Below are 44477 nucleotides of genomic sequence, written 5' to 3' on the forward strand. Positions count from 1 at the left end.
CCTTTATTTTACAAAATGGATATCGAAGTAAATAGTTTAGCCGATTTGCCTGCTGTTGCTCAGCAACTTTCAGATTTTGCAGGCAGTGAGAAAGTCTTCATATTTGAAGGCGATATGGGCGCTGGAAAAACAACCTTCATCAAAACTTTTTGTGCAGCTTTAGGCATAGCCGATGTAGTTTCAAGCCCAACTTATTCTATCGTTAACGAATATGATAGCCCTAACGGACCGGTATTTCATTTCGATTTTTACCGGATAAAAGATATCCGCGAAGCCTACGATTTGGGGTATGAGGAGTATTTTTATGGTGGCGGTATTTGTTTAATTGAGTGGCCGGAGCGGGTAGAAGAATTATTGCCCGAAAATCTTATTAATGTTGTGATCAATGTGCTGGATGAAAACCGCAGGCTATTCCGCTTTTCGAAGGTATAACAATTCGTTATCAATAAATTAACAGATTTTGCGTACCTTGAACAACCTAAAACTATCATAATTTTAATTCAACATGGCTACAGGATTACGCGAAGGAATGGCCGATATAGCTCGTCAGGGTTTATTACAAACGCAAGAAGCAACGCTAGAAACCAGAAATAAAAAAAACAATCTATACATAGGAATACCCAAAGAAATTTCTTTTCAGGAAAATAGAATTGCATTAACCCCTTTATCTGTTGCTTTGCTGGTAAATAACGGGCATCGGGTTGTTTTAGAAAGCGGAGCAGGCATTGCCGCTAATTTTTCTGATACGGAATATGCGGAGCAGGGCGCAAAAATTGCCTATAACAAAAAGGAAGTTTTTGATGCTGATATCCTGGTGAAGATTGCCCCCCCAATGCTGGAAGAAATTGAAATGATGCATAAGGGGCAAACGCTTATCTCCTCCTTGCAGACCGGAACGCTTAAGCAAGATTACCTGAAAGCCTTGATGCATAAAAAAATTAATGCGTTATGTTTTGAGAATCTTCGCGACGAGGGCAATACACTGAGTGTAGTGCGCGCGATGAGCGAAATTGTAGGTTCGACCTCTATTTTAATTGCCGCAGAATATCTGAGTAATGTAACCGGAGGAAAGGGCTTGATGTTGGGTGGCTTCACAGGGGTTCCTCCAACAGAAATTGTGATTTTAGGCGCCGGAACGGTGGGTGAATATGCTGCCAGAACTGCCTTGTCATTAGGTGCAGAAGTAAAAGTTTTTGACAGTTCTATTTACCGCTTACGCCGTTTGCAAAATAATCTGGGCAGCAGGGTATTTACCTCGGTTATGCAGCCTATCGTTTTAAATAAGGCTATCACAACCTGCGATGTGGTAATTGGAGCCATTAGGGCAACTCATGGGCGTAGTCCGTGTATAGTGATGGAAGAAACGGTCGCCCGGATGAAACCACATTCGGTGGTGATTGATGTTAGTATTGACCAGGGTGGTTGTTTCGAAACTTCTGAAGTAACCAACCATGCCAATCCGGTTTTTAGAAAGTACGATGTAATTCATTATTGTGTGCCTAATATAGCCTCTCGCGTTCCAAGAACGGCGTCGTATGCGCTGACCAATATCTTTGCACCGATTTTATTGGATATAGGCGAACTGGGAGGTCTGATGAATATGGTTTGGAATAACCCGGGAATCCGCGAAGCACTTTACATTTATCAAGGTAACTGCACCAATAAGGATCTGGCTGATATGTTTAATTTGCCATTTAAGGATCTTGAATTATTAGTGGTTTCGAATCAATAAAATTTGGATATAAAATGTATGATGTAAGACGGATGTATCCTGAAGCCACAGTCAAACATCTTGATGTTAAAGCATGAAAATCAAACTCTTTACATTATTTCTTTTCCTCTCGGTTAGCGTCTGCGCGCAAAATAAACCGTCAACCACAAACAAGCTTGTAGTGGTCAGTTCCTATAATCAGTATCTGGCATCCATAAAAACAGACCCGAACAACGAATTGGTTGAAATTAAGAAAGCCATTCCCAATATCAAACTGGATATCCGCTACGCCACTAAAGATAATTTTATGCGGCAGATCATGTATAAGCAGGCGAGGGCTTTTGCGCGAAAGCCAGTCGTAGAATTGTTAAAAAAGATCCAGAGGGAATTAAATAAAAATGGTTATGGCTTAAAAATATTTGATGGCTACCGGCCATATGCCATTACCGTTGAGTTTTATAAAAAAGCAAGTGATAAAAATTTTGTAGCCAATCCGGCAAAGGGATCGAAACACAATAGGGGCTGTGCAGTAGATTTGACGTTGATTAATTTGAAGACGGGCAAAGAACTTCCGATGCCAACACCTTACGATAGTTTTTCGGCTGCTGCTGCAGCCAAGTATGAGAATGTATCTCCGGAAGCAAAGAAAAACCGTGATTTTCTTATCACCATCATGGCTAAATACCGCATGAATGTGCTGGAAAATGAATGGTGGCATTATGATTTCTCGGAATGGAGAAATTATGATTTAATGGATATTCCTTTCGGGAAACTGTAGTTTACTAGTTCAATTGCCATTGGCTTATTATAAGTTCTTCGATAAGCTGACAAACTCCACTAGTGTGATCGTTATTCTCGTGGATGCGGGAATCTTAATGCAAACGTGGTGGGGTAAGATGTTACCATTTTACACTAAATTACTTAATATTTAATTTTCAACTGTCTGGTGGTAACACCTGACAACACAATAACCTGAACTAAAAAACTACAAATGGTGTGGCCTGCCGTATTGGTCCATTTTTACCCGCGCTTTATCTCCTTTAACAGATAATTCAAAAATATAGTCATAATCATCGTCTGTTAATTCTTCTTTGGGTCTTTTGCCGCCAAAGGCTTCAATAATCTCAAGAACCGTGTTCGAATGGCCGGCAATAATCACGTTTTTGCCAACATAATTGGTTTTAATGCTATCCACAAGCGATTTGATGTCTTTATAATTAACCACTTTCGGAATCACCAGTGAATCTAATGTTTGGTGTGTTCTTTTTGTGGGTGTGGCAAAAGCAACATCAAACTTTACCTTTTTAAGGTATGCAGATAAATCTCCTGCCCGGATTCTTCCTTCTTCAGAGAGGCTTGGGTTATTATCCTGTGGATTGGATTTGTCTTTCTCGGCGTGCCTGACAACCCAAACCGTAGTGGTTTGCGCAGAAACGATATTAATGAATAGCAGTGTTAAGGCCAGTAATACGAAAAGTTTTTTCATACCATAAATATTGAAAAATTAATTGGATCAGGAAAGGCTAAAAATTTATGGCTGCCACCAGTTTTCCGATATCTTCTTTCTCGTGCCAGGAAGAAAGCACTATGCGATCTAAAGGAGCATCGCCAGGGTTTGGATAAGGGAAAGATGAAATTAAGATCTGCTTTTGCAGGAGATTTTCTGAAGAATTAATTTCACCGGACAAATACACCGGAAAGCCGGATGCGTGTTTCCAGGTATGGTTTAGTGCTGTTTCAAATAGCTGCATATTGTTTTTGAGTTTGTTTAATGCCTTGCTGTATATTTCACTTGCGTGGACAAATGCATAAAGTCCGGGCTGACCAGGCGGCGAAGCGCCTATAAATGTATTTGAATGTTTAAGTTGATCAATTACTTTATTGGAAGCTAAAACAATGCCCGCATCTATCCCCAACGCTTTGGCCATTGAGGCAACTACTACATTTTCGATGTTCCCTTGTTTGGGAAGATTTACAATAGTGCCCATACCGTTGTTGTTTACACCAATTCCGTGCGAATCGTCAACAATTAGGATGATGTTTCTATCATTACGGATTTCTTTAACAAATTCGAAATCGTAAATTTCGGGCATCAGGTTGTTCATCGAATTGCTGATCAAAACCCAATTTTTTTCTTCAGATGCATTTATTTTGTCGATGGTTTCCTGTTTCCATGCTTCAAAAACCATTAAATTTCTGGTTTGATTTTCTGCTAACCAAAGTGCAGGGTGTGTGGATGGGGCATAAATTACCTTTCCGAGTTTCGATAAAGCCTTGATGGTAAGCTGCGCTGCTAAATACCCGCTTGAAGTAATCAAAGCGGCTTCAGCTCCAAAGCGTGCCGCAGCTACTTTCTCCGCCTTGCTGTAAATACCCAACTGGATGTTGTTGGTGCGACTTGTTCCGTTATTTAAGCCAAATTTTTTAATTCCTTCAATATATAAGTCGATGAAATCCTGATTTTTTGGAATGCCCAGATAAGCCGTTCCGCCAAAGTATAAATAGGAGGTATTTCCAATGTTGATGGTGTTTGAAAAAGGTTGTTTTATCGATTTAAAGTCAAGCATCATATCAATTGTAGTTTCTGCCAAGCTCGTCATTTGCAGCACGGATAATGGACTTATCACCATTGTCATCATGGTAGAACTCCCAGAACATGATTCCATTTGCAATATCTTTGGCAAGTTTAGCTTTTTTTCGGGTGGTTATCGTTCCATTAAAATAAAATTGAATGCCATCAATCGAAGTATTATCTAAACTCACATCGGCACCAGCGGCTACAAAATCACGATAGGCCTTAGCTGAATTATTGGCATTTTTACCATAAGCAGGAATGCCTAAAACGGCTTTTTCCCTTGGCATACCACGTGTATTTAACCAATAATTTAAACTGGCAACAGCCATATTATAGGATGCATGTTGAATAGGCTCATTTTTATCCCAGCCAATTCCGTCATAAACCATAATATTAAAGAAATCCACAGCAGGGAAAACCTCAGATTTTAATCCGTCACGAATACTGCCGGCGTATACGCCAGGTGTTATGGCTCCGCTTAAAAATTTATGGTATTTATGTAGTGAATCTGAAAGTTCTTTCATTAGCAGCACATAATTGTCTGCCGACCCATCGCTGGTACTAGGATACTCCCAGTCCATATCTATGCCATCCAGGTTATTTGTTTTGGAAAAAGTGAGCACATTCTTTACAAACAAATTTCTGGTAGCTGCAGATGCAGCCATGGTTACAAAAATACTTTTTGTGCCAGAAATAGAAATGCCTGTTTTCACACCATTTGACTTTGCTTTTTGGATTACGGCTGTAAATCGGCCAGGTTGTGCTAATGCCGCTAAACTTCCGTCCGGATTGGGATTTAGAAAGGCATAAAAGAGGTGTGTAATCATTTTAAATTTCGAATCCGCAATACCAGCCGGATCCCGGTAACTTGGGAAATAACTTATAACCTTAAAGTTATTGTCTGGTACGTATGGAGCGCCAGGAAGAGGTGGCTCAAAAGGCGCTGTTATGGAATCATTCTTTTTGCAGGATGATACGATAAGCAGTACACAAATGCCAGTTAGCAGGTATATTTTTTTCATAGGTTAGGTGTTTTGATGTTGCGTATGCTTAAAAATGATCGTGTATATAGGTCATGATTCTCACCATTTCCGCACGCACCTCGGCAGTTGGTTTCACAAAGTTGTTGTTCATGAAAGAAAAAATATAGGTTTTTCCATTTTTGGTGAGTATATATCCGCTTTGGTTATGAACACCCCCGAGTGAACCCGTTTTACCAAAAACAAAAGGTTCATTGGTTTTGGGATAAGCACTCTTTAAAGTGCCGCTTTTACCTCCTGCAGGAAATAGATCAAAAAGCTTTTCGGGATTATTTACCAGCCTGTAAATAGAATCAAGAAGGTACACATTGTCTCGGGGTGTAAATAAATTTTGGCGGGATAGTCCAGATCCGTCAACCCATTTTACCTGATCAGGCAGAAAAGAAAGGTAATTTTTTGTAATGTATTCAATGGCTTTCGCGGTACTTAATGTATCGCCAATCTGGTTGGCACAAACCAATAAAAGGTGTTCTGCAATAAAATTATCGCTGGGTAACATCATGTACTTTAGAACCGAATCCCGCTTAGCGCCAGGCAAGGTTTTAGCATCCCTAGGTATTTTTTGCTTTACGATGCCAATGGGTTTGTGTAAGGTATCAGCCAGGATCTCAACGGTTAATTGCGTTGACGTTTTATAGGGGTTTTGTTGGTTATAACCAGGCTTTACCCCAACTGCAGGGTAGTGAAAGCGGTTGCTTAAGAAGTCTCTTCTTACCTGAAAGTTTCCTGTTTTCTGGGTAGAATCTTTTTCAAAACAAGGGGCAAAAACCTTTGGTTTAATATTGATCTTGTTGGGTGAGGCATAGGTAGAAGTAACCATGTTGTCCATGATGGGCATTTCGGTAATTTCCGGCTGGTAATAATAGTCGTAATCATCCCAGGCCCAGCCTTCGCCGAAGAAATTACCTGAATATCGACCGGGAGAAAAGAATAGCTTTTTATCTGATGCCAGGAGAAAATTGTATGCGGATTTGTCTTTTATTGCAAACTGTAAAAAAGCAGGGTCTCCGGTTCCCCAAAAAATCAACGAATCATTCTGTTCGGTATATTTTAAAGCCGGCATTAAATCGGGCAACATTTTCAGGCTTGCGAAAAAAGTATACAGTTTGGTGTTGGATGCAGGGGTAAAATACCGGTCTGCATCTTTCTGAAAAATCATTTTTTTATCCGTTGGATTATAAAGTGCGAAGCCAACCTGATATTGTTTTATCACCTGAGAATTTTTAAATTCTCTGGCTACTTTTTTAGAAATGATCTTATCGGTTGAGCATCCTGTTGACAAACAAAGCAATAGAATAAGGGCAATAAAAATAAAATTATAATTTTTTAAAGGAAACATGTGCTAAATTTAGGATACATAAAGATTAACTAATTTATTAAATTTAGTTTAATGTTAGCCAAATATAACCCTGGTGTAATAATCTGTTTACGTAAACTGACCATTTGCACGCTGCTTGTATTGCTCACATTTTCCGGGCATGGCCAGGAGTTCCTCTTTAATAGAAAAAGGCAAAAACAGTCAATTTCTTTTAAGTGCATTAAGAACCTGATGGTTATTCCGGTGTTTGTAAACGGAAACGGGCCGTACGATTTTGTGCTTGATACTGGCGTTGGCCCCATGATTATTACCGATCCATCTATTATCGATTCGTTGAATTTTGGTAAACTCCGTAAAATTAAAGTTCTTGGCCTTGGTATTGAAAGCGTGGATGCTTATGTTTCTCAAAGTCTTAATGTTAAAGTAGGCAGCGCCAGCATCAAATATATACCAGCGGCGGTGTTAAAAGAAGACTTGTTTAACCTGTCAGGACATTTAGGACTGAAAATTTATGGCTTGCTGGGATATAGCTTTTTTAACAGTTTTATTGTTGATATCAGATACAGTGAAAACAGGCTGATTATTTACGATCGGGACACCAAGATTAAATACCGGGGAAAAAAAATCCCGATCGAAATTGAGAACCAGAAGCCTTACATATTTGCTACAATAGATGTGCCTAATGGTAAAACGGTTGAAGCGAGGTTTTTGATAGATACCGGGGCCAGCCATGCTTTATCGCTCGAAATGCTGAATGGAACAGGATTTCCTCTGCCTGAGAAAAAAATCAAAGCTAATTTGGGAATGAGTTTAAGCGGGCTGATTAAAGGATATGTTGGCCGTGTAAAGAGATTCAATATTGGAGGATATGTTTTCAAAGACGTCGTTTCGGGATTTCCTGATTTTACGAGCATTGCAGATAAAATTGATCTATCTAAACGGAATGGCAATTTAGGCGCCGATTTACTCCGGAAATTTAACATTCAGTTTAATTATCAGGATGGCTTTATTTATGTTAAACCCAATGGATTCAGAAAAGTGCCGTTCGAACATGATATGGCGGGTATGGTGTTGTATCTCGACCAGAAGACATATAAAAGAGTATTGATTGGCGAAATAGACGAAAATAGCCCGGCAGAAAAGGCTGGTTTACGGCCTAATGATGAAATTATTGGCGTAAACTTTAAAAGCATGGATGCCTATTCTTTAAATGATCTTTCTGAAATGTTTAAATCTAAAGCGGACAGAGCCATCATTCTCGAAATTTCCAGGGATAATCAGACCTATTTTAAAGTAGTTAAACTCGAAAAAAGGATTTGATAAGCGTAATTTTACAGTTACAAATGGTTTGTCGTGTAACAAGGCTTTAACTTTAACCTCTTATTGCCAAGCAAACTAACTTTATATACACATGAATACAAATCTTAAGGTATTTGCCCTTGCAGGTATCGTAGCACTTGGCATAGCCGGAACCAGTCCGGTATATGCCCAGAAAAAATCCAAAACAACGAAAGGAAGCACTCCAACAACCCCAACGGCAGCTCCGGCGGCAGCACAAAAAAAAGAAGGCATTAAACCATTTGCTGAAGTAATTACTGCAAAGGCTAGAACAACAAACGGTTTATTTAAAACACATAAAGTTGATGATAAATGGTATTTTGAGATACCAGATTCAATGATTAACCGCGAAATGCTCGTAGTTACCCGTTTGGCAAAAGCGCCTGCAGGAGTAAAAGTGGGTAACCAGCAATATGGTGGGGAAGAATTAAACGAGCAGGTATGGAAATGGGAGCGTAGAGGTAAACAGGTTTACATTCGGGTACCTAGCTATTCAACCAAAGCTGATCAGAACAGTGATATGTACGAATCAGTACAAAATTCTAATCTTGCGCAGATTTTGGCAAGCTTTGAAATTAAAGCCTATAACAAAGACACTACAGGCGTTGTGATTGATGTTACCGATTTTTATAACGGTGATATTATGGCCATCGGTGCTACGGATCAAATTCGCAAAGCATACAAAGTTACGATGTACGATGGATCGCGCTCTTATATTGACACGATAAAAACTTTTCCTATTAATGTGGAAGTAAAAACAGCTAAAACTTACCGTGCTGCGGAATCTCCTACTGATAGCAGTAATGGAGCTGTTACTTTCGAGTTTAATACATCGATGTTATTATTGCCAAAAACGCCTGTGAAAGCCAGGATAATGGATAGCAGGGTTGGCTATTTTGGTCAATCTCAAATCGATTATGGAAGCAATGCACAGAAAGCAGAACGTACAGCTTATATTCACCGCTGGAATTTAGTTCCCAAAGATACAAATGCCTATAAGCGGGGCGAATTAGTAGAGCCGGTAAAACCTATTATCATTTATATCGATCCTGCAACGCCAAAAAAATGGGTGCCGTTTTTAATTCAGGGAATTAACGATTGGCAGGTAGCATTCGAAGCTGCCGGTTTCAAAAATGCGATTATCGGTAAAGAAGCGCCGACGCCGCAACAGGATCCTCAGTTTAGTGTTGAAGACTCGAGGTACTCTGTAGTTCGTTATTTTGCCTCAGATATTGCAAATGCTTACGGTCCCCACATTAGCGATCCACGGACCGGACAGATTTTAGAAACGCATATTGGTTGGTACCACAACGTAATGAACCTGTTGCGTAACTGGTATTTCGTACAAACAGCAGCCATTAATCCTGACGTGCGTAAAGCACAATTTACCGATGCACAGATGGGCGAGCTGATCCGTTTTGTATCATCACACGAAATTGGCCATACTTTAGGCTTGCCACATAATTTTGGCTCAAGTTATGCTTATCCTGTTGATTCCTTACGTTCAAAAACATTTACCGATAAGCATGGTACCGCGCCATCAATCATGGATTATGCACGTTTTAACTACATCGCTCAGCCTGGTGATGGTGTAACCAAACTTCACCCTCAAATAGGGGAATACGATAAATGGTCTATAAAATGGGGTTATTCCTGGATTCCCGGCAACAAAACCGCGGAGCAGGAAAAGGAAGTTTTAGACCAGTGGACGTTGAAAAATGCAGGTAATCCTTTATATTTTTACGGCCGCCAGGGCACCTCATTAGATCCTCGTTTGCAAAGCGAGGATTTGGGCGACAACGCGATGAAAGCCAGCACTTATGGCATTGCTAATTTAAAACGCATTCTTCCAAATGTAGAAAAGTGGACCTATCAAAAAGGAAAAGATTACAGCGATTTAAAAGAAATATATACCGAAATTGTTGGCCAGTTTAACCGTTACATGGGGCATGTAGCAACCAATGTTGGTGGTTTAAGCGAAAACTTTAAAACTTACGACCAAAAAGGGCCGGTTTATGCCTACTTACCTAAGTCAAAACAAAAAGAAGCGGTTGCTTTTTTTAACCAGCAATTATTTAATACACCGCTTTGGTTAATCAGCAATGATCAGTTAAGTAAATTTGATAATGGTGTATTGTTAAACCGCATTAAAGGCGTTCAAACAAATACTTTAGGTAATTTACTATCAGCATCCCGTATTGCCCGCTTGTTAGATAATGAGACTAAAAATAGCAAAGCTAAAGCATATACCTTGCCTGAATTATTTACAGATCTAAGGTCATCCGTTTTTGTAGCTGGAAGAGCAGATGCATTTAAACGTAATTTACAACGTGCCTACGTAGACCGTTTGCAGGATCTGATGACTAAAGAGAATGAACTTCCGGTTGGCTTCCCTGTAGATTATGCTGCAAGTTATGGTTTAACGCCAATCAACGTTGGCTTATCTGATATCAGGCCATTGGTTCGTGCGGAGTTGAAAACCCTATTGGCCACCACAAAGGCCAGGGCTGCTGCCGGTGATGCCATTACCAAAGCACATTATGAAGATTTAAATATCAGAATTAAAGATATTTTAGATCCGAAGAAATAAATAAGTGCATGGTTGAATGTAGCCATGCATTCAATGATTATTTTGCGTTGGCTAAACCTCGCAGGTTTCAAAACCCTGCGAGGTTTTTTAATGACAAGTTTTTAATTTTATCCTAAACCAAGGTTATGTTTAAAAAGATATTTTTTTCTGTTGCATTATTTACTTTAAGTTTCTCATCCTTTGGCCAAAATGCCGATTCCATTACCGTTGTTAAAACCAAATGGCATAAAAGCAGAATCGCCCGGCAGGTGGTTTTATTCAGGCATCACTTTGATCATAAAAATCTTTTTGCCGCAAACCAGAATATTTCATTTTTAGAAATTAAAAATACGGGTCGTAGGGCCGTTTTTGCTATCGGGGCAGAAGAAAGAGAGTTGCTTACCACTAGCAATTTTGGGTTAAGAGATAAGGCAATAGCAGCTATAAACGGCAATTTTTTCGATGTAAAAAACGGAGGTGCTGTAGATTTTGTACGCGTTAACGGAAAAACCATCAACACAAACCACTTAGATAAGAATGGTAATAGGGCCAGGCATCAGGAAGCAGCAGTTGTAATTGAAAATGGAAAAATTTCGATTAAAAAGTGGGATAGGACAACAGATTGGGAAACAAAGCTGACCGCCAATGATATGATGTTGAACGGACCTTTACTGACTTTAAACGATATTGATGAAACCTTGGATACGACCAGTTTCAGTCGTTTGCGTCATCCGCGTAGCTGCCTTGGGATAAAGCCAAACGGGCGGGTGATTTTGTTGACCGTTGATGGAAGAAATGATAATGCTGCGGGCATGAATTTGTTCGAGCTCACCAAACTGATGCGTTGGTTAGGCTGTACAAGTGCCCTGAATTTTGATGGGGGTGGTTCAACTACCTTGTGGGTTAATGGAATGCCTGATCATGGAGTGATTAACTATCCAACCGATAATAAAAAATGGGATCACGAAGGGCAACGTAAGGTTGCCAATGTCATCCTGGTGAAAAAACAAGGCAATAGATAACGTTGCCCTTCTGATAATGCTGTTCGCCTCTGGTTAAAAAAACCTATTTTAGCTCAATATTTTCGTAAACATGTTTAAAAATACCATATACCTTATCTTTTTTGTGCTGATGCTTTCTGCCTGTAATTATGGCGCTAAAACCAGCAATCCAACCTTAAGGGATTTTACTTTCGAACCTGTAAAGGGCATTCGTTATGTTGAAGTGAAGCGGCGTTTTAAAGATGGATATTCTTTCAATCGGGAAGGTTTTATGCAAAAGCCATCATGGATTATCGAAGTGGTAAAAGAAGATACCATGGCGGCCTGGAGCCCGCAGAAAAATAGGATGCAGAATTTTTACCTGCAATACGACCATGCCAATGTATATAATTTTGCAGCTGAATTTTTTAAAGTAAAACACATCAGTAAAGACAGTTTGGTTTTTCAAAGAATCCAGGTTGATGGAAAGGTAATTGCCACAGATGTCCGTTCGGATGTAAACATGACTTTTTATGCGCAGGATTATATCAAAAATAAATTAAAAGCGAAAGCCGAAGACCTGCAAAAACCAAGCAAAGCCGACACTGCTTTTATCGAGAAACGTTCGGCCGAAGTTAATGCCAGTAGTGACAGGGCTTTTGCCGCTACAAATCCGGTTCAGTTTATCCCTAAAAGCAAAATTGCAAAGGTTGAAAAAATCAGTACGGTAGACCGGACGAATAACAGAACCGAGGCTTACGATTACATGTTTCCACAATATATTATCAGGATAGACCGGGCTTATAAAGATTTTGCTTACCAGGTTTCGGCTATAGTTGATTTTCAGGGAGGCATACATGTAAAAACGGTTTATAACGTGCTTCCTGAAAATGCTGAAGCTAAAAAAAAGGTAGCGCAGGGAATAGCTGATATCTATGTCAGAAACCTTTTTAATATTGCTCCGGGAACAACATTGGAGATTCCGCATAATAGCGAAATTACTTTGACCATGATTGGGAAAGCGAAATAAAAGGCCTTAGTAATCTGTTGTTTACAAAAAATTAATGTTAAAAAATGTTAAGATTTTATTTTGATTTTAAAAATTAAAACTTACCTTGCATACTTAATTTTAATATTTAATACAATGCAAGAAGGCACAGTAAAATTCTTCAATGTAACTAAAGGTTTTGGCTTTATCATCCCTGCGAATGGCGATAGCGAAATTTTTGTTCATTCAACAGGTCTTATCGACGAAATCCGTGAAAACGACAAAGTACAATACGAAGTTGCCAACGGTAAAAAAGGCTTAAATGCCGTTAATGTGAAAGTAATTTAATTTATTTATCATATTTACACATGAGGCTGCTTTCTTGCGATGGCGGCCTTTTTTATTTCATTTTTACGCGGATTCATATTGTACCCGATTAACCATTACTTTATTGTTCCTGGCCTGGGTAATTCAGGCCCCGATCATTGGCAGACGCATTTTGAAAAATCCGGAGATCATTTTATCCGGATCAATCAACTCGATTGGGATAAACCGGACAATAGAGACTGGATTGAAACGATTGATAGGGCCCTTTTTGGCTATGATCTAGCCGATGTAATTTTAATTGGGCATAGTTTAGGTTGCGCGGCAATTGCAAATTGGGCAAAAGAATATAGAAAGAAGATAAAAGGTGCCTTATTGGTTGCGCCCAGCGATTTGGAAGCGCCGCGTTATACTTTTGATACAGTCGGTTTTGATCATGTACCTTTAGCTAAAATCAATTTTAAAAGTATTGTTGTAGCCAGTTCAAATGATGAGTGGGTAACATTAGAAAGAGCTGGGTTTTTTGCCGAAAATTGGGGCAGTGAATTTATCAATATTGGTAATGCCGGACATATTAATGCTGCCTCTGGATTTGGAGAATGGCCAACGGGATTGGAGATTTTGAAAACTTTGGGTTAAAATTTAAATTGATGAGTTACCTCATATTCCGCGAAAGGTGCAGATGAACATAAGCCTGCGTAAATCATTCTGATCTGCGGGAACTCTGTAAAGCTATCTTACTTCCGGGCAACTTTTTTCCTTAAAAACTGATCAAGGAATACCAGTCCTATCACCAGATCAAAAAATAGAAAGCTATACAGTACAGTTGGCGTAATATATTGATCTACCCTAAAGTTTAAATTAGTGTTAAATCTAAATTTAGGCATACTTAGCGTAGAGTTGTAAATTACATAACCCAATAGGGATAGTAATGATAGGATGAAAAAGCCGCCAATACCGTAAATTATCTTTTTATCCACCTTGGTTTTCATGGCCACGGGTGCCGGCACCAGGGCAATACTTTCCATCACGTTCTTGGTAAAAGACATGGAAGGCTCATCAAGATCGAGCGCATTGAAAATCGAATTAAGTTTTAGCAGCTCCTCATACTTCGCCTTAATCCCGGCATTGGATTCAATTTTCTCTTCAATAGCTTTTATCGAAGATTCGTTGAGCTTCCCATCAATATAATCCCAAAGCTGTTGTTCTATCGTATTCATAGTAACTCCTTTACTTCATCCTTTAACAAATATTGTAATTTTTCTTTAAGTCGCTGCCTGGCCCTATGCAATTTTACCTTTATGGTATTAGGTTCCATGTGTAACGTTTCGCTAATTTCTTCCAAACTCTGTTCCCCCTTATAAAATAGGGTAATAATGGCCGCATCATCCGGTAAGAGCTGTGTAATGGCCATATTTAAAAAAGCATGGCTGTCTTGCTTCTCGTACCCATTTGCACTAAAGGCAGAGGTCTGATTTTCGAGTTGCAAAACGGCGCTTTCATCATCTATTGAAGTGGTATCTAACCGGTTTTTCCTTAAGAAAGTCATGGCCGTGGTGTAAGTAATGGTATACAGCCAGGTGCTAAATTTAGCCGTTTGTTTAAAAGTACACAAAGCTTTATATGCTTTTACAAAGCAATCCTGTGCAACCTCTTCAGCATCTTCCCTGTTTTTTAAAAACCTTAAAGCAAGCGTAAACACAAACCGCTGATGGCGTTTCACCAATAAAGCATATTGATCGGTTTCACCGTTCAATACTTTTTGGATCAGCGCTAAATCTGTAGTGTTTTGCTCCATGTTTAGTAGTGAGACTACACAAAGGATGATCAGGTTACACGTGAAACATGATTAAAGAGATTTATATCTTTGGGTTGAGACAAATAATCAAAATAGACTTTTTTAATGGAAACGAAAGGGCAGTATTTTATTGGGGATTGCAGCCCTGCTGTTTGCTGTAGCGCTCATTCTTCGGGGCTGCCGCTGCCATCAGGTTTACGAACAGCGTTTGCGCCTCTGAAAGCTCAAAAATGAAATACTGTCTTCGCCAATTAGCCCTGGGTGCAGCGGTACCCTGCAGGGCGGAGGTACGATGCCCGAAGCGTACAAGCGTAACACAGGAATTCCGTTATTTTCTTGCACAAGCATTGTGCTCCAAAAAAAACAAACTAAATCGCCGGTTTTACTTGGAAACGAAAGGATGGTTTTTCATTGGGGGTAGCAGTTCTGCTGTTTGCTGTAGCCCTCATTCTTCGGGGCTGCCGCAGCCATCACGTTTAGGAACAGCGTTTGCGCCTCTGAAAGCTCAAAAATGAAATACTGTCTTCGCCAATTAGCCCTGGGTGTAGCGGTACCCTGCAGGGCGGAGGTACGATGCCCGAAGCGTATAAGCGTAACACAGGAACTCCTTTATTTTCTTGCACAAGCATTGCGCTCCAAAAAAAATAAACTAAATCGCCGGTTTTACTTGGAAACGAAAGGATGGTTTTTCATTGGGGGTAGCAGTCCTGCTGTTTGCTGTAGCCCTCATTCTTCGGGGCTGCCGCTGCCATCAGGTTTAGGAACATAGTTTGTGCAGTGTGCAAAACTCCGAATGAAATAGTGTTTTGACTAGATAATCATAATAAACCTGGGGCACCATATTAGTATTAATGCGAGGCGAAAAATTTTAACCCGGCAATGGATCCAATAAGGGTGCAGATAAAAAATATCCGCCAAAAGGTTGCGGGTTCATTGAAGTATAAAATCCCGATGATGACCGTTCCTACAGCACCAATACCGGTCCAAACGGCATAGGCTGTTCCCATGGGTAGCGTTTGGCTTGCTTTATTGAGCAATAAAAAACTTAAGGTTATACAGACAAAAAAAGCTGCGCTCCATTTTATACTGGAAAAATTGTTCGATAATTTAAGGCAGGTAGTAAAGCCAACTTCAAAAAGGCCGGCGACAATGAGAATTATCCAGTTCATGATAAATGTGTTTCTGCAAATTTAAGTCGCGTTGAGCAGACAACATTTTACAAATGTTAAAAAATCATTGATGTGTTGCCCTTATTCGGCTCAATGTCACCTGCGTTACACCCAGATAGGAAGCAATATGTTTTAAGGCCACTCTTTTAATCAGTTCTGGAGATTGTGCCGCAAATTCATGGTAACGTACTGCAGCACCTTTAAAAGCCCGGTCTATGAGTCTCCTTTCCGTAGCAATGAGTTCCTGTTCGGCAATTTTTCGGCCCCAATTAGCTATCTCGATGTTTTGCCTGTAGAGCATAAAGAGATCGGCAAGTTTAATCCTGATTAATGTGCTATTGGTTAAAAGTTCAATATTCTCATAACCGGGACCATTGTTGATATAACTGTTGAACGAAAAAAGAACCGAACCACTTTCGCCAAACCAAAAGGTAATCTGTTGGTTTTCGCCATCACTATAGGCCCTGGCAATGCCGCTTTGAAGTATATAAAAATATGGTTCTACTTTATCAGCATAAATAATTGTGGTACCTTTAGGATATTGGACGCAGGCCATGTGCTGGCTGAGCTCAAGCCACGAATCATTACTTAAAGCGCTAAAAAGTGGTATATCTCTGAGTTGTTCAATCAAAATAAGAAGATTTATTACAAAAATAGAAATGTTTCTAAGTTTGCGGCCTTAGGTTTGGTGATGATAAGATCTGCTTAATGATTATTTTTTAACCTATAGTGTAACCTGATTAAAAATCATGTAGTCATAATACACAGAACACGGTTCGGTTTAAATAATATCCTATTAACACATTAAAAATTATCATTATGAGCGGTATATTAGTTCCCATCTCACTTTTTTTAGGCGGATTTGCCATGGTATTTGGAATCCGTTATTTATCAAACAAGGAGAAAATGGCCATGATTGAGCGTGGAATCAATCCTGGGGTTGGTAAATCGGCACCCAAACCTTATTTGAGTTTAAAATTCGGTTTGTTGCTTGTAGGCTTAGGTATTGGCCTGCTCGTGGCCCTTACACTAGTGAGAAATATGTTTAGCGGCGAGATGACAGACGCGGAAACCTCGCAGGCTGTAGCGGTTTATTTTGGCTGCCTGGGTGTTTTTGGCGGCTTAGGTTTGATTATTTCTTTCATGGTGGAGAAGAAAGCGATTGAAAAAGATAAATTCTAGTCAATTTTAAGCGTGAAAATAAAAAATATCAGGGTACTGTGTGGCCTTTTATCCATACTAACCTCCTGCATGTTCTGGCCTGTAGCGACAAATGCCCAAAAGCTGAATGGTCAGATTGATAGTCTGATCAAGACGGTAATAACCGATCAGCAGGGACCCGGAGGTGTATTTATGGTTGCTCAGAAAGGAAAAGTTCTTTATCAAAAAGCTTTTGGCAAAGCCAATATTGAACTTGGGGTAGACCTGGCTCCTGAAAATGTTTTCCAATTGGGCTCTATGACCAAACAGTTTACGGCGATATCAGTGCTGCTTTTGGAGCAACAGGGTAAATTAAAGGTAAGCGATTCCATTTCAAAATACATACCTGATTATCCAGCTGGAAATAAAATTACGATACACCATTTACTTACCCATACTTCGGGAATTAAAGATTTTACCAAAATGAAATCGCTTGCCAGTATTGCCCAAAGGGAAATGACACCTAAAATGATGGTCGATTTTTTTAAGGATGAACCTGTTGACTTTGCTCCCGGCGATCGTTTTGAGTACAATAATTCGGGCTATGTGTTGCTAGGCTACCTAATTGAACTCATTTCCGGTGAACAATATGCAGATTTTATTCAGCATCACATTTTTGATCAGCTCGGTATGAGCCATTCTTATTACGCCAGCGATAGGCAAATCATCAAAAACCGTGCTTATGGATACCAGAAGAAAGAAAATGCTTATGTAAACAAAACGGTGATTAATTTTAGCGTACCCTTCGCATCGGGGGCTTTAATGTCTACCCTGGCCGATCTGTTGAAATGGCAAAATGCACTGAGCCAAAATAAACTGTTAAATACAGCAGAAACAAATAAGGCCTTTTCACCCTATAAATTAAATAACGGTACATTATTTAATTATGGTTATGGCTGGCACCTAAAGGAGTTGGAAGGTTTGCCGGTAGCCGCACATGGCGGAAGTATATTTGGGTTCAAAAGCATGGGTGTTTATGTGCCTGGTGAAGATATTTATGTGGTTGGGCTTACCAACTGTGATTGTAATTCGCCAACCTTACTTACCGAAAATATAGCGCGCCTGGCGATCATGCATTTAATTAAAAAGTAACTAAATCCATATCAAAGGGAACAACTGCCGGCAGTTTAGCTGCTTTCCTATTGCGGTTTATTAATAATCGCTACGGTTAGCCTGCTGATGCAGTTCATTTTACCACGTTCATCGTAAATTTTTATTTCCCAAACGTGGGTTTTGGCTCCTATATGCAGGGGTTTGCAAATACCTTTAACCAAACCGCTTTTTACCGGCCGTAAATGGTTGGCATTTACTTCTAAGCCAACAGCAACGTATTTATCAGGGTTAATGCACATATAAGACGCAATACTGCCCAGCGTTTCTGCCAAAACCACTGAGGCACCACCATGTAAAATGCCGGCAGGCTGGTGTGTACGTTCATCAACGGGCATAGTTCCGGTAATAAAGTTTTCGCCGATTTCGGTAAAGCGGATATCGAGCAGTCCGCCTAAATGATTTTTAGGACGGCTGTTCAGCTCATCAACTGTAAAGTTTTTAAACCACATGGTAACATTCTTTTAAAATAGAAATATGGTGGATAATGTGGCCACCGGCAATAAACAAAATCGATTTTACATTAATTTCCCTGCCTGAGGCAATACCTTTTCTGTCCAGTTCTTCTTCGTTCAAAGATTTAAAAAGATATAAGTTAGCTTTACGCAGTGTGATAAATTCTTCGATCAGGTCTTCCAGATCACGTTGGGCAAAGCGGGCATTCAGCACATAGTCATCTTCTTCGAAACCTGGTAAAGGCTGCTGTTCTTTCCGCGCAAAACAGGTAATGCGGTAAGCAAAAACGCGCTCAGTATCGATAATATGGCCTAACATTTCTTTGAGCGTCCACTTACCTTCGGCGTAAGCATAATCAGCTTTATCGGCGTTTGCTCTAAACAAAGCCGGAAGACTTTTGGTCTGATCGCTTAAAATCTCGAAAATATCACCATTAACTTTACTGATGTAGGTTTCGCCCCAAGCAGGGTATTCATTAGGCTGTGGTCGGTTCATATCTTAAGCTGCTTTTTAATATTATTCTAAAAGTTGTGCCTTTGCCCAGTTCAGATTCTTTTACAAAAATTTCGCCACTGTGGTAATTTTCCACGATCCGTTTGGTGAGCGATAAACCCAGACCCCAGCCACGTTTTCGGGTGGTATAACCAGGTTGAAAAACCGCATCGAACTTAGACCTTGGTATACCTTTTCCGGTATCGCTTACATCGATAAAAACCTGTTCTTTGGCTAAATTTTCTACAATGTTGATGGAAATTGAACCTTCATTTTCAATGGCGTTCGCTGCGTTTTTAAGCAGGTTCTCAATTACCCAATCAAACAATGGAACGTTTAACATTGCACGTACCTGTTCATCACCGGTAATGCTAAATTTAACCTTATCTGATGTGCGTACTTTAAAATAACGGATAAAATCGCTCACTACAATATAAACCGTATGATCTTCAAGTATAGGTTTAGAACCAATTTTGGAGAAACGGTCGGTAATAATTTCCAATCGCTTAATGTCGTTTTCCATTTCGGCAATCAGCGGATCATCTTCGGCATCAAATTTAGATTTCATCAGTTCTGTCCAGGCCATAAGCGATGATATCGGTGTACCTAATTGGTGTGCTGTTTCTTTAGCTAAACCTACCCAAACATGGTCTTGCTCATCTCTCCTGGCCGAGCTAAATGCTGCATAGGCCGTTAACAAAAAAAGGAAAATAACACCCATTTGGATGTATGGGAAATACCTTAACTGCGTTAAAATGAAAGAATCGCGATAGTAAGCTTTAAATTTTTTGCCCAAAAAATTCATTTCGTCTGGCTGATGCTGTGCTTTCATTTGCCTTAACTGCCGTACAAAATATAAACTATCGTAAGTGAGTTTAGTATCTGCAACAGGATAATTGGTTTTAGTGCTGTCTAAACCAAAAAAAGAAGTAATCGTTTCTGACGAATCTACCAGGATTACCGGCGTTTTCGTATTCTTTCTTACGGTTTCTACCACATCGCGGTAATCATCGTTATCATAAAGAAACATGGCCCGCTCCTGGATTTTCACCCAAAGATGAAACTGGTTTGCCTCCTCGCGTTCCATTTTTTTTACAAAAGAATCGGTGTAAAATACTGAAGCAATGCCAATTAGGATGGCAAAAATGAGAAGGAAAAACTTCCAGCGGCGTTTCTTTTGATAAGGATTCATGCTTTAGCTAGCCAAATTACAATAACAAAACGAAAAAAACATCAAACCATTATGCTTTTTCAAAACCTTTCATCAATCACCTCGAACGCCTGGTAGCTTAACCACAGATGAAAACTCGATAAAATGGATGAAAAACATATCTTTGTATCGTCTTGCGTTTTGCGTATGGAGATAGGCGTTTTATGCGCTTTACGCCTCGCGCCAACCGCTCAACAATTCAATCATGGATAAAAAAGTTAGAGTAAGATTTGCCCCAAGCCCAACCGGAGGTTTGCATTTAGGTGGTGTGCGCACTGCCCTTTTCAATTATTTGTTTGCAAAAAAAAATAATGGAACTTTTGTACTTAGAGTAGAAGATACGGATCAAAACCGCTTTGTAGAGGGCGCAGAACAATATATTGTGAACTGTTTAGATTGGTGCGGCATTACACCAGACGAAAGCCCAGATCATCCAGGGGTTTATGGACCGTACCGCCAAAGCGAACGCAAAGCCAGCTACCGCAAATTTGCAGAACAGTTGATCAGTGATGGTTATGCCTACTACGCTTTTGATACGCCTGAAGATTTGGATGCCAAACGCAAAGAGATTCCAAATTTCCAGTATGGGCAGGCCACACGCATGCAAATGCGTAATTCTTTAACCCTTACTGTTAGTGAGGTTGAAGAACTATTGGCAGCTAAAACACCGCATGTTATCCGCATTAAGGTGCCAGGTGATGAAATAGTACATTTTAATGATTTGATCCGCGGTGACGTAAGTTTCGAAACGGCTTTGGTTGATGATAAAGTTTTGTTAAAAGCTGATGGAATGCCAACCTATCACCTGGCCGTTGTGGTTGATGATAAGGCAATGGAAATCAGTCATGCTTTTAGGGGAGAAGAATGGTTACCTTCTGCACCGGTACATATCCTACTTTGGAAATATTTAGGTTGGGAAACCGATATGCCGGAATGGGCACACTTGCCTTTGATCTTAAAGCCAGATGGACATGGAAAATTAAGCAAACGCGATGGGGACCGGTTGGGTTTCCCGGTTTATGCCATGAACTGGACCGATCCTAAAACCGGTGATGTAACCAGGGGATTTAAAGAAATGGGTTTTATGCCCGAAGCTTTCATTAATATGCTGGCCCTTTTAGGCTGGAATGATGGTACGGATCAGGAACTATTTTCGTTAAAAGAACTGGAAGAAAAATTCTCGATAGAAAGAATTAGTAAAGCAGGCGCTAAATTCGATTTTGAAAAAGCCAAATGGTATAACCATGAGTGGATTAAAGCGGAGAACGCTGAACGCTTAGCACCAAGCGTAAAAACGGAACTCCAAAAGGCAGGTATCGAAATTAAAGATGATGCTTTTTTACATACTATTATCAACCTGATTAAAGATCGCTGTACTTTATTGCCTGATTTTTTAGCGCAGAGCGGTTACTTTTTTGTTTCACCTGCAGAATATGATGTGAATTCAGTTAAACCTAAATGGACAGCTGAAAAGGCCGAGTTCTTTAATAGTTTCGCTGCCGGTTTAACTTTAACCGATGCCGGCTCTGCAGAAGCAGCCTTTAAAGCCCTTGCTGAAGAAAAAGGCTTTAAACCGGGAGAATTGATGCTTCCATTCCGTATTATGTTGGTTGGTGGTAAATTTGGTCCGGGCGTTTTTGATATTGCAGTATTGTTGGGCGTTTACGAAACTCAGGCAAGAATAGCTAAAGCGATAGCTGTTTTTAACGCATAATATTATTAGTATATCCAGAGAAGTCGAGTTTTTTGAAACTTGACTTCTTTTTTATATTCTACAGCAACCTGGCGATGTCTATAAGATAAAACCATTTACTTTGTTCCAATCTAGAAAGCGGACTTCTGTTATCGCCACAACCCCAAAGAATAATCAAAAAAATAATTTATACTTTAGCATAACAATTCGCCCACAATTAAGGTTTATTCAGAAAACTAAAAGATAGACTATGCAATGGTTTGGTAAAGGCAGTAATAATGTAGAAGACGGCAGGAGTGGCGGTGGAGGAAAAACCATCCTCGGCGGTGGTGTAGGTATCATAATTGTGGTGCTAGGCCTGATTTTTGGTAAAGATCTAACCGGCTTGGTGGGCCAGATTCCCGCTACCACAGGTACTGAAGAAGTTAAGCAGGGTGTGCCTGCAAACGATCCACAGGCACAGTTTGTAGCAGGTGTGTTAGAATCAACAGAGCAGGTATGGGATAAAGAATTTCAGGCAATGGGCAGGCAATATGAATATCCTAAGCTTAGGTTGTTTAGAGATGCAGTGCAAACAGCCTGCGGAAATGCCAGTGCTAATGTTGGACCATTTTATTGCCCGGGCGACCATAAAGTGTATATTGATTTATCATTTTACGATGATTTAAAGAACCGTTTTGGCGCTGCCGGAGATTTTGCACAAGCTTATGTAATTGCGCATGAGGTTGGCCATCATGTTCAGAATTTATTGGGGATTTCGGAGAAACTAGACCAGGCGCGTGGCCAGGTTAGCGAAAAGGAGTATAACCGCTTATCGGTAAAATTAGAATTGCAGGCCGATTTTTTCGCCGGACTTTGGGCACATCATGCTCAAAACCTTAAAGATTTTAAATTGGAAGAGGGCGATATAGAGGAAGCATTAACGGCCGCCAATGCCATTGGCGATGATAAGTTGCAAAAACAGGCTACCGGCGAAGTGAAGCCTGATTCTTTTACGCACGGTACCTCTGCCCAGCGGATGTATTGGTTTAAAAAGGGTTTCGAAACAGGAGATATAAAACAGGGGGATACCTTTAATTCAAATAATTTATAAAAATTAAAACTTTTTTAAAAACTGGCTGTTTGTTTACAGTTATAGAGACTTTATCTTTAAACCAAACATAATTATCCCGGCTTCTTATTTTTTTTAATCAAGATGATCCTTATAGTTGATGACAGGCCAGAAAACCTGATCTCCTTACAGAAAGTACTACAGGCACACAATTTTGAGGTTGATACCGCATCATCTGGTGAGGAGGCGCTTAAAAAAGTTTTAAAGAACAACTATGTCCTGATTATTTTAGATGTGCAAATGCCAGATATGGACGGCTTCGAGGTAGCTGAAGCTATTTCGGGTTTTAGCAAGGCAAAAGATACGGCCATCATATTTCTCTCGGCCGTAAATACAGAGTTGAAATTCATTACAAAGGGATATCTTAGCGGCGGATTGGATTATATTACCAAGCCGGTTGATATTAATGTGCTGCTCCTGAAAATAAAAACGTTTTACCGTATTTACGAACAGAATAGAAAGCTTAATGAGGTGCAGGAAAAGCTGCTTGAAGAAATTGAATTCAGAAAGCAGGCCGAACATAAAAAAGACGAATTCATTAGTATTGCCAGCCACGAACTAAAAACACCTTTAACCAGTGTAAAGGGCTATATCCAGCTACTGCAGAGGAGCCTTAAGAGGGATGATAAAGCTGTTGCGCAAAACCATCTCGAAAAAGCCAGTATCCAGCTCGAAAAGTTGAACGAATTAATTGTCGATCTGCTCGATATCTCGAAAATCGAAAGTGGAAAGATGAAGTTTAATATGAAACCTTTTTGTGCAGATAATATGGTAAATAATGCCATTGAGATGTTGCAGCAATCTAATCCCGACTTTAAAATCAGCAAACTGGGCAGAACTGATGAAATGATTTTCGGTGATGAAATGCGGCTGGAACAGGTTGTGATCAATTTTATTACCAATGCGATTAAATATGCTCCCGGAACCGACCAGGTTAATGTAACCGTGAATATCAAAGATGAGAAACTTTACGTGGCTGTAAAAGATTTTGGGATCGGTATTTCAAAAGAACAGCAACAAAAGATTTTTGATAAATTTTATCGGGTAGAAGAAAACAGCAACAGGTTTAACGGGCTGGGGATTGGCTTATACATCTGTTCAGAAATCATAAACCGCCATGGCGGCACTATAGGTGTAAACAGTGTGCCGGATGAAGGTTCTGAATTTTATTTCATCATTCCGACTACAGAAGAAGAAATCCTCAAAAATCAAATCTAAATATCCTTAATCCATATTAATGAAAACAACTCTTAAAAGTAATTTGCGTTTAGGTCTCGGCTTATCGCTCATTATTCTATTTATCAGTTCTCTGGCCTCTTACATAAGCATTGGCAACCTGATTAAAAGCACTGAACTGGTTAAACGCAGTGATGAGGTAATTCTGAATGCTGAAAGTATTATATCGTATTTAAAAGATGCCGAAACTGGCCAGCGGGGCTTTTTATTAACAGGAAATAAGGTTTTTTTAACGCCATATTATGGCGCAAGTGATTCGGCTGCATCATTATTAAAAAAAGTTGAATTTATCACCAGAGATAATCGAGTTCAGCAAAAGAACATAGCCGCACTAAAAAACATCCTTTTCAAGCGAATGGGGATCATTAAATCCACTATAGAAATTAAAACTTTAGGCGGTGCTATTGATCCAACAGTTTTGTTTCAGGGCAAATTTTATATGGATGATGCCAGGGCCATTGTAAGCAAAATGGTTGCCGAAGAGAAAAGATTACTGGAACAAAGAACCAACGAACTGAATAAACTTACCTCATATACGCCCATCCTAATTTTAATTGCGGCGCTTCTTGCCATTTTGATCACCTTGTTTTTCTACCGGAGGGTATCAATTGACTTTGATGAACGTGTTAAACTTCAGCAGGAAATTGAAGATAAAAAATACGAGATGGAGAAACGCATAACCGCCATTAAGGAAATTGCGGTTCAGATTTCTAACGGTAATTATGGCGTAAAGCTTGATAGTCAAAGCCAGGATGATATTGGCGAACTTTCCGAATCGTTGAATACCATGTCATTGTCGTTAAAAAAATCTTTTGATGCCCTGGAAGAAAATGAGTGGTTGCAAACGGGGGTAGCTAACTTAAACGTGAAAATGGTTGGCGAAAAAGACGTTTTTCATCTGGCAGAAGACATTGTTGAATTTTTAGCCACTTATACCAATAGCCAGATCGGTGCCATCTATTTATTTAAAGATGACGGATACCTGCATTTAAAGGGACAATATGCGCTACAGGGACAAAACTTAGCTAAAACCTTAGAGCTTGGCCAGGGTTTAATTGGCCAGGTGGTAAAATCTGGTAAGCCCATATTTTTGAATGAGGTTCCGCAAAACGAATTAACTATTACTCATGCAACAGGGAAAATCAAACCTGCGCAGTTGATCGTATTGCCTATCATTAGAAACGAAATTTCCATAGGTGGATTAGAACTCGGTACCATTGGTCAATACAGTAAGTTGCAGCTGCACTTCCTGAATTCGATTTTATCGGATATAGGTACCGCTTTACTGGGTGCCCAAAACAGGTTTAAATTACAACAATTATTGGAAGAAACGCAGGCACAATCAGAAGAGTTGCAGGTGCAGCACAACGAGCTGGAAGGTTTAAATGCAGAACTCGAAGCGCAGGCACAGAAACTTCAGGCCAGCGAGGAAGAATTGCGTGTACAGCAGGAAGAACTTTTGCAGAGTAATCAGGAACTTGAGGAACGAAGTAGTCTACTAGAGGAAAAAAACGAACTGATTGAAGAACGGAATATTGAGATCCAGCAAAAAGCAGAAGCTTTAGAGCTAAGTACAAGGTATAAATCAGAGTTCCTGGCCAACATGTCTCACGAGTTAAGAACACCGCTCAACTCAATATTGTTGTTATCAAGACTAATGTCCGAAAATGAGGCTATGGATCCTGAACATCAGGAATATGCATCGGTTATTCAAAGCTCTGGTCAAGGGCTGTTAAGTTTAATAGACGAAATTTTAGACCTTTCTAAAATTGAGGCAGGCAAAATGGAACTCGATCGTACCAATGTTAAGGTTGATGATATCGTTTCCGGTATGCGTTCATTGTTTAATCCCGTGGCCAGGGATAAAAACCTGAACTTCATTATTGAAAAATCGGCCGAGGTTCCTGAATTTTTCCATACCGATAGAATGCGCTTAGAGCAGATCATTAAAAACCTGCTTTCAAATGCCATCAAATTCACTACAGCAGGTTCGGTAACTTTAAATATTAATACGAATGAAAAATTAGGCGCACTGGTATTTAAAGTTACTGATACCGGTGTAGGCATTGCACCCGAAAAGCAGGGTATGATATTCGAAGCTTTTCAACAGGCCGATGGTTCTACGCGCCGTAAGTTTGGTGGTACAGGGCTTGGGCTTTCCATCAGCAGAGAGCTGGCTAAGCTGTTGGGCGGATACATCGATTTAAAGAGTGCAGAAGGCGAAGGAAGTGTTTTTACCCTTACGCTGCCAATTGATAAAAATAAAGGCTTTGAAGGAGTAGTACCCCAAACTGAGAAACCGGTAACGGCTTTGGAAACTCCGGTAAAAAAAGTAACCCATTTAACGGTTGGAAATATTCCGCAAGAGATTGAGGATGACCGTAATGATATAGGGCCGGATGATAAAGTGATTTTAATTGTGGAAGACGACACTCCTTTTGCCAAAACACTTTTAGATTTCACAAGGAAACGAAACTATAAGGGGCTGGTTGCCGTTCGTGGCGACCAAGGCATTGAAATGGCAAAAACATTTAAACCGCTGGCCATTTTACTTGATATTCAACTGCCTGTTAAAGATGGCTGGCAGGTAATGGAGGAGCTTAAATCAGATCCTGATACACGCCCGATTCCGGTGCATATCATGTCTTCTTTGCAGGTGAAGAAAGAAAGTTTGTTAAAAGGTGCGGTAGATTTTATCAATAAACCTTTTGCGTTTGAACACATGCAAGAGATATTTTCAAAATTGGAGCACGCTTTAACCCGTTATCCTAAAAAAGTACTTATTGTAGAAGAAAATGAACAGCATGCCAAAGCACTGAGTTATTTTCTAAGCAATTTCAATATCCAAACGGAGATAGTTAACCAGGTAAACGATGGCGTTTCTGCTTTGCATAAGCCAGAGGTCAACTGTGTGATTCTGGATATGGGCATTCCAGATAAACATGCTTACGAAACACTTGAAGTGGTGAAGCAAACGCCTGGCCTGGAAAATTTGCCTATTATCATTTTTACCGGCAAAAACCTGTCAAAAGGGGAGGAAAACCGGATCAAACAATATGCTGATTCAATCGTGGTAAAAACGGCGCATTCCTATCAGCGTATTTTGGATGAGGCTGGTCTGTTTCTTCATTTGGTAGAAGAAAAAAGTAAAGATAAAAATAAAGCCCCTAAAAAGTTTTCTGAACTGCAGGATGTACTGGTTGGTAAAACCGTTCTGATCGCGGATGATGATGTGCGTAATATATTTTCCTTAACCAAAATGTTAGAGCAGCACCAGATGAAAGTGGTAGCGGCCATTGATGGGAAAGAAGCCCTTAAACTTTTAAATGAAAATCCCGAAATTGATGTGGTTCTAATGGATATGATGATGCCGGAAATGGATGGTTACGAAACTACGACAGCCATCAGGCAGAATATCAAATACCGCAACCTGCCAATTTTAGCCGTTACCGCAAAGGCGATGATGGGTGATCGTGAAAAATGCATTGCTGCCGGTGCATCCGATTACATCAGCAAACCGGTAGATATGGATCAGTTGATATCGTTATTAAGGGTTTGGCTATACGAAAATCATCATACATCGTAAACCATTGTAAATATGCCTCAAAAATTAATTCTCATCATTGATGATGATAACCGAAACATTTTTGCTTTAAAAGCTGTTTTAAAGGCCAAAGGTTTTGAATGTTTATCTGCAATAAGTGCACAGGATGGCTTTTCTGTTTTAGAGAAGCATGATCATGTGGACATTGTGCTAATGGATATGATGATGCCGGATATGGATGGTTATCAGGCAATTGCAGTCATGAAAAAATCAGCTAAAATGAAGGATATACCTGTATTGGCAGTAACTGCACAGGCCATGGTTGGCGATAAAGAGCGCTGCCTGAGTGCGGGTGCATCAGGTTATGTTTCCAAACCCATAAACGTTGACGAATTATTAAAGCAAATAGAAAATTTTACGAAATAGCAGGTGATAAGTGATGTGATAGATAACGAACAGGTAGAAATCCTGTTGAATGATGTTTTGGAAAATCATGGTTACGATTTTCTGGAATACTCTCCTGCATCAATAAAAAGAAGGATTATACGCCTTTACGGTCTGGATAATTTTGTGAGTTTCGCCGAATTTCGTTACACAGTTAAAACGGATAAACAATACTTTAAGCGTTTTTTGGAAGAAATAACGGTTAATGTTACCGAAATGTTCCGCGATCCATCTTTTTACAAATCATTACGCAATGATGTATTGCCGGTGCTGGGCACCTATCCATTTATCCGGATCTGGGTTGCTGGTTGTTCTACCGGTGAAGAAGCTTATTCGCTGGCTATTGTTCTAAAAGAACTTAATTTACTGCATAAGTCGCTTATTTACGCTACAGATATCAATCCATCTGTTTTAGAAAAAGCAAAAAAAGGCATATTTCCTTTAAGTTATCTGAAACAGTATTCTGAAAATTACCTGCAGTCAGGAGGCTTAAAAGATTTCTCGGCTTATTATACGGCTAACTACTCATTGGCAAAATTTGATGAAAGTTTAAGCAGTAAGATGATCTTTTCTACACATAACCTGGTATCAGATCATTCTTTTAATGAGTTTCAGCTCATTTTATGTAGAAATGTATTAATCTATTTTGATAAGGGGTTACAACATAAAGTTTTCAACCTATTCGACAGCAGTATCGAAAAATTGGGTTATCTTGCTCTTGGAAGTAAAGAAAGTTTGGAGTTTTGGCCAAAAGCAAGAGAATATAAAAGGGTTAAAATGGAGAAAATATGGCGCAAACTATAGGTTCTGCATCTTGTGAGGCATTGATTATTGGCGGCTCTGCCGGTAGTTTAGATGTTTTGCTCGAAATCTTTCCGGCATTACGGAAAGATATCCGTTTTCCTATTGTATTGGTGGTTCATCGTAAGCCAAGTAACGAATCTCTTTTAACCGATTTATTGAAATCGCGTATTACGTTGGCCGTTGGCGAAGCGGAAGAAAAGGAGTTTTTAGCACCTGGTAAGGTTTTTATCGCGCCGGCGGATTATCATATGCTGATAGAGGAGGATCGGAGCATATCTTTGGATTATTCTGAAAAGATTAATTATTCCAGGCCATCCATTGATGTCACCTTTCAGTCTGCAGCTGAAGTTTTTAAAGAAAAATTAGTCTGTATATTGCTTTCAGGATCTAATTCAGATGGGGTAGAGGGATTAAAATGCGTAAACAGCTTTGGAGGTAAAGTGGTTATACAGAATCCTGATACGGCCATCATGCCATATATGCCACAGCAGGCGGCGCTGAATGTGGTTCCAAATATAATATTGGATAGCGGCGATATGGCTGATTATATAAATAAATTAAATGATTAATAACTTTCGGAGGTTAAAATGATAGTTGCAAAAAAAGTATTTGTTTTTGATGATAATAGGGACATCCTTGATCTCTGTACATTTATTTTGGAAGATGCCGGGTATGAAATAAAAACATCCGAAAGCGCCAATAACATAGAAGAACAGGTAGCGGCTTATATGCCTGATTTAATTTTCATGGATAACTGGTTACCTGATCTGGGAGGAATACAGGCCACCAGGGCTTTAAAAAGTCATCCTGATTTAAAACATATTCCTGTTATTTATTTTTCGGCTAATAATGATATATCTTCCTTAGCCGATGAAGCTGGTGCAGATAGTTACCTTTCAAAACCATTTGATATTGCTGCATTAGAAGAGATTGTTAAAAAGCATTTGAGTTAAGCCTTGTTAATAACCGCAAAGGCTGCAAAAGAAAATCGCAAAGGGCGCTAAGTAATCTGTTTTTATAATGCTTAGCGTTCTCTGCATATATTTAAGCCTTCCCCCAAATCCTGGTATTCAGATCCAGTTCCTTAACAATATCATACATAAATTTTATCGTGGTAATATCATTGTTTAAGGCTTCGGCATTAATTAAAGATTTGAAAACCGGGGCTTCAAAATAATTACGGTTCAAAGGGAAAGCGATATACATCCTCGATTCGATGAATGATAAACTAATATCATATTTGGTTTGATGATTGAGGTTTAAGATACGTTCCATCAGTGCCGGTGTTAATATATAACGCGACTCTACCTGGTCAGAACCATAAGTGATGAAAGTTTTGTCAAAATCAGAATTTTCCAGCTTTACCACATCGTTTCCACCGAAAGAGAACACATTTTTTGAAAACCAGGCCCCTAGTGCATTGGCAAAGCCCTTAGGGCGTACTATGGTTATGCCATTGAAGTTTTTGTTAAAATCAGCAGCAAATATAATTCCTCTAAAAATGTCGTGCCACTCTGTTCGCGTTCCGTTTTTGGTTTGGGTGACCGTCTTGTATTCAGCATGTACCTCGGCAAAATAAAACCGGGTTCTATCCGCACATCCGGTTACGAGATCCTCTGTTTTATAACGATCAGGTTCTTGGGTAAACAATTGAGTGTACATAAACTCCGAAGCCGCAATTCCCTGGTAAGGACTAATTGACAAGCTTTCGTCTAAAAATTTAAGTGCAGCGCCAATTACATTGGTTTTATATTCATTTCGGTAAGCTGTTAAAGAATCGTTGATTTTAAACGACAGAACGCTGCCATATATTAAAGGGATTAAACCAATAATTACACCAGGAACAGGAAAGCCCAGCACAAAACCTAAAAAACAAATTAAAATACCTGCTGCAATAAAAATATAACCTCTGGTTTGGGTAGCAGCAATTCTTTTGCGTGTTACCTCCATAGTAGCCAACACTTGTTGTAAAGCTACATTATTGGCTATATCGAACAACATTAATGATTAAATAGTTCTTTTGCACTAATGTTTTTGCGCTCTTCAGCTGCGGTTTCCAAAACTGGAATCGGATGAAAGTTTAACATCCCGGCAAACAAATTGCCCGGAAACATCATAATCGAATTATTGTAATCGGTTACTGAAGCATTATAGGTCCTCCTGGCAGCGGCGATCTGTTCTTCGCTCTCGGTCCAGGTGGTTTGCAGGTTAATAAAATTGGTGTTGGCCTTTAAATCAGGGTAATTTTCAACGTTTACCATTAAGCCTCTTACATTGCTGCTTAGTTGCGCATCTAAATCTGCTTTTTCGGCGTTGCTGATATTCGCAGCTCCTGCCTTCGCTCTCAGTTCGACTATTCTGGTTAAAGTTCCCTGCTCATAAGTTGTGTACTGTTTTACCACTTCAACCAGGTTTGGAATAAGGTCGAAACGTTTTTTTAGCATGACATCAATGGCCGAGAAAGCATTTGTTACCTGGTTTTTCTTCCCGATAAGTGAATTGTAAGAAAAAATTCCGGTAAGAAAGATAAATCCGATAATAACGAGGGCAATAATCATAATTTCAGTTTAAGGTTTAGAGCATAAAGATAAAAAAAGGTTACAACATGTTATCGCTTTTCATTCTGCTCGCGTTCCCGTTTTATCCTTCGCTCTAACCGTTTTTGTTTCCTTTTTAAATGATTGGCTCGCATGGCCTTGAAATTTGCAATATGTTCTCGTACTTCATTTTGCTTTTCTTCGGTAATTCCTATACTGTATTTTATCCCAGTAAAAAGGCCCTTCCAGATCATGTGGAAGAAAGAAGCATTGGATGGCCGGCTATAATTTACGTTTACAGGTACCAGCTTGCCGTCTGCACCGGGGTTTTCAGATTTGATAATTAAGGCATTGGCTAAAAAAGAGAGAAAACCGCGCGTTACCAGGTGATCCTTTTCGGGATCGTTTTTCATCAGGGCAACAGAAAGGTCGTAATAAGAGAATGCTACCGTTCCTTTTGTACCCAAATCGTTTGCTTTAAAATTGAATTTCAACTGATCTACACTGCCGCGGTTAATGCGAACCAGGCCGAGGGGTTTGGTAATCTGGTTTAAAATCCTTGCATTAAAATTGTGTAAAACGCCGCGGTAGGAAAATGCACCATCTTTGGCAGTAAGGTTGAACATAAAATTTACGTTAAGCTTTCCCTGTCCAAATAAATACGTATTTAAGTTAACTTCCATGGTCGGGTTTATGGCCTTAATATTATCCAGGTTGGTGGCATTTTTTATAATTCCTGAGGTATTTTCAAAACTGATACGCCCTCTTTGGTTACTTTCACTGTTAAAAACTGAATAATTGATATTTACATCTTTCAACTGGATTTTCTGTACCAGTATAGGTGCCCTTAAAAGCTGCAAAAGCTGATGTGGAAATTTACCAATTTTATTTTCCTGCGGCTTTGATGGGAGCCCATTTTGGTTAAAAACAGATACAGAACCATTAGCAATGGCCATTTCTTTTGCCCAAAGCTCCTGCTTACTAATGTAAAGCGGCAGGTCTATGCCGTTGAGCATAATATCACGCATGGCAATGTCGAAACGTTCCCTTGCATAACCTGCAATTTTGCCGAATTTCATTTCATCATAAAGCGGAACCAATGCAAAGCTATTTATCCTTAATTTACCCGTTGTAGCCCTAAAATCAAGCTGATCAAGCTTAATGTCGTACATTTTATCAGGTGTATGATAAACATAGTTATTTAAGTTGATCACAATATCTTTCAACAAGTAAAATCGGCTGGGGTCATCAGCAGAGGTAGAGTCAACCAGTAAATCCGTTAGCGTAATGTTAAGGTCGTCAATATTAAAAGGGACTGAATTTGGTATGTTTTTATTTACATATTTAAAGCTTATGCCTTTAAAACGAATGGTTTTGATGCTAAATTCCTTCAGGTTTTTGGAAATGATATCATAAGGCGATTTAATGGGTCTTGGTGCCCGCCCCTCGTTAAAATCAAATTGCTGATTAACCATGACTACTTCAGGCTTATCAAATATAATTTCTTCCAGCTGCAGTTTTTTTTCGCGGTACAAGGTTAAGGGGTGGAAGCGTTTTACCACCAGCTTTTTTAAAGAAACCGTATATAAATTGTTTGGCGCTCTTTTTAAGGCGATAAGTTGCCTGAACCGATTAGTGTCAGGCGTTATTCTTACGTTTTGTAAAGTAGCATTCCCCGTAAAAACGTTTGTAGATACTTTGGTAAAGGTGATGGTATATAAACTATCAGTTGATTTATAAAGCAATGTTTTAATCCTGTCTGTTAAAATAGGACGAGACTTTACATTTAGCAACCAGGCTATACCAGCAAGTACGATAAAAATGCCGAGTAGTGTACACGTAACCCATTTAAAAACTTTGTAACGGTATCTTTTGGTATCAGGCATTAAAAAAAGAGAGATAGTGTTTTATCAGCAATATACGGTATAAACATATATTTGAAAAACGTAAGATCAATTTTTTTCCCTGCGGGCTTTTCTTGCAGCTTTTCTGTCGGCCCTTTTTTGCTCCCTTATTTTTTTAGCTATTACTTTTTGCTGTTTTACAGGGTTCTTTTCAGGCACAATGCCGACACCTACAATATCTTTTATGCCTACGAACACAGTTTTCCACATCAGGTTAAAAAATGAGGCAGAGTTGATCCTGGTATTCGTCATGCTGGCTGTTCTCGGTGCTTCGCCTTTTTGTGGATTTTCATCTTTAACCAAAATGGTATTGGCCAGAAAAGACAAAAAGCCTTTTTCCTTAGTTCCCTCACCATCAATATTGTCTGATAGTAGCTTTACTTTCAGATTGGTGTACAGCATGTTCATGGTACCTGTTGCCGATCTTAAATTTCCCTGAGCCTTAAAATCAACATGCTGTATGTTTCCGCTTTCTATTTCTACTAAACCCAGTGCTTTGGATAATGGATTTAAATTTTTCATGTCAAATTTACCCAAGCTGCCACTATAGGTAAAAGCACCATTGTTATCGGTTAAGTTGAAATCGATGTTTACGTCCAGCCTGCCTGTGCCCATTAAAAGTGTATTCAAATCCGCCAGCGCATGATTATTTTTGCTCAATTGCAAACTATCATTGGTCACATTTAAAATATTTCCATTTAGTGCTTTAAAGGTTACTGTTCCGGTTTTTTTACTGGCGGGATTAAACTCGGCGTATTTAACATCAATTTTTTTCAGCCTTACCGTATCGATCAGTACAGGCATGTTTAGTCTCTTCAGCGCCATATTTGGATAGTTGCGGCCTTTATCAAAACCTGGTGGCGGCGGCGATTCGCGGCTCATAAACACTTCAACGTTGGCGGGTCCAATTCTCAACGATTTGGCATATAATTTTTGGTCGGTATTCAGGCCAATAAAGTCTACACCACTAAATTCTACCTGATCAAAGCTTAAATTGTATCGGTCTTTCTGGACCTTGTATTTTCTTGCAAAAGTTAGTTCATTATATAATGGTATAAGTTTAAATCCTTTAACCATTATCTTTTTCGATGAGGTAGAGCCTTTAACGGTATCTACTTTCATGGTGTACATTTTATCTTTCGTTACCGATTTGTAGCCTGCAATCTGGAATGATACATCTTTTGTATAGTAAAACCGTGTGGTATCATTTCCTGAGAGCGAATCCAGTAAAAAATCATTGATATTAATATCCAGGTGTTTGATCGAATTTTTGGTTTTTGTAGAAGCGGTTTTGTTGATGTAATCGAAATCTGCATCTACAATTTTGATGCTTTTTACGTGTACGGATCTAAAGTTTTTAGAAAGCTGTTCATAAAGTGATTTTTCGTCTTTTATACTGTCGGTTTTTTTGGTTACCTTATTAAAAGACATATTGATAGATGGTTTTTGTAAAAGGATTTCATTTACCTCGATACGCTTTTTAAAGTAAGCGGTTAGTATGCCAACACGGCTAATCTGTAGTTTCTTTAATCTGAGTTCGAAAACATGCGAAGGGGCCAGTTGTTTTTTCTTCAGGCTATCAAAAACCGATTCATCTGGTATTAGTGTAACATCGCGCAAGGCCATGCTGCCCGTAATCACGTTTAAGTTAATGCTTTTAAAATCTATCCGATATAAGTGATGGGAACCATTATAAACACCTGCTTTAATTTTTTCAGTCAATATCGGCTTCCACCGGGCGCTTAGGAACATGGCACCAAATGCAACTATCAAAACCAATACGCCGAATATGCTTCCTATCCAGGCCCAAATTTTACTTTTATGCTGCGCTGTCATTTATTGTGGCTTATCGATACGTAACAGCTAAGAGCGCGAAAGGTTTTTTTCGTGTCAAGATCCAAAGGAAAAAGATATAGTGGGATGTTCCATTATCAAGTGGTTTTGAAGCGCAAGGGCCGCGTAAGCAACATCGTTTGTTCCTTTGCTTCGCTTGTACGCTTTGGCCGTCGTACCTCCGGGCCTGCAGGGTACCGCTTCGCCAAGGGCTAGGATCATTAGGGCAGTGGGGGGGAACCCGTCATAGCAGCAGGGACGGATGTATCCTAAACCCGACCGTAGCGGGATGCCACAATTTTTTCAATTGGGGCAGAAGCGGGGGCGGGGCTGCATTTTGCGATTGACACCGAAGCCTCCATTTCCAAAAAAAATTATGACTCGTTATATAATTAGAATCTATCAATTTGAGGAGCGCATGGACCGCGTAAGCAACATCGTTTGTTCCTTTGCTACGCTTTTACGCTTTGGCCGTCGTACCTCCCGGCCTGCAGGGTACCGCTTCGCCAAGGGCTAGGATCGTTAGGGCAGTGGGGGGAAACCCGTCATAGCAGCAGGGACGGATGTATCCTAAACCCGACCGTAGCGGGATGCCACAATTTTTTCAATTGTGGCAGAAGCGGGGGCGGGGCTGCATTCTGCGATTGACACCAAAGTCTCCATTTCCAAAAATATTTTATTCGTTTCATTAGAAACTATCAATTTTTTGAAGCGCAAGGAAAGCGTAAGCAACATCGTTTGTTCCTTTGCTTCGCTTGTACGCTTCGGCCGTCGTACCTCCGGGCCTGCAGGGTACCGCTTCGCCAAGGGCTAGGATCGTTAGGGCAGTGGTTTGAAATTTCTCATAGGAGCAGCAGCGGGGCTGCATGCGGCCATTGACATTGAAGCCGTCATTTCCAAAAAACACACGCTAATGCGTTTTATCAGAAATTATCAGTTTTTTATGCTTGGTAGCGGATTACAGATCCCGACCGGCCTGTTCTTCATAATCGTACTGTAAGAATTTAAACTAAATATGTCAAATTGTCACTTTTAATTTTATTTATGTATTTTTGTAATCCCCAAAATGTTTTTAAATAATGATTGATTTACAAGTACAGGATAAAACGCATGATGAAGCCAGACAAGGTGAAGCTTTAATTTTAGATACACCGGTTAAAGCTGATGCCCGTAAATTATATATCGAAAGTTACGGTTGTGCCATGAATTTTGCTGATAGTGAAATTGTGGCCTCTATTTTATCGGAAACTGGATTTGAAACCACAGGGGATTATCACCAGGCTGATGTAATTTTCATCAATACTTGCTCTATTCGCGAAAATGCTGAAACCAGGGTCAGAAACCGGCTATCTCAGTTCGGTGTTGAAAAACGACGTAACCCCAAATTAATTGTTGGGGTTTTGGGCTGCATGGCCGAGCGTTTGAAATCTAAATTTCTGGAAGAAGAACGTTTGGTTGATGTAGTGGTTGGGCCAGATGCTTATCGCGATCTGCCTAACTTAATTGAGCAGGTAGAAAGCGGACACAAAGCTGTAAACGTTTTATTATCGCGTGAAGAAACTTATGCTGATATCAGTCCGGTTCGGTTAAACAGCAACGGAATAACCGCTTTTATATCCATTACCCGTGGTTGTAATAATATGTGTTCTTTCTGCGTGGTGCCTTTTACCCGTGGCCGCGAACGTAGCCGTGATGCACATTCTATTGTAGAAGAAGCAAAGGCTTTATTTGAGGCAGGTTACCGGGAGGTTACGCTTTTAGGCCAAAATGTAGATTCTTATACCTGGACGTCGGAAGATGGCACTGAAACGGTTAATTTTGCACAGCTTTTGGAGCAAACCGCATTGGTTAGTCCGGATTTAAGGGTGCGTTTCTCTACTTCACATCCAAAAGATATTACCGATGAGGTTTTATATACCATTGCCAAATACGATAATATCTGTAACTATATCCACTTGCCTGTTCAATCGGGAAATACCCGCATATTGGAACTCATGAACAGGACTTACACCCGCGAATGGTATATCAATCGTATTGATGCCATCCGCAACATTATTCCGGGTTGTGCAATTTCTACTGATATCATTGCCGGTTTTTGTACAGAGACAGAAGAAGAGCACCAGGAAACCCTGAGCATGATGGATTACGTGCAATATGATTTTGCTTATAATTTCACCTACTCTGAAAGACCGGGGACTTTAGCTGCCCGTAAACTGGAAGATGATATTCCGGAAGAAGTGAAAAAACGCCGTCTGGCCGAAATTTTAGCCAAACAACAGGCACATTCATTAATGCGTTTGCAAGAATGGGTAGGAAAAACCATTCGGGTTTTGATTGAAGGAACTTCAAAAAAATCTGATTTGGATTATTGCGGAAGGGGAGATAGCGGAGCAATGGCTATTTTTCCTGCCATTGAAGGCGTTAAACCAGGTGAGTATGCAAATGTGTATATTGAAAAATGTACATCTGCTACGTTAATTGGGAAAATAGTTTAAAAAGGTTGAGGGTAGAAGGAAGAAGGTCGTACGGTCTCATATCTTATATCTCAATACTCAAATCTAAAGAATGGATACACAAAATATTAAGCAGCGTTTCGGTATTATTGGTAACTCGCCATTATTAAACCGTGCCATAGATATAGCAAGCCAGGTAGCACCAACTGATATGTCGGTGTTAATTACCGGCGAAAGTGGTAGCGGTAAAGAGGTGTTCTCGCAGATTATCCATCAAATGAGTGCGCGTAAGCATGGTACTTTTATCGCGGTAAACTGTGGTGCCATCCCCGAGGGCACAATAGATTCTGAACTTTTTGGTCATGAAAAAGGATCGTTTACCGGGGCACATGAAGCCCGTAAAGGATATTTTGAGGTGGCCAATGGCGGAACCATCTTTTTAGACGAGGTTGCGGAGCTGCCTTTAGGTACACAGGCCCGTTTATTGCGTATTTTAGAAAGCGGCGAATACTTACGGGTAGGTTCTTCTAAAGTGCAGAAAACAGATGTTCGCATCATCGCTGCCACTAATGTGGACGTATACAACCGCGTTAAAAATGGAAAGTTCCGTGAGGATTTATATTATAGGTTAAATACAGTTCCATTGCGCATACCGGCTTTGCACGAACGTAAGGAAGATATTTACTTATTATTCAGAAAATTTGCGGCTGATTTTAGTGATAAATACCGTAGCCCGGCATTACACCTGGAGCCAGATGCCATTCAGGTCTTAACCAATTACAGCTGGCCGGGTAATGTCCGTCAGTTAAAGAACATTGCTGAGCAGATCTGTGTGTTAGAAAAAGATCGGAATGTAAGTGGCCAGGCCATTTTGAACTATATCCCGAACGAAGCCGGCAGTAATTTGCCAATGGCAATCAATTCGCAATCGAAAGAAGATTTTACAGAAAGAGATATTCTGTATAAGGTTCTTTTTGATATGAAAAAGGATATGGTTGAGCTTAAAAAACTGGTTGCCGAAATTATTCAGCATGGTGGAAACACTGCATCGGTTTTGGCAGATAATCCGCAGTATATCAATCAGCTGTACCGTGATGTAGAATTGCCTGCGGGGCAAGAGCATGCCTTTACCATCCAGCATCCTGCACCAGGCAATAACAACGTAAACAACAATAACAACGCTGATTATTTTGCACACGACGCCGAAGAAGTAGAAGAATCTTTATCGCTGGTGGATAAGGAATCAGACCTGATTAAAAAAGCATTAAAGAAACATAAGGGTAAACGTAAGTTTGCTGCACAGGAATTGGGTATTTCAGAACGGACCCTGTATAGGAAGATTAAAGAATTAAACCTATAAACTCAATTACTTGTATTTAATCCCTGTAAAGCAAGTTTCTAAAAATCAGACAACATTTTAGATAATGATGAAAATTAAAATATTTGCCTTAATTCTGCTCGCTTCGGTTTTTAGCGCTTGCTCTTATAAATTCAGCGGAGCATCAACAACAGGATTAAAAACGGTGGTTGTTCGGGTATTCGAAAATAACGCGCCTTTAGTGGTGCCAACTTTAAGTAATCAGATTACGGAATCGTTAAAAAGCCGGATCCGTAACCAGACCAAACTGATTATTTCTCCGACAGGTGAGGGAGACGCATCCTTTGAAGGCAGGATAACAGGTTATGATATTAAACCGGTTGCACTTCAAAATAGTGCCACACCTACTGCAGGTGCAAACAGATTAACCATTACCGTTTCTGTAAAATATAAGAATAATATAAAAGAGCACGAAAAAGAGAGTTTTGAAGAGAGCTTTACCAAATATTTTGATTTTCCGGTTAACGGGGCACCCATCCAAACCTTATTGCCAGGAGCTATCGAAAATATCAACAAACAATTATCAGAAGATATTTTTAACCGTGCATTTGCACAGTGGTAAATAAAGCAGCACTCGAAAAGACAAATTTTTCAAAACCCGTTTACATTTTTTTAACTTAGCGGCAAACCCCGATAATGGATAACAAAAGGCTACTGGCAGATTTAATTGCGCAACCTGGAAAGGTTAGGCCAGAGCATGCATCCATGTTACAGGAGATGGTTCGGCAATTTCCATATGCACAACCCATTCATTTACTATTAGCCAAGGCCAATGCCTCATTTATTCCAAAGGCCGCATTATATGGTCAGGGCCATGTATTGTTTCATGTACTTAATATGGTTCCGGTTGAAGAGGCAGGACTGGAAGAGAAAGCCGATATTGATGTTCCGGTTACCGAACCTAAGCAAGATGAGCAGGAAGTTTTAGCGCAAGCAACTGAATTTACGAATAGCATATTAGTTGCAAATCAGGAGGTGAATATTGAAACACCGAACAACCTGCCGGGTACGGACAGGCATTTGATGGATTTGCCATCAGATAACGATTCTTTTATCGAAAGTGTGGCGGCTACTGATTTTTTTGCATTTGAGCAGAAATTAAGTACCGATGTAGTGCGTGCTGCGCCGGAAATTGAAACGGTGGTACCAGATGAGCCGGAAAGGAATTTTGTTTCGCAGTATAATGATGATAAGCTTCCATATACTTTTTTATGGTGGTTGGCTAAAACCCGTAAAGAGCATGAGCAGATTTTTCAGCCTTATGCACACCCTAGTGCTACTCATAATAACAAACAGCAGCCGCAAAATAAGCAAACTCAGGGAGGTGCTGAGTTTCAGCAACAGTATGTAGAGCACATTTTTCATATTCAAACCCCTTTTGAGGTAGCCGATCATTTGGCTGAATATCCTGCTGCTGAAATTAAAGATGCAAAGGGCGCCAAAATTATCGAGAAATTCTTAAAAGAAGATCCAACCATCAAGCCGCCTAAGCCCGAACAGATTGATAATGAAAATAAGGCCAAGAAAAGTGCAGAGGACAATTATGACCTTGTTTCAGAGACTTTAGCTAAAATTTATATCGAGCAAATGCTTTATCACAAAGCCATAGATACTTATAAAAAATTAAGTTTGAAATATCCGGAAAAAAGCCGTTACTTTGCCGACCTTATCCAATCTATAGAAAAGAAATTTTAAAATATAATATTACCATGGTAACCTTTTTAATCATTTTATTAATTATTGCGTGTGTAGCCTTAGGCTTATTTGTTTTGGTACAAAATCCTAAAGGTGGCGGTTTAGCTACAGGCGGTGGCGGCAGTAACATGTTTGGTGTACAACGTACCGGCGATGTTTTAGAAAAAGGATCGTGGGTACTGTTAACCCTGATTGTGGTGTTAACCCTGGCGGTTACTACAATTGCCAAAACCAGCGGTGGCAGTGCTGCAGTAGGAAATTCAGCTATTCAGGAGCGTTTAGATAAAACACCATCACCTTCTCCAATCGGTGGCAATTTAAACAGCACCCAACCGGCAACTTCAACTCCGGCTAAAGCCGACTCGACTAAGAAATAGGTAATACTTATCCATATTTTACAAAGCTTTCCTCAAAAGGGAAAGCTTTTTTGTTTTTAGCATTCCATAAAAATGAACAGCCTTTGCCTCTTAACACACATTTAACATAAAAAGCTTTAAATTGCCGCATGAAATTAAGTGTGCTGGTTTTATTTACTGCGCTTGCTGTAGGCCTTTCTATAGGAATGGTTAATTTTTACTTTCAGCATAGCCTGTACTATATGGCCATTTCTTTTGGCGTATCGTTTTTGTGTAGTTTTTTGGTTTTTTATTATCTGCTGGAGAAATACATCTACACCAAAATTAAACTCATCTACAAACTGATCCATAACCTTAAACTGGGCAAAGATTTAAAAGATGCGCTTGGGGAATATGTGAGTTCCGATCCGATTAATGATGTAGAGCAGGAAGTAAAGGAATGGGCAGGCGCAAAGAAAAAAGAAATCGATTTATTAAAAAAACAGGAGCAGTTTAGAAGAGAGTTTCTTTCAAATGTTTCGCATGAGTTTAAAACCCCGCTTTTTGCCATTCAAGGTTATATCGAAACTTTACAGGATTGCTTTGTAGATGATCCCGATCAGGCCGTTTTATTTCTGAAGAAAGCAGAGAACAATGTAGAAAGATTGAGTTATCTGATTAATGATCTGGATGTTATTTCAAAGCTGGAAACGGGAGAGTCGCCAATTAACTTCCAAAAATTCGATTTTGTACAACTGGCGAAAGAGGTAATGGAAAACCTTGAAGACCGCGCCAAAGCAAAAAAAATTAAACTGTTTTTTAAAGAAAAGTATACTGCCATCACACCGGTTTCTGCCGATCGAGAGAAGATCAGGCAGGTGTTAATTAACTTAATGGTCAATAGCATTAAGTATGGTATTGATGGAGGTGAAACCGCCATTAAAATTTTCGAGCTGCATGACCAGGTTTTGATCGAAGTTACCGATAATGGTATTGGTATAGAAGAAAAACACCTCTCGCGCCTGTTTGAACGTTTTTATCGCATTGATACCCACCGGGCGAGAGAAGTTGGCGGTACGGGTTTAGGTCTGGCTATTGTAAAACATATTTTGGAAGCGCACCAACAAACCATTTCAGTGAGAAGTACACCAGGTATTGGAACTACCTTTGCTTTTACATTACAAAAAGGCGGGTAGATTTAACACCCTTTTTTTTCGATAAACTGATGATATCGGGGCAAAATGCGCATGTAATAGCTTGCTGATGGCTTAAATGTTGTTTAAATATTCATGATCAGTGAGTTAAAAGCTACATAAATAAACTACCTCAGCAGAAACAATGTCGTAATTCGTTAATATAATTAATAAATTAACATTAACTTAACATTGGGCTTGTAGCTTTGCAACATATTAAAAATTAACATGAACAATATTTTTAAGTTCTTTACACCTCAAGACAAAAAGTTTCATCCGCTTTTCGAACAAGCTGGTAGCAATGCATTAAAAATTGCTGAAACCCTTTTAGAAATGGTTAGCACGGGTGATGCGGAAAGCAGAAAAACAATTTTTAAAGAAATTGAACGCTTAGAGCATGTAGGTGATGATATTACCCATTCCATTTTTCTTGAACTGAGCAGGAACTTTATTACACCATTTGATAGAGAAGATATTCATGCATTGGCTACTGCCGTAGATGATGTTGCCGACTATATTTATGGTACTGCAAACCGCATGCAGATGTATAACATGATTGCCATTAATGAGCCGATTGTTAAAATTGCCGAGCTTTTGGTAGAAATGTGTACCGATATTGACAAAGCAATTAAAGAACTACGCAGTTTTAAAAACATCCGCGTAATTGCTGATGCCTGTATCCGTATCAACAGTGGCGAAAACCAGGCCGATTATGTATTTACATTAGCGGTAGCTCGTTTATTCGAATATGAAACCAATGCGATTGAATTAATTAAACAAAAAGAGGTTTTACAAACGATCGAAAAAGCGACAGATAAGTGTGAGGATGTGGCGAATGTGCTTGAAACGATCTTGGTTAAAAACGCTTAATAAAAAACAAACATGGTAACTACCTTATTGGTTGTTGTTGTAATTCTGGCTATTGCTTTCGATTACATTAACGGCTTTCACGATGCCGCTAACTCGATTGCAACAGTTGTTTCTACAAAAGTTCTTACGCCTTTTCAGGCGGTTTTATGGGCTGCGTTATTCAATTTCGCTGCCTACTTTTATTTTACCGACCACAAAGTGGCCAATACTGTTGCTAAAACGGTAATCGAAAATTATATCACTTTAGAAGTTATTCTGGCAGGTTTAGTTGCTGCAATTATCTGGAACCTTCTAACCTGGTGGTATGGTATTCCTTCAAGTTCATCACACACTTTAATCGGTGGTTTTGCCGGTGCAGGTATGACACATGCTTTACTTACAGGCGCTAGTCCGCTTGATGCTGTAAACATGTCTTACGTTATAAAAATTGTCTCTTTTATAGTACTTGCGCCTGTTATTGGTATGGTAATTTCTGTTATAATTACATTAATTATTATCAATATATGCAGGTATGCAAAACCTGCTACAGCAGAGAAATGGTTCAAACGTTTGCAGCTGTTATCGTCCGCGGCATTAAGTTTTTTCCATGGTGGTAACGATGCCCAAAAGGTAATGGGAATTATCGCAACCGCATTAATTGCATCTAAAGTTATCCCAAATTTTGAGGCATTGCCGGCTTGGGTACCAATTGCCTGTTATTCTGCAATTTCGTTAGGAACGATGAGTGGCGGCTGGAAAATCGTGAAAACAATGGGCTCTAAAATCACAAAAGTGACGGCTTTGGAAGGTGTTGCTGCAGAAACAGCTGGAGCAGTTACATTAGGCATAACAGAGCATTTTGCAATCCCAGTTTCTACAACACATACCATTACAGGTTCTATTGTGGGTGTGGGGGTGGTAAAAAGTGTTTCGGCTGTACGTTGGGGGGTCACCGTCAACTTAATCTGGGCATGGATTTTAACCATTCCGGTTTCGGCTACATTGGCAGCCATTATTTATGCCGTGATTTACTATTTAAAATAAAAAGAAAATCCTTTAATATTTCAGAAGACCAAGGCATTAAGCTTTGGTCTTTTTTTTGGTGCGCCGGGCATGGCAATCGACTATAGGGTTAGAGTCCCGAACACGCTCTGCAGTAGGAAGTGCTAGCCAGAGACAAGGGTGTCGCG

The 44477-nt window shown here is 39.7% G+C and carries 42 protein-coding genes; 27 read left to right on the forward strand and 15 right to left on the reverse strand.

The window, feature by feature from the left end:
• Nucleotides 1-15: 15 nt before the first annotated feature.
• The 3 genes from tsaE to ACIQXP_RS20515 all read left to right on the forward strand — a co-directional run bounded on the left by tsaE (nt 16) and on the right by ACIQXP_RS20515 (nt 2489).
• Entirely contained in the window at nt 16-432 is a 417-nt protein-coding gene (gene tsaE / locus ACIQXP_RS20505; RefSeq protein WP_293744940.1) for a tRNA (adenosine(37)-N6)-threonylcarbamoyltransferase complex ATPase subunit type 1 TsaE, read from the forward strand.
• A gap of 73 nt (nt 433-505) precedes the next feature.
• Entirely contained in the window at nt 506-1732 is a 1227-nt protein-coding gene (locus ACIQXP_RS20510; protein ID WP_090983443.1) for an alanine dehydrogenase, read from the forward strand.
• A gap of 73 nt (nt 1733-1805) precedes the next feature.
• Nucleotides 1806-2489, forward strand: a complete 684-nt coding sequence (locus ACIQXP_RS20515; protein WP_387507361.1) for a M15 family metallopeptidase — start codon at nt 1806-1808, stop codon at nt 2487-2489.
• Nucleotides 2490-2696: 207 nt separating this feature from the next.
• On the opposite strand, the gene ACIQXP_RS20520 is transcribed toward ACIQXP_RS20515, so the two are convergent.
• From ACIQXP_RS20520 to ACIQXP_RS20535, 4 genes are read right to left on the reverse strand one after another with little or no spacing between them, the layout of a single operon-like run.
• Nucleotides 2697-3197: a phosphoglycerate mutase family protein gene (locus ACIQXP_RS20520; RefSeq protein WP_387507363.1), complete on the reverse strand. Its 501-nt coding sequence runs from the start codon at nt 3195-3197 to the stop codon at nt 2697-2699.
• Between the two features lie 37 nt (nt 3198-3234).
• Nucleotides 3235-4311, reverse strand: coding sequence for an aminotransferase class I/II-fold pyridoxal phosphate-dependent enzyme (locus ACIQXP_RS20525; protein ID WP_387507366.1), 1077 nt, complete (start codon nt 4309-4311; stop codon nt 3235-3237).
• Complete coding sequence (locus tag ACIQXP_RS20530; RefSeq protein WP_387507369.1) at nt 4283-5308, reverse strand: glycosyl hydrolase family 18 protein; 1026 nt, start codon at nt 5306-5308, stop codon at nt 4283-4285. Before ACIQXP_RS20530 ends, ACIQXP_RS20525 begins: the two co-directional genes overlap by 29 nt.
• Nucleotides 5309-5336: 28 nt before the next feature.
• On the reverse strand, nt 5337-6665 hold the full coding sequence (locus ACIQXP_RS20535) for a D-alanyl-D-alanine carboxypeptidase/D-alanyl-D-alanine-endopeptidase (RefSeq protein ID WP_387507371.1): 1329 nt from the start codon (nt 6663-6665) through the stop codon (nt 5337-5339).
• Nucleotides 6666-6716: 51 nt separating this feature from the next.
• Here ACIQXP_RS20535 and ACIQXP_RS20540 point away from each other — a divergent pair, with 51 nt between their 5' ends.
• The 6 genes from ACIQXP_RS20540 (at nt 6717) to ACIQXP_RS20565 (ending at nt 13482) form a co-directional block, all read left to right on the forward strand.
• Entirely contained in the window at nt 6717-7964 is a 1248-nt protein-coding gene (locus ACIQXP_RS20540; protein WP_387507374.1) for an aspartyl protease family protein, read from the forward strand.
• A gap of 91 nt (nt 7965-8055) precedes the next feature.
• Nucleotides 8056-10572, forward strand: coding sequence for a zinc-dependent metalloprotease (locus ACIQXP_RS20545; protein WP_387507377.1), 2517 nt, complete (start codon nt 8056-8058; stop codon nt 10570-10572).
• Between the two features lie 125 nt (nt 10573-10697).
• On the forward strand, nt 10698-11573 hold the full coding sequence (locus tag ACIQXP_RS20550) for a phosphodiester glycosidase family protein (protein WP_387507380.1): 876 nt from the start codon (nt 10698-10700) through the stop codon (nt 11571-11573).
• A 70-nt stretch (nt 11574-11643) separates the two neighbouring features.
• Nucleotides 11644-12561 carry a hypothetical protein gene (locus ACIQXP_RS20555; RefSeq protein WP_293744931.1) on the forward strand — a complete coding sequence of 306 codons (918 nt, stop codon included), beginning with the start codon at nt 11644-11646 and terminating at the stop codon, nt 12559-12561.
• A 114-nt stretch (nt 12562-12675) separates the two neighbouring features.
• Nucleotides 12676-12867 (forward strand): cold-shock protein, encoded by a 192-nt coding sequence (locus ACIQXP_RS20560; RefSeq protein ID WP_010599196.1) that lies wholly within the window; start codon nt 12676-12678, stop codon nt 12865-12867.
• A gap of 39 nt (nt 12868-12906) precedes the next feature.
• On the forward strand, nt 12907-13482 hold the full coding sequence (locus ACIQXP_RS20565) for an RBBP9/YdeN family alpha/beta hydrolase (RefSeq protein WP_293744930.1): 576 nt from the start codon (nt 12907-12909) through the stop codon (nt 13480-13482).
• Between the two features lie 98 nt (nt 13483-13580).
• On the opposite strand, the gene ACIQXP_RS20570 is transcribed toward ACIQXP_RS20565, so the two are convergent.
• The 4 genes from ACIQXP_RS20570 to ACIQXP_RS20585 all read right to left on the reverse strand — a co-directional run bounded on the left by ACIQXP_RS20570 (nt 13581) and on the right by ACIQXP_RS20585 (nt 16441).
• A complete protein-coding gene (locus ACIQXP_RS20570) occupies nt 13581-14063 on the reverse strand; it encodes an anti-sigma factor family protein (RefSeq protein ID WP_387507383.1) in 483 nt (160 codons plus the stop codon).
• Nucleotides 14060-14641 (reverse strand): RNA polymerase sigma factor, encoded by a 582-nt coding sequence (locus ACIQXP_RS20575; RefSeq protein WP_293744928.1) that lies wholly within the window; start codon nt 14639-14641, stop codon nt 14060-14062. Before ACIQXP_RS20575 ends, ACIQXP_RS20570 begins: the two co-directional genes overlap by 4 nt.
• Nucleotides 14642-15489: 848 nt before the next feature.
• The gene (locus ACIQXP_RS20580; RefSeq protein ID WP_293744927.1) at nt 15490-15810 is read right to left on the reverse strand and encodes a DMT family transporter; all 321 of its coding nucleotides are present in this window, start codon (nt 15808-15810) and stop codon (nt 15490-15492) included.
• 64 nt (nt 15811-15874) lie between these two features.
• A complete protein-coding gene (locus ACIQXP_RS20585; RefSeq protein ID WP_293744926.1) occupies nt 15875-16441 on the reverse strand; it encodes a Crp/Fnr family transcriptional regulator in 567 nt (188 codons plus the stop codon).
• A gap of 188 nt (nt 16442-16629) precedes the next feature.
• Between ACIQXP_RS20585 and ACIQXP_RS20590 the strand changes: the two genes are divergently transcribed.
• Complete coding sequence (locus ACIQXP_RS20590) at nt 16630-16992, forward strand: DUF6249 domain-containing protein (protein ID WP_293744925.1); 363 nt, start codon at nt 16630-16632, stop codon at nt 16990-16992.
• Between the two features lie 12 nt (nt 16993-17004).
• A complete protein-coding gene (locus ACIQXP_RS20595) occupies nt 17005-18102 on the forward strand; it encodes a serine hydrolase domain-containing protein (RefSeq protein WP_293744924.1) in 1098 nt (365 codons plus the stop codon).
• Between the two features lie 47 nt (nt 18103-18149).
• On the opposite strand, the gene ACIQXP_RS20600 is transcribed toward ACIQXP_RS20595, so the two are convergent.
• Genes ACIQXP_RS20600 through ACIQXP_RS20610 form a run of 3 tightly spaced genes read right to left on the reverse strand, consistent with a single transcriptional unit; the run spans nt 18150 to nt 20260 of the window.
• Nucleotides 18150-18572, reverse strand: coding sequence for a hotdog fold thioesterase (locus ACIQXP_RS20600; RefSeq protein WP_293744923.1), 423 nt, complete (start codon nt 18570-18572; stop codon nt 18150-18152).
• The gene (locus ACIQXP_RS20605) at nt 18562-19071 is read right to left on the reverse strand and encodes a DinB family protein (protein ID WP_293744922.1); all 510 of its coding nucleotides are present in this window, start codon (nt 19069-19071) and stop codon (nt 18562-18564) included. The genes ACIQXP_RS20600 and ACIQXP_RS20605 overlap by 11 nt, the downstream gene beginning before the upstream one ends.
• Complete coding sequence (locus ACIQXP_RS20610; RefSeq protein WP_293744921.1) at nt 19052-20260, reverse strand: sensor histidine kinase; 1209 nt, start codon at nt 20258-20260, stop codon at nt 19052-19054. Before ACIQXP_RS20610 ends, ACIQXP_RS20605 begins: the two co-directional genes overlap by 20 nt.
• Nucleotides 20261-20483: 223 nt before the next feature.
• Between ACIQXP_RS20610 and gltX the strand changes: the two genes are divergently transcribed.
• The 8 genes from gltX (at nt 20484) to ACIQXP_RS20650 (ending at nt 30063) form a co-directional block, all read left to right on the forward strand.
• The gene (gene gltX, locus ACIQXP_RS20615) at nt 20484-21992 is read left to right on the forward strand and encodes a glutamate--tRNA ligase (RefSeq protein WP_293744920.1); all 1509 of its coding nucleotides are present in this window, start codon (nt 20484-20486) and stop codon (nt 21990-21992) included.
• Between the two features lie 229 nt (nt 21993-22221).
• Nucleotides 22222-23064: a KPN_02809 family neutral zinc metallopeptidase gene (gene ypfJ / locus ACIQXP_RS20620; protein WP_293744919.1), complete on the forward strand. Its 843-nt coding sequence runs from the start codon at nt 22222-22224 to the stop codon at nt 23062-23064.
• A 102-nt stretch (nt 23065-23166) separates the two neighbouring features.
• On the forward strand, nt 23167-24300 hold the full coding sequence (locus tag ACIQXP_RS20625) for a sensor histidine kinase (protein WP_293744918.1): 1134 nt from the start codon (nt 23167-23169) through the stop codon (nt 24298-24300).
• Between the two features lie 19 nt (nt 24301-24319).
• On the forward strand, nt 24320-27904 hold the full coding sequence (locus tag ACIQXP_RS20630; protein WP_387507390.1) for a response regulator: 3585 nt from the start codon (nt 24320-24322) through the stop codon (nt 27902-27904).
• Between the two features lie 12 nt (nt 27905-27916).
• A complete protein-coding gene (locus ACIQXP_RS20635; RefSeq protein WP_090983492.1) occupies nt 27917-28288 on the forward strand; it encodes a response regulator in 372 nt (123 codons plus the stop codon).
• A gap of 6 nt (nt 28289-28294) precedes the next feature.
• Nucleotides 28295-29110, forward strand: a complete 816-nt coding sequence (locus ACIQXP_RS20640; RefSeq protein ID WP_387507417.1) for a CheR family methyltransferase — start codon at nt 28295-28297, stop codon at nt 29108-29110.
• A complete protein-coding gene (locus ACIQXP_RS20645; protein ID WP_387507393.1) occupies nt 29095-29679 on the forward strand; it encodes a chemotaxis protein CheB in 585 nt (194 codons plus the stop codon). The genes ACIQXP_RS20640 and ACIQXP_RS20645 overlap by 16 nt, the downstream gene beginning before the upstream one ends.
• 18 nt (nt 29680-29697) lie before the next feature.
• Nucleotides 29698-30063, forward strand: coding sequence for a response regulator (locus ACIQXP_RS20650; protein WP_186462305.1), 366 nt, complete (start codon nt 29698-29700; stop codon nt 30061-30063).
• A 91-nt stretch (nt 30064-30154) separates the two neighbouring features.
• On the opposite strand, the gene ACIQXP_RS20655 is transcribed toward ACIQXP_RS20650, so the two are convergent.
• From ACIQXP_RS20655 to ACIQXP_RS20670, 4 genes are all read right to left on the reverse strand, one after another.
• The gene (locus tag ACIQXP_RS20655; RefSeq protein WP_293744914.1) at nt 30155-31111 is read right to left on the reverse strand and encodes a DUF3137 domain-containing protein; all 957 of its coding nucleotides are present in this window, start codon (nt 31109-31111) and stop codon (nt 30155-30157) included.
• Complete coding sequence (locus ACIQXP_RS20660; RefSeq protein WP_387507396.1) at nt 31111-31668, reverse strand: LemA family protein; 558 nt, start codon at nt 31666-31668, stop codon at nt 31111-31113. Before ACIQXP_RS20660 ends, ACIQXP_RS20655 begins: the two co-directional genes overlap by 1 nt.
• 50 nt (nt 31669-31718) lie before the next feature.
• Entirely contained in the window at nt 31719-33533 is a 1815-nt protein-coding gene (locus tag ACIQXP_RS20665; RefSeq protein ID WP_387507398.1) for a hypothetical protein, read from the reverse strand.
• 66 nt (nt 33534-33599) lie between these two features.
• Nucleotides 33600-35387, reverse strand: coding sequence for an AsmA family protein (locus ACIQXP_RS20670; protein WP_387507401.1), 1788 nt, complete (start codon nt 35385-35387; stop codon nt 33600-33602).
• Nucleotides 35388-36463: 1076 nt separating this feature from the next.
• On the opposite strand from ACIQXP_RS20670, the gene miaB reads away from it, so the two are divergent.
• The 8 genes from miaB (at nt 36464) to ACIQXP_RS20710 (ending at nt 44331) form a co-directional block, all read left to right on the forward strand.
• Nucleotides 36464-37879, forward strand: coding sequence for a tRNA (N6-isopentenyl adenosine(37)-C2)-methylthiotransferase MiaB (gene miaB, locus ACIQXP_RS20675; RefSeq protein WP_145857977.1), 1416 nt, complete (start codon nt 36464-36466; stop codon nt 37877-37879).
• A gap of 70 nt (nt 37880-37949) precedes the next feature.
• Nucleotides 37950-39197, forward strand: coding sequence for a sigma 54-interacting transcriptional regulator (locus ACIQXP_RS20680; RefSeq protein WP_293744910.1), 1248 nt, complete (start codon nt 37950-37952; stop codon nt 39195-39197).
• 64 nt (nt 39198-39261) lie between these two features.
• Nucleotides 39262-39777 (forward strand): LptE family protein, encoded by a 516-nt coding sequence (locus ACIQXP_RS20685; RefSeq protein WP_387507405.1) that lies wholly within the window; start codon nt 39262-39264, stop codon nt 39775-39777.
• Nucleotides 39778-39851: 74 nt separating this feature from the next.
• A complete protein-coding gene (locus ACIQXP_RS20690; RefSeq protein WP_387507407.1) occupies nt 39852-40910 on the forward strand; it encodes a hypothetical protein in 1059 nt (352 codons plus the stop codon).
• A 14-nt stretch (nt 40911-40924) separates the two neighbouring features.
• Entirely contained in the window at nt 40925-41287 is a 363-nt protein-coding gene (gene secG, locus ACIQXP_RS20695) for a preprotein translocase subunit SecG (protein WP_293744908.1), read from the forward strand.
• A 128-nt stretch (nt 41288-41415) separates the two neighbouring features.
• Nucleotides 41416-42441, forward strand: coding sequence for a sensor histidine kinase (locus ACIQXP_RS20700; RefSeq protein ID WP_387507409.1), 1026 nt, complete (start codon nt 41416-41418; stop codon nt 42439-42441).
• Between the two features lie 225 nt (nt 42442-42666).
• Nucleotides 42667-43308, forward strand: a complete 642-nt coding sequence (locus ACIQXP_RS20705; RefSeq protein WP_186462304.1) for a DUF47 domain-containing protein — start codon at nt 42667-42669, stop codon at nt 43306-43308.
• A gap of 12 nt (nt 43309-43320) precedes the next feature.
• Nucleotides 43321-44331: an inorganic phosphate transporter gene (locus tag ACIQXP_RS20710; protein ID WP_293744907.1), complete on the forward strand. Its 1011-nt coding sequence runs from the start codon at nt 43321-43323 to the stop codon at nt 44329-44331.
• The last annotated feature ends 146 nt before the right edge of the window (nt 44332-44477 follow it).

The organism is Pedobacter suwonensis (assembly GCF_044762335.1).
GTDB lineage: Bacteria > Bacteroidota > Bacteroidia > Sphingobacteriales > Sphingobacteriaceae > Pedobacter.

Coding starts and splice junctions, on each gene's coding strand:
- ACIQXP_RS20570 (WP_387507383.1), bottom strand. CDS start 14,063: ATGAATACGATAGAACAACAGCTTTGGGATTATATTGATGGGAAGCTC.
- ACIQXP_RS20680 (WP_293744910.1), top strand. CDS start 37,950: ATGGATACACAAAATATTAAGCAGCGTTTCGGTATTATTGGTAACTCG.
- ACIQXP_RS20535 (WP_387507371.1), bottom strand. CDS start 6,665: ATGTTTCCTTTAAAAAATTATAATTTTATTTTTATTGCCCTTATTCTA.
- tsaE (WP_293744940.1), top strand. CDS start 16: ATGGATATCGAAGTAAATAGTTTAGCCGATTTGCCTGCTGTTGCTCAG.
- ACIQXP_RS20565 (WP_293744930.1), top strand. CDS start 12,907: ATGGCGGCCTTTTTTATTTCATTTTTACGCGGATTCATATTGTACCCG.
- ACIQXP_RS20660 (WP_387507396.1), bottom strand. CDS start 31,668: ATGATTATTGCCCTCGTTATTATCGGATTTATCTTTCTTACCGGAATT.
- ACIQXP_RS20575 (WP_293744928.1), bottom strand. CDS start 14,641: ATGGAGCAAAACACTACAGATTTAGCGCTGATCCAAAAAGTATTGAAC.
- ACIQXP_RS20705 (WP_186462304.1), top strand. CDS start 42,667: ATGAACAATATTTTTAAGTTCTTTACACCTCAAGACAAAAAGTTTCAT.
- ACIQXP_RS20550 (WP_387507380.1), top strand. CDS start 10,698: ATGTTTAAAAAGATATTTTTTTCTGTTGCATTATTTACTTTAAGTTTC.
- ACIQXP_RS20540 (WP_387507374.1), top strand. CDS start 6,717: ATGTTAGCCAAATATAACCCTGGTGTAATAATCTGTTTACGTAAACTG.
- ACIQXP_RS20520 (WP_387507363.1), bottom strand. CDS start 3,197: ATGAAAAAACTTTTCGTATTACTGGCCTTAACACTGCTATTCATTAAT.
- ACIQXP_RS20610 (WP_293744921.1), bottom strand. CDS start 20,260: ATGAATCCTTATCAAAAGAAACGCCGCTGGAAGTTTTTCCTTCTCATT.
- ACIQXP_RS20685 (WP_387507405.1), top strand. CDS start 39,262: ATGATGAAAATTAAAATATTTGCCTTAATTCTGCTCGCTTCGGTTTTT.
- ACIQXP_RS20700 (WP_387507409.1), top strand. CDS start 41,416: ATGAAATTAAGTGTGCTGGTTTTATTTACTGCGCTTGCTGTAGGCCTT.
- ACIQXP_RS20555 (WP_293744931.1), top strand. CDS start 11,644: ATGTTTAAAAATACCATATACCTTATCTTTTTTGTGCTGATGCTTTCT.
- secG (WP_293744908.1), top strand. CDS start 40,925: ATGGTAACCTTTTTAATCATTTTATTAATTATTGCGTGTGTAGCCTTA.
- ACIQXP_RS20630 (WP_387507390.1), top strand. CDS start 24,320: ATGAAAACAACTCTTAAAAGTAATTTGCGTTTAGGTCTCGGCTTATCG.
- ACIQXP_RS20670 (WP_387507401.1), bottom strand. CDS start 35,387: ATGACAGCGCAGCATAAAAGTAAAATTTGGGCCTGGATAGGAAGCATA.
- ACIQXP_RS20525 (WP_387507366.1), bottom strand. CDS start 4,311: ATGACGAGCTTGGCAGAAACTACAATTGATATGATGCTTGACTTTAAA.
- gltX (WP_293744920.1), top strand. CDS start 20,484: ATGGATAAAAAAGTTAGAGTAAGATTTGCCCCAAGCCCAACCGGAGGT.
- ACIQXP_RS20645 (WP_387507393.1), top strand. CDS start 29,095: ATGGCGCAAACTATAGGTTCTGCATCTTGTGAGGCATTGATTATTGGC.
- ACIQXP_RS20665 (WP_387507398.1), bottom strand. CDS start 33,533: ATGCCTGATACCAAAAGATACCGTTACAAAGTTTTTAAATGGGTTACG.
- ACIQXP_RS20545 (WP_387507377.1), top strand. CDS start 8,056: ATGAATACAAATCTTAAGGTATTTGCCCTTGCAGGTATCGTAGCACTT.
- ACIQXP_RS20635 (WP_090983492.1), top strand. CDS start 27,917: ATGCCTCAAAAATTAATTCTCATCATTGATGATGATAACCGAAACATT.
- ACIQXP_RS20580 (WP_293744927.1), bottom strand. CDS start 15,810: ATGAACTGGATAATTCTCATTGTCGCCGGCCTTTTTGAAGTTGGCTTT.
- ACIQXP_RS20510 (WP_090983443.1), top strand. CDS start 506: ATGGCTACAGGATTACGCGAAGGAATGGCCGATATAGCTCGTCAGGGT.
- ACIQXP_RS20590 (WP_293744925.1), top strand. CDS start 16,630: ATGAGCGGTATATTAGTTCCCATCTCACTTTTTTTAGGCGGATTTGCC.
- ACIQXP_RS20530 (WP_387507369.1), bottom strand. CDS start 5,308: ATGAAAAAAATATACCTGCTAACTGGCATTTGTGTACTGCTTATCGTA.
- ACIQXP_RS20710 (WP_293744907.1), top strand. CDS start 43,321: ATGGTAACTACCTTATTGGTTGTTGTTGTAATTCTGGCTATTGCTTTC.
- miaB (WP_145857977.1), top strand. CDS start 36,464: ATGATTGATTTACAAGTACAGGATAAAACGCATGATGAAGCCAGACAA.
- ACIQXP_RS20515 (WP_387507361.1), top strand. CDS start 1,806: ATGAAAATCAAACTCTTTACATTATTTCTTTTCCTCTCGGTTAGCGTC.
- ACIQXP_RS20690 (WP_387507407.1), top strand. CDS start 39,852: ATGGATAACAAAAGGCTACTGGCAGATTTAATTGCGCAACCTGGAAAG.
- ACIQXP_RS20600 (WP_293744923.1), bottom strand. CDS start 18,572: ATGTGGTTTAAAAACTTTACAGTTGATGAGCTGAACAGCCGTCCTAAA.
- ACIQXP_RS20625 (WP_293744918.1), top strand. CDS start 23,167: ATGATCCTTATAGTTGATGACAGGCCAGAAAACCTGATCTCCTTACAG.
- ypfJ (WP_293744919.1), top strand. CDS start 22,222: ATGCAATGGTTTGGTAAAGGCAGTAATAATGTAGAAGACGGCAGGAGT.
- ACIQXP_RS20650 (WP_186462305.1), top strand. CDS start 29,698: ATGATAGTTGCAAAAAAAGTATTTGTTTTTGATGATAATAGGGACATC.
- ACIQXP_RS20605 (WP_293744922.1), bottom strand. CDS start 19,071: ATGAACCGACCACAGCCTAATGAATACCCTGCTTGGGGCGAAACCTAC.
- ACIQXP_RS20560 (WP_010599196.1), top strand. CDS start 12,676: ATGCAAGAAGGCACAGTAAAATTCTTCAATGTAACTAAAGGTTTTGGC.
- ACIQXP_RS20655 (WP_293744914.1), bottom strand. CDS start 31,111: ATGTTGTTCGATATAGCCAATAATGTAGCTTTACAACAAGTGTTGGCT.